At 64.4% G+C, this 56,626-nt stretch carries 52 protein-coding genes (1 of these 52 only partly in view); 15 read left to right on the forward strand and 37 right to left on the reverse strand.

Annotated features, from left to right (window positions below; translation table 11 throughout):
* Positions 1 to 49: 49 nt before the first annotated feature.
* The 3 genes from SPH52_RS10080 to SPH52_RS10090 all read right to left on the reverse strand — a co-directional run bounded on the left by SPH52_RS10080 (position 50) and on the right by SPH52_RS10090 (position 3,289).
* Positions 50 to 1,369, reverse strand: coding sequence for a TRAP transporter large permease (locus SPH52_RS10080; protein ID WP_411794887.1), 1,320 nt, complete (start codon positions 1,367 to 1,369; stop codon positions 50 to 52).
* Positions 1,366 to 1,962, reverse strand: coding sequence for a TRAP transporter small permease subunit (locus SPH52_RS10085; RefSeq protein WP_411794950.1), 597 nt, complete (start codon positions 1,960 to 1,962; stop codon positions 1,366 to 1,368). The genes SPH52_RS10080 and SPH52_RS10085 overlap by 4 nt, the downstream gene beginning before the upstream one ends.
* Before the next feature lie 115 nt (positions 1,963 to 2,077).
* Positions 2,078 to 3,289 (reverse strand): TRAP transporter substrate-binding protein, encoded by a 1,212-nt coding sequence (locus tag SPH52_RS10090; protein WP_411794888.1) that lies wholly within the window; start codon positions 3,287 to 3,289, stop codon positions 2,078 to 2,080.
* A 482-nt stretch (positions 3,290 to 3,771) separates the two neighbouring features.
* On the opposite strand from SPH52_RS10090, the gene betT reads away from it, so the two are divergent.
* On the forward strand, positions 3,772 to 5,817 hold the full coding sequence (betT, locus tag SPH52_RS10095; RefSeq protein ID WP_411794889.1) for a choline BCCT transporter BetT: 2,046 nt from the start codon (positions 3,772 to 3,774) through the stop codon (positions 5,815 to 5,817).
* Positions 5,818 to 5,954: 137 nt separating this feature from the next.
* A complete protein-coding gene (gene dauA, locus SPH52_RS10100; protein ID WP_411794890.1) occupies positions 5,955 to 7,700 on the forward strand; it encodes a C4-dicarboxylic acid transporter DauA in 1,746 nt (581 codons plus the stop codon).
* 23 nt (positions 7,701 to 7,723) lie between these two features.
* Here dauA and SPH52_RS10105 read toward each other — a convergent pair whose 3' ends face one another.
* The 9 genes from SPH52_RS10105 to pedF all read right to left on the reverse strand — a co-directional run bounded on the left by SPH52_RS10105 (position 7,724) and on the right by pedF (position 17,241).
* Positions 7,724 to 8,143: a secondary thiamine-phosphate synthase enzyme YjbQ gene (locus SPH52_RS10105; RefSeq protein WP_411794891.1), complete on the reverse strand. Its 420-nt coding sequence runs from the start codon at positions 8,141 to 8,143 to the stop codon at positions 7,724 to 7,726.
* A gap of 20 nt (positions 8,144 to 8,163) precedes the next feature.
* Entirely contained in the window at positions 8,164 to 8,775 is a 612-nt protein-coding gene (locus SPH52_RS10110) for a methyltransferase (protein WP_411794892.1), read from the reverse strand.
* Positions 8,776 to 8,922: 147 nt separating this feature from the next.
* Positions 8,923 to 9,951 carry an alcohol dehydrogenase AdhP gene (gene adhP, locus SPH52_RS10115; RefSeq protein ID WP_411794893.1) on the reverse strand — a complete coding sequence of 343 codons (1,029 nt, stop codon included), beginning with the start codon at positions 9,949 to 9,951 and terminating at the stop codon, positions 8,923 to 8,925.
* 156 nt (positions 9,952 to 10,107) lie between these two features.
* Positions 10,108 to 11,628, reverse strand: coding sequence for an aldehyde dehydrogenase family protein (locus SPH52_RS10120; protein ID WP_411794894.1), 1,521 nt, complete (start codon positions 11,626 to 11,628; stop codon positions 10,108 to 10,110).
* Positions 11,629 to 11,899: 271 nt separating this feature from the next.
* Complete coding sequence (locus tag SPH52_RS10125) at positions 11,900 to 13,681, reverse strand: PQQ-dependent methanol/ethanol family dehydrogenase (protein ID WP_411794895.1); 1,782 nt, start codon at positions 13,679 to 13,681, stop codon at positions 11,900 to 11,902.
* Between the two features lie 273 nt (positions 13,682 to 13,954).
* The gene (locus SPH52_RS10130) at positions 13,955 to 14,902 is read right to left on the reverse strand and encodes a quinoprotein relay system zinc metallohydrolase 1 (RefSeq protein WP_411794896.1); all 948 of its coding nucleotides are present in this window, start codon (positions 14,900 to 14,902) and stop codon (positions 13,955 to 13,957) included.
* A 2-nt stretch (positions 14,903 to 14,904) separates the two neighbouring features.
* Positions 14,905 to 15,711, reverse strand: coding sequence for a quinoprotein dehydrogenase-associated SoxYZ-like carrier (locus tag SPH52_RS10135; protein WP_411794897.1), 807 nt, complete (start codon positions 15,709 to 15,711; stop codon positions 14,905 to 14,907).
* A gap of 5 nt (positions 15,712 to 15,716) precedes the next feature.
* Complete coding sequence (locus SPH52_RS10140) at positions 15,717 to 16,700, reverse strand: substrate-binding periplasmic protein (protein ID WP_411794898.1); 984 nt, start codon at positions 16,698 to 16,700, stop codon at positions 15,717 to 15,719.
* Between the two features lie 82 nt (positions 16,701 to 16,782).
* Positions 16,783 to 17,241: a cytochrome c-550 PedF gene (gene pedF / locus SPH52_RS10145; RefSeq protein WP_411794899.1), complete on the reverse strand. Its 459-nt coding sequence runs from the start codon at positions 17,239 to 17,241 to the stop codon at positions 16,783 to 16,785.
* A gap of 289 nt (positions 17,242 to 17,530) precedes the next feature.
* Between pedF and SPH52_RS10150 the strand changes: the two genes are divergently transcribed.
* From SPH52_RS10150 to SPH52_RS10170, 5 genes are read left to right on the forward strand one after another with little or no spacing between them, the layout of a single operon-like run.
* On the forward strand, positions 17,531 to 17,989 hold the full coding sequence (locus tag SPH52_RS10150; RefSeq protein WP_411794900.1) for a copper-binding protein: 459 nt from the start codon (positions 17,531 to 17,533) through the stop codon (positions 17,987 to 17,989).
* 32 nt (positions 17,990 to 18,021) lie between these two features.
* Positions 18,022 to 19,206, forward strand: a complete 1,185-nt coding sequence (locus SPH52_RS10155; protein ID WP_411794901.1) for an ABC transporter substrate-binding protein — start codon at positions 18,022 to 18,024, stop codon at positions 19,204 to 19,206.
* Positions 19,207 to 19,239: 33 nt separating this feature from the next.
* Positions 19,240 to 20,223: a YVTN family beta-propeller repeat protein gene (locus SPH52_RS10160; RefSeq protein ID WP_411794902.1), complete on the forward strand. Its 984-nt coding sequence runs from the start codon at positions 19,240 to 19,242 to the stop codon at positions 20,221 to 20,223.
* Complete coding sequence (locus SPH52_RS10165) at positions 20,220 to 20,945, forward strand: ATP-binding cassette domain-containing protein (protein WP_411794903.1); 726 nt, start codon at positions 20,220 to 20,222, stop codon at positions 20,943 to 20,945. Before SPH52_RS10160 ends, SPH52_RS10165 begins: the two co-directional genes overlap by 4 nt.
* A complete protein-coding gene (locus tag SPH52_RS10170; RefSeq protein ID WP_411794904.1) occupies positions 20,942 to 21,748 on the forward strand; it encodes an ABC transporter permease in 807 nt (268 codons plus the stop codon). The genes SPH52_RS10165 and SPH52_RS10170 overlap by 4 nt, the downstream gene beginning before the upstream one ends.
* On the opposite strand, the gene SPH52_RS10175 is transcribed toward SPH52_RS10170, so the two are convergent.
* Genes SPH52_RS10175 through SPH52_RS10185 form a run of 3 tightly spaced genes read right to left on the reverse strand, consistent with a single transcriptional unit; the run spans position 21,745 to position 24,210 of the window.
* Positions 21,745 to 22,401, reverse strand: a complete 657-nt coding sequence (locus tag SPH52_RS10175; RefSeq protein WP_411794905.1) for an ABC transporter ATP-binding protein — start codon at positions 22,399 to 22,401, stop codon at positions 21,745 to 21,747. The two genes, SPH52_RS10170 and SPH52_RS10175, sit on opposite strands and share 4 nt — an antisense overlap.
* Positions 22,394 to 23,155 carry an ABC transporter permease gene (locus SPH52_RS10180; protein WP_411794906.1) on the reverse strand — a complete coding sequence of 254 codons (762 nt, stop codon included), beginning with the start codon at positions 23,153 to 23,155 and terminating at the stop codon, positions 22,394 to 22,396. The genes SPH52_RS10175 and SPH52_RS10180 overlap by 8 nt, the downstream gene beginning before the upstream one ends.
* A complete protein-coding gene (locus SPH52_RS10185; protein ID WP_411794907.1) occupies positions 23,152 to 24,210 on the reverse strand; it encodes an ABC transporter substrate-binding protein in 1,059 nt (352 codons plus the stop codon). Before SPH52_RS10185 ends, SPH52_RS10180 begins: the two co-directional genes overlap by 4 nt.
* A 130-nt stretch (positions 24,211 to 24,340) precedes the next feature.
* Here SPH52_RS10185 and SPH52_RS10190 point away from each other — a divergent pair, with 130 nt between their 5' ends.
* Together SPH52_RS10190 and SPH52_RS10195 are read left to right on the forward strand one after the other, a co-directional pair.
* A complete protein-coding gene (locus tag SPH52_RS10190; RefSeq protein WP_411794908.1) occupies positions 24,341 to 24,952 on the forward strand; it encodes a PQQ-dependent catabolism-associated CXXCW motif protein in 612 nt (203 codons plus the stop codon).
* A gap of 26 nt (positions 24,953 to 24,978) precedes the next feature.
* On the forward strand, positions 24,979 to 25,659 hold the full coding sequence (locus SPH52_RS10195) for a response regulator (RefSeq protein ID WP_411794909.1): 681 nt from the start codon (positions 24,979 to 24,981) through the stop codon (positions 25,657 to 25,659).
* Here SPH52_RS10195 and SPH52_RS10200 read toward each other — a convergent pair.
* From SPH52_RS10200 to pqqA, 9 genes are all read right to left on the reverse strand, one after another.
* The gene (locus SPH52_RS10200; RefSeq protein ID WP_411794910.1) at positions 25,641 to 28,223 is read right to left on the reverse strand and encodes a NahK/ErcS family hybrid sensor histidine kinase/response regulator; all 2,583 of its coding nucleotides are present in this window, start codon (positions 28,221 to 28,223) and stop codon (positions 25,641 to 25,643) included. The two genes, SPH52_RS10195 and SPH52_RS10200, sit on opposite strands and share 19 nt — an antisense overlap.
* Entirely contained in the window at positions 28,213 to 29,403 is a 1,191-nt protein-coding gene (nosP, locus tag SPH52_RS10205) for a nitric oxide-sensing protein NosP (protein ID WP_411794911.1), read from the reverse strand. Before nosP ends, SPH52_RS10200 begins: the two co-directional genes overlap by 11 nt.
* A 116-nt stretch (positions 29,404 to 29,519) precedes the next feature.
* Positions 29,520 to 31,256, reverse strand: coding sequence for a NahK/ErcS family hybrid sensor histidine kinase/response regulator (locus SPH52_RS10210; protein WP_411794912.1), 1,737 nt, complete (start codon positions 31,254 to 31,256; stop codon positions 29,520 to 29,522).
* 22 nt (positions 31,257 to 31,278) lie between these two features.
* Positions 31,279 to 32,442, reverse strand: coding sequence for an alcohol dehydrogenase-like regulatory protein ErcA (gene ercA / locus SPH52_RS10215; protein ID WP_411794913.1), 1,164 nt, complete (start codon positions 32,440 to 32,442; stop codon positions 31,279 to 31,281).
* A gap of 140 nt (positions 32,443 to 32,582) precedes the next feature.
* On the reverse strand, positions 32,583 to 33,734 hold the full coding sequence (pqqE, locus tag SPH52_RS10220) for a pyrroloquinoline quinone biosynthesis protein PqqE (protein ID WP_411794914.1): 1,152 nt from the start codon (positions 33,732 to 33,734) through the stop codon (positions 32,583 to 32,585).
* Entirely contained in the window at positions 33,727 to 34,002 is a 276-nt protein-coding gene (pqqD, locus tag SPH52_RS10225; protein WP_411794915.1) for a pyrroloquinoline quinone biosynthesis peptide chaperone PqqD, read from the reverse strand. Before pqqD ends, pqqE begins: the two co-directional genes overlap by 8 nt.
* The gene (pqqC, locus tag SPH52_RS10230) at positions 33,999 to 34,778 is read right to left on the reverse strand and encodes a pyrroloquinoline-quinone synthase PqqC (protein WP_411794916.1); all 780 of its coding nucleotides are present in this window, start codon (positions 34,776 to 34,778) and stop codon (positions 33,999 to 34,001) included. The genes pqqD and pqqC overlap by 4 nt, the downstream gene beginning before the upstream one ends.
* A gap of 63 nt (positions 34,779 to 34,841) precedes the next feature.
* Positions 34,842 to 35,771, reverse strand: coding sequence for a pyrroloquinoline quinone biosynthesis protein PqqB (gene pqqB / locus SPH52_RS10235; RefSeq protein ID WP_411794917.1), 930 nt, complete (start codon positions 35,769 to 35,771; stop codon positions 34,842 to 34,844).
* Positions 35,772 to 35,830: 59 nt separating this feature from the next.
* The gene (gene pqqA, locus SPH52_RS10240) at positions 35,831 to 35,902 is read right to left on the reverse strand and encodes a pyrroloquinoline quinone precursor peptide PqqA (protein WP_010627037.1); all 72 of its coding nucleotides are present in this window, start codon (positions 35,900 to 35,902) and stop codon (positions 35,831 to 35,833) included.
* Between the two features lie 253 nt (positions 35,903 to 36,155).
* Here pqqA and SPH52_RS10245 point away from each other — a divergent pair, with 253 nt between their 5' ends.
* Complete coding sequence (locus SPH52_RS10245) at positions 36,156 to 37,406, forward strand: PQQ-dependent sugar dehydrogenase (RefSeq protein WP_411794918.1); 1,251 nt, start codon at positions 36,156 to 36,158, stop codon at positions 37,404 to 37,406.
* A gap of 103 nt (positions 37,407 to 37,509) precedes the next feature.
* On the opposite strand, the gene SPH52_RS10250 is transcribed toward SPH52_RS10245, so the two are convergent.
* The 3 genes from SPH52_RS10250 to SPH52_RS10260 form a co-directional block, all read right to left on the reverse strand.
* Entirely contained in the window at positions 37,510 to 39,693 is a 2,184-nt protein-coding gene (locus SPH52_RS10250; RefSeq protein WP_411794919.1) for an ATP-binding protein, read from the reverse strand.
* A 33-nt stretch (positions 39,694 to 39,726) separates the two neighbouring features.
* A complete protein-coding gene (locus tag SPH52_RS10255) occupies positions 39,727 to 40,248 on the reverse strand; it encodes a molybdopterin-dependent oxidoreductase (RefSeq protein ID WP_411794920.1) in 522 nt (173 codons plus the stop codon).
* 114 nt (positions 40,249 to 40,362) lie between these two features.
* Entirely contained in the window at positions 40,363 to 41,178 is an 816-nt protein-coding gene (locus SPH52_RS10260) for a DUF2189 domain-containing protein (protein ID WP_411794921.1), read from the reverse strand.
* A 350-nt stretch (positions 41,179 to 41,528) separates the two neighbouring features.
* Between SPH52_RS10260 and SPH52_RS10265 the strand changes: the two genes are divergently transcribed.
* From SPH52_RS10265 to soxZ, 4 genes are all read left to right on the forward strand, one after another.
* Positions 41,529 to 41,903 (forward strand): c-type cytochrome, encoded by a 375-nt coding sequence (locus SPH52_RS10265; RefSeq protein ID WP_411794922.1) that lies wholly within the window; start codon positions 41,529 to 41,531, stop codon positions 41,901 to 41,903.
* A 10-nt stretch (positions 41,904 to 41,913) separates the two neighbouring features.
* Positions 41,914 to 43,230: an FCSD flavin-binding domain-containing protein gene (locus SPH52_RS10270; protein ID WP_411794923.1), complete on the forward strand. Its 1,317-nt coding sequence runs from the start codon at positions 41,914 to 41,916 to the stop codon at positions 43,228 to 43,230.
* Between the two features lie 135 nt (positions 43,231 to 43,365).
* Entirely contained in the window at positions 43,366 to 44,388 is a 1,023-nt protein-coding gene (locus tag SPH52_RS10275; protein ID WP_411794924.1) for a YeeE/YedE family protein, read from the forward strand.
* Positions 44,389 to 44,405: 17 nt separating this feature from the next.
* Entirely contained in the window at positions 44,406 to 45,233 is an 828-nt protein-coding gene (soxZ, locus tag SPH52_RS10280) for a thiosulfate oxidation carrier complex protein SoxZ (protein WP_411794925.1), read from the forward strand.
* A 79-nt stretch (positions 45,234 to 45,312) separates the two neighbouring features.
* Here soxZ and SPH52_RS10285 read toward each other — a convergent pair whose 3' ends face one another.
* The 3 genes from SPH52_RS10285 to SPH52_RS10295 all read right to left on the reverse strand — a co-directional run bounded on the left by SPH52_RS10285 (position 45,313) and on the right by SPH52_RS10295 (position 49,483).
* Entirely contained in the window at positions 45,313 to 45,741 is a 429-nt protein-coding gene (locus SPH52_RS10285) for a universal stress protein (protein ID WP_411794926.1), read from the reverse strand.
* Positions 45,742 to 45,754: 13 nt separating this feature from the next.
* A complete protein-coding gene (locus SPH52_RS10290; protein WP_411794927.1) occupies positions 45,755 to 48,325 on the reverse strand; it encodes a TRAP transporter permease in 2,571 nt (856 codons plus the stop codon).
* A gap of 177 nt (positions 48,326 to 48,502) precedes the next feature.
* Entirely contained in the window at positions 48,503 to 49,483 is a 981-nt protein-coding gene (locus tag SPH52_RS10295; protein ID WP_411794928.1) for a TAXI family TRAP transporter solute-binding subunit, read from the reverse strand.
* A gap of 363 nt (positions 49,484 to 49,846) precedes the next feature.
* Between SPH52_RS10295 and SPH52_RS10300 the strand changes: the two genes are divergently transcribed.
* On the forward strand, positions 49,847 to 50,362 hold the full coding sequence (locus SPH52_RS10300; protein ID WP_411794929.1) for a macro domain-containing protein: 516 nt from the start codon (positions 49,847 to 49,849) through the stop codon (positions 50,360 to 50,362).
* Here the strand turns inward: SPH52_RS10300 and SPH52_RS10305 are convergent.
* The 7 genes from SPH52_RS10305 to SPH52_RS10335 form a co-directional block, all read right to left on the reverse strand.
* Entirely contained in the window at positions 50,359 to 51,678 is a 1,320-nt protein-coding gene (locus SPH52_RS10305; RefSeq protein ID WP_411794930.1) for a TRAP transporter large permease, read from the reverse strand. The genes SPH52_RS10300 and SPH52_RS10305 overlap by 4 nt on opposite strands.
* The gene (locus SPH52_RS10310; protein ID WP_411794931.1) at positions 51,668 to 52,147 is read right to left on the reverse strand and encodes a TRAP transporter small permease; all 480 of its coding nucleotides are present in this window, start codon (positions 52,145 to 52,147) and stop codon (positions 51,668 to 51,670) included. The genes SPH52_RS10305 and SPH52_RS10310 overlap by 11 nt, the downstream gene beginning before the upstream one ends.
* Positions 52,148 to 52,213: 66 nt before the next feature.
* On the reverse strand, positions 52,214 to 53,224 hold the full coding sequence (locus SPH52_RS10315; protein WP_411794932.1) for a DctP family TRAP transporter solute-binding subunit: 1,011 nt from the start codon (positions 53,222 to 53,224) through the stop codon (positions 52,214 to 52,216).
* A 153-nt stretch (positions 53,225 to 53,377) separates the two neighbouring features.
* Complete coding sequence (locus SPH52_RS10320) at positions 53,378 to 54,172, reverse strand: DUF1080 domain-containing protein (protein WP_411794933.1); 795 nt, start codon at positions 54,170 to 54,172, stop codon at positions 53,378 to 53,380.
* Between the two features lie 47 nt (positions 54,173 to 54,219).
* Positions 54,220 to 54,774 carry a gluconate 2-dehydrogenase subunit 3 family protein gene (locus SPH52_RS10325; RefSeq protein WP_411794934.1) on the reverse strand — a complete coding sequence of 185 codons (555 nt, stop codon included), beginning with the start codon at positions 54,772 to 54,774 and terminating at the stop codon, positions 54,220 to 54,222.
* Positions 54,771 to 56,459 carry a GMC oxidoreductase gene (locus SPH52_RS10330; protein ID WP_411794935.1) on the reverse strand — a complete coding sequence of 563 codons (1,689 nt, stop codon included), beginning with the start codon at positions 56,457 to 56,459 and terminating at the stop codon, positions 54,771 to 54,773. Before SPH52_RS10330 ends, SPH52_RS10325 begins: the two co-directional genes overlap by 4 nt.
* Before the next feature lie 48 nt (positions 56,460 to 56,507).
* Positions 56,508 to 56,626, reverse strand: the 3' portion of a protein-coding gene (locus tag SPH52_RS10335) for a hydroxypyruvate isomerase family protein (protein ID WP_411794936.1). 781 nt of this gene lie beyond the right edge of the window; only the last 119 of its 900 coding nucleotides appear in the window; its start codon lies beyond the right edge, outside the window; the stop codon is at positions 56,508 to 56,510.

Below are 56,626 nucleotides of genomic sequence, written 5' to 3' on the forward strand. Positions count from 1 at the left end.
GGGCCCGGCACTATGCCGGGCCCGCTGCGTTTACCACCGCCAGCAAGACTCAGTTATAGAGGACGCCTGGCAGCCAGAACACGATGCCCGGCACCATGTAGAGGATGAACATGGCCACGAACACCATCAGCAGGAACGGTGCAATGCCGATGAAGATGTCGTTGAGCTCGATACCCTTGGGCGAGATTCCCTTCAGGTAGAAGGCCGACATCGCCATGGGCGGCGTGAGGAACGAGGTCTGGATGTTGAGCGCCACCAGCACGCCGAAGAACAGCGGGTCGATGCCGAACATGTGCAGCAAGGGCAAGAAGATCGGCACGAAGATGATGATGATCTCGGTCCACTCCAGCGGCCAGCCGAGGATGAAGATCATCAACTGGGCCAGCAGCAGGAACTGCAGCGGAGTCAGCGACAGTCCGCTGATCCAGTGCTCGATCAGCGAGTGGCCGTCGAGCAACGAGAACACCGACGAGAAGATCCACGACCCGACGAACAGCCAGCACACCATGGCGCTGGTGCGTGCGGTGAGGAACACCGCCTCCTTGAGCCGCGCAAAGGTCATCTGGCGGTAAGCCGCCGCCAGCAGCATGGCGCCCAGCGCCCCGATACCGGCCGCTTCGTGGGGCGTGGCCAGCCCGAACAGGATCGCCCCCAGTACCGCCATGATCAGCACGAACAGCGGCACGAACGAAGTCAGCAGTCCCCAGTAGACCTGACCGAGGGGCACATTGAGCTTCTCTGCCGACAGTTTGGGCGCGACCTTCGGATTGATCATCGCCCGCCCCATCACATAGAGGATATAGAGCCCGGCCAATAGTAGCCCTGGTATCAGCGCAGCAGCATATAGGCGCACCACCGAAACCCCCGCCATCGCCCCGTAGAGAATCAGCATGATGCTTGGCGGGATCAGGATGCCAAGACAGCCCCCGGCGCAGATCACGCCGCTCGACATACGCTTGTCGTAGCCGGCGTTGAGCATCGCCGGCAGTGCCAGCAGCCCCATCAGCGTCACCACGGCCCCGACGATACCGGTGGCGGTGGCGAACAACGCGCAGGTGATCAGGCTCGCCACGGCCAGCGAAGCCGGCATGCCCCGTGCGGCGAGCTGCAGACTGCCGAACAGACGGTCGAGAATGTTGGCCCGTTCGACCATGTAGCCCATGAACAAAAACAGCGGCACGGCGATCAGCACGTCGTTGGACATGACGCCATAGGCACGCTGTACCAGCAGCGGGAAGATGATGTCGCCGATGGCAAAGTAGCCGAAGCCGATGCCCATGGCGATCAGCGTGAAGGCAATGGGGAAGCCGAGCATGATCAGGATGACCAGCATGCCCAGCATCAGGATTCCGATTTCCGGCTCGCTCATGGCTGCTTGTCTCCTGACGCTTGCTGGGCGGCCTTGATCTCGGCCTCTTTGTTGATGGGAATCTCTATCTCTTCGACGTCCTCCAGCCGTCGCGGCCACTTGCCATGCTTGAGACACAGAATGCAGCGGGCCACCTCGGCCAGTCCCTGGAGCGCCAGGAGGGCGCCGCAAGCGGGTATCACGAACTTGTAGGGCCAGATCGGCGGTCCGCCCGGAGTGAAGGAGCTGTGCTCGTTCTGCCGGAAGGAGACGGCAAAGAAGTCCCAGCCGCTCCACACCAGGGCGAGAATGCCGGGGTAGAAGAACAGCAGATAGAGCGCCAGCTCGAATCCCGCCTGCACGCGGATGGGGAAGTAGCGCGACACCACGTCGGCACGTACGTGGGCGTTGTGAGCCAGCGCATAGGCCCCGCTCATCATGAACAGCGTGCCGTAGAGCATGTAGCTGGTGTCATAGGCCCAGGTGGTCGGCGACCTCAGGGCATAGCGCATGAAGACCTCATAGCTCACCACGAAGGTCAGGATCAGGATCGCCCAGGCGAAGGCCTTGCCCACCCAAGTGCTGAGATGGTCGATGAAGAACACGAAACGCATGGTCACCTCTCACCTCTCTGCGCCACCCACCGGGGCGACGCAGAGACGGACACGAAACCCGGCAACGTCCTGCACCGGGGCAACATGATTGGCCGGGCCCAGCGGGCCCGGCGGCTCACAGGATGGTGGAGGTATCGGTGGGTGACTTGCCGTAGAAGTGTTCATAGGCAGGCTGCTTGGGTGTGGTGTGTTCGAGGTGGTAGCCCACCACCCGGTCGCAGTATTCGCGCTGGTGATCGACCACCTTCTTGAAGAACGCATCCTGCGACTCGTTCTCGATCACCCTGTCCCACGCCTCGAGCTGCGCCTGCAGCACCGAATCGGGCGTGATGTAGGTCTGTACCCCCTGCTGCTCGCGCATGGCGATGAGATCCCGCGGGTAACGCTCCATGGCCTTCCAGTACATCTCTGAGGAAGCCGCCTTGGCGGCGTATTGCAGGATCGCCTGGAACTCCTCGGGCAGGCTGTCATGCTTGGTCTTGTTGAAGATGATCTCGAAGGCCTCGCAGTCCTGGTGATAGCTGCGCAGCATCCAGGTCTTGCTGACGTCGGGAAAACCGAGCAGGCGATCAGAAGAGGGGTTGTTGAACTCGGCACCATCGAGCAGGCCGCGGTCCATGGCCGGCACGATGTCACCACCGCCCATGATGGTCACCGCCGCACCGAACTCGCGCATCACGTCGGCAGCCAGGCCCACGGTGCGGTACTTGAGCCCACGCAGGTCATCGGCACTGCTGATAGGCTCCTTGAACCAACCCAGTGCCTGGGTCGGCATGGGGCCGGTCTGGTAGCCCACCAGCGGCAGCTCGAGGTTGGTCAGCAGCTCGTTGTAGAGCTCCATACCGCCGCCATTCCAGAACCAGGCGAGGAACTGGTGCGCATCCCAGCCGAAGGGTGGCGGCGTGCCGAACAGCGAGAAGGCCTTGTGCTTGCCGTACCAATAGGCGGTCACGCCATGGCCACCATCGAGCGCCCCGGAAATGACCGCATCCTGCAACTGCAACGCCCCGACTACGGCACCGGCCGGTAGCAGGTTGAGCCGCAGGCGGCCACCCGACATCTCGTTGACGATGCGCACGTAGTCAGCGGCAAACTCGTGGAAGATGTCCTGGTTGGGCCAGGTACTCTGGAAGCGCAGCGTAGTGGTCTGGGCCACGGCGATACTGGGGAAACCCACTGCAGCTGCGGCACCCGCCCCCACGGCGACAGCCGAACCGGTGAGAAAACGGCGACGCGAGGTATCGGTGGATGGGTTGCTGGTGGACTTGATCTCGCTGGCGATTTGCCCGTCGGTCTGGACCGTGGGCGTATTCTTGTCTTGAGCCATCAGATACTCCAGAGAACTTATTATCGTTGTACTTCTGGCTGCGCGAGCCATCGTTGTCCGCTCGCACAGACATCCCGAGAGCCTCCCTGCCGATGCTGACACTAGGCACGCTTCCCTCAGGCGCAATCGGTTACATCAGGTATAGCTGGGGTAAGCGCAGGCGCAAGCGATGTTTCCTATGTTCAGTTAACGTTCCTGCCGAATCTGTTAACGCAGGGTTGAAGGCCCCAGGCAAACCGCGTATTTTATTTGAACGTTCATTCAAAAATAAGAGCGACTTCCCGCCATGAAGTCGTCAGCCCTGACCTCCTACCCCTACGGCACATGATGGCCTCCACGGCTGCGTGGCCTTCGATGGTCCGTCAGGTCTGAAACATTGGGCAGTACTCAGGTGTGCTTTCGATTGTGAGGAACAATCCTAAGCGCGCCTCGGCAGGGAATCGGCGGGAAGGTGCATTCACTTCGTAAAGGAGTTTGCCTGCATGGCGCAGAACCTACCCAACGGACGGCGCGACCGGCTCAACCCCGTAGTCTTCCACGGCTCGGTGGCTGGCATCCTGGTCTTCCTCGTCCTCACCATGACCTTCACCGAACAGGCTGGCGCCTTCTTCGACGCCGGCCTGGCCTGGGTCAGCGCAACCTTCGGCTGGTACTACATGCTGGCGGTCGTGGCCTATCTCGTCTTCGTGGTCGCCATCGGCATGTCGCGGTTCGGTCGCATTCGCCTCGGCCCCGACCATTCCCGACCGGAATTCTCGACGCTGTCGTGGGCGGCGATGCTGTTCGCCGCCGGCATCGGCATCGACCTGTTGTTCTTCAGCGTCGCCGAGCCGGTGGCCCACTACCTGGCACCGCCGGACCTAGAGCCAGAGAGCCAGGCGGCGATGCGCGCCGCCGTGGTGCAGACCTTCATGCACTGGGGGCTCTCCGGCTGGGGACTCTACGTGCTGATGGGCATGGCACTGGCCTACTTCAGCTATCGCCATCGCCTGCCGCTGGCCATTCGCAGCGCGCTCTACCCACTGCTCGGCAAGCGCATCCATGGCCCCATCGGCAATGCGGTGGACATCACAGCGGTGATCTCCACCGTCTTCGGCATCGCCACCAGCCTCGGCATCGGCGTCATGCAGCTCAACTACGGGCTGGCCTACATGTTCGACGTGCCCGAGAGCCTCTCGGTGCAGGTCATCCTGATCGCACTGGTGGTGGTGCTCGCCACCATCTCGGTGGTCAGCGGCGTGGAGAAGGGCATCCGCCGGCTGTCGGAGTTCAACATGCTGCTGGCGCTCGCGCTGCTGCTGTTCGTGCTGTTTCAGGGCCACACCCTGCAACTGCTCGACATGGCGGTGAACAACGCCGGCGATTATCTTTCCAGCTTCGTGGCCATGAGCTTCAACACCTACGCCTTCGCCGGTGACGAGGCCAACGAATGGAAGATGTGGTGGACGATCTTCTTCTGGGGCTGGTGGATCGCCTGGACGCCCTTCGTCGGCCTGTTCCTGGCGCGTATCTCGCGCGGGCGCACCATCCGCCAGTTCGTCGCCGGGGCGCTGGGCATTCCGCTGGCGTTCATGATGGTATGGATGTCGGTCTTCGGTAACAGCGGTATCGAACTGGTGGCCAATCAGGGAATCGTCGAACTCGGCGAGCAAGCCCTGAACACTCCGCAGACCACCATGTACACGCTGCTCGAATACTATCCCTGGGTCGGCGTCACCGCGGCCGTAGTCACCGTGCTGGGCATCGTGTTCTTCATTACCTCGGCGGACTCCGGTGCGCTGGTACTGGCGAACTTCACCTCTATCCTGTCGGACGTTAACCATGACGCGCCGATCAAGCTGCGCATCTTCTGGTCGGCAATGATCGGCCTGGTAACCGTGGCACTGCTGATGGCGGGAGGCCTGGCGGCACTGCAGAGCGCCGTAGTAATCACCGCCCTGCCCTTCTCGCTGGTGATATTCGCCATCATGTACGGCATGTACAAGGCGCTCAAGCTGGAGGGCAGCAAGGCCGAGGCGCGCCGCCGCATTGCCGGCACCGCACCGGGTGGCGACTGGCGCGAGCGCCTCGACCGTGCCCTGGACATCTCCAACCGTGCGGGTGCTGCCGCCACCATCGAGCATGCCATCCGTCCGGCGCTGACACAGTTCGCCCAGGAGCTGGAGAGCCGGGGCCAGGAGGCCAACGTGACCGAGGAGCTGCTCGAGGGTGAGTCGCTGCCCTGCCTGACCCTGCAGGTGGATCTTGAGAATGCGGCTAGCTTCGTCTATCAGGTGTGCCCGCACCGCATGCGCACGCCAAGCTTCCTGCCGGCGGACGACGACTATTACGTACGCCTCGACGTCTATCTGGCCGAAGGCGGCCAGGAGAAGGACCTCAACGGCTTCACCCGCGGCCAGGTGATCGCCGACGTGCTCTCGGAATACGAGCGCCACCTGCACTTCCTGGCCCTGGCCGGCCAGGGCGGCAACGTGCAGGCCATGCCGGGTGCGGTGGGCGAACCGCCGGCGGATGCCAGCCCAGCCTGATCCGCTCTCTTGCTCCGCTCGCGGCGGCACCCTTCGGGTGCCGCCGTTTTGTTTGCGTCATAGACGTTGGCCGGCTTGTGGCAGCGCAATATGCAGGAGTAACGTTACCGTTACCTTGCGCCTCTTTCGGTATCGCCATGTCCCGTCCACGTCACGCTCCCCGCTATCGGCCGCCCCTGCCCGGCAGTGCCCTGCTTGCAGCCTGGCGTCAGGGCTATGGCCTGGCCGAACTCAAGCGCGACCTGCTCGCCGGCCTGACCATAGGCATCGTCGCAGTGCCGCTCTCGATGGCGCTGGCCATCGCCACCGGAGTACCGCCCCAGCACGGCTTGTATACCGCCATCGTGGCGGGAGCCATCATCGCGCTGACCGGCGGCTCGCGCTTCAACATCTCCGGCCCCACCGCCGCCTTCGTGGTGATCCTGTTTCCCATCGTCGCCAGCCATGGCCTTGGCGGGCTATTGATCGCCACGCTGATGGCGGGACTGATCCTGGTGGCGCTGGGGCTGGCGCGGCTGGGAAACCTGATCCAGTTCGTGCCCTACCCGGTGGTGCTCGGCTTCACCGCCGGCATCGCCGTGGTGATCGCCCTGCTGCAGCTACCCGACTTCCTCGGGCTCCAAGGCGTCGCGCTCGGCGACAGCACGCTGCACAACTTGGCAGCCATTGTCCGCTCCGCCCCCTCGCTGGCGCCGGCCGAGCTCGGTATCGGGCTGCTCACGCTGGCCACGCTGATCCTGTGGCCGCGCGTGAAGCTGCCGGTGCCGGCGCCGCTGGTCGGCCTGGCGGTGGGCACGCTGGCGGCACTGGCCGTGTCCCCTCTGGGCGTCGAGATCGAGACCATCGCCTCGCGCTTCAGTTGGGAGTACCAAGGCCAGACGGGCAGCGGTATTCCGCCCTTCGCCCCCAATCTGCTGCTGCCCTGGCGGTTGCCCGGGGCCGACGGGGCTCCGCTCACGGTGGATTTCGCCCTGATCCGCGAGTTGCTCGGCCCGGCGCTGGCCATCGCCATGCTGGCAGCCATCGAGTCGCTGCTCTGCGCGGTGGTGGCCGACGGGCTGACCCGCACCCGCCACGACCCCAACGCCGAGCTGATCGGCCAAGGGCTGGGCAATATCGCCGCACCGTTCTTCGGCGGCATTACCGCCACCGCGGCGCTTGCGCGTACGGCCACCAACATTCGCAGCGGCGCCTTCTCGCCGGTGGCCGCGGTAGTCCATGCGCTGGTGGTGTTGTTGGCGGTGGTGGCACTGGCCGGCGTGCTCGCCCTGGTACCGATGGCCGCGCTTGCCGCCCTGCTGTTCGTCATCGCCTGGAACATGAGCGAGGCGCGCCACTTCGTCCATATCCTGAAGAGCGCGCCGGGCAGCGACGTGGCAATCCTGGTGATCTGCTTCCTGCTTACGGTGGTGTTCGACATGGTGCTGGCAGTAGCGGTGGGCATCGGCCTGGCGGCGGCATTGTTCATCCGCCGTATGGCCGACCTGACCCACGCCCGCCGCCTCGAACCCGGCAGTGACGAAGAGAGCCAAGACCTGCCTCGCCAGGTGGCGCTCTACGACGTCAATGGACCGCTGTTCTTCGGCGCCGCAGAGAAAGCCGTCTCATCGCTGCGGGTGGTCGACCCCGAGGTGCGCGTGGTGATGCTCGACATGCGCGACGTGCCAAGCCTGGACGCTACGGCCATCGTCGCCCTGCAGTCGCTGGTCGAGGAGCTGCGCGCGCGCCAGGTTGGGCTGATCTTCATCGGCATGCCGGCGCGCATGGTGGTGAAGCTCAAGCGCGCCGGCGTCAAGCGCCAGGCCGGCCAGTTGGCAGCCGTGCGCGACCCGCGCCAGGCCAAGCGGTTGGCAGAGCGCTGGCTGGCCGTGCCGGCCGACTGAAGCGGCGCTCAACTGCCGGTTTCTCACTCCCCTTGTAGCGTGGCAATCAGCCGTCGCGCACCGCCGTGGTCGCGATGCTCGCCGAGCCAGAGCCCCTGCCAAGTACCGAGCGCCAGGCGACCGCCACGCACCGCCAGGGTGAGCTGGGTGCCGAGCAGGCTGGCGCAGACGTGGGCCGGCATGTCATCGGGCCCTTCCAGGGTATGGCGGAAATAGGACAGGTCGCCAGGGATGCGCTCGCGCAGGAAGGCGTCGAGATCATGTCGCACATCCGGGTCGGCGTTCTCGTTGAGCGTCAGCGAGGCCGAGGTATGCAGCAGCTGCAGGTGCAGCAGCCCCACCCTCACCTCACGCAACTCCGTCAGCGCCGAGGCCACTTCGTCGGTGATCAGATGAAAGCCCCGCGAGCGCGGGGCCAGGTGCAGTTCCCGTTGATGCCACATGGAACGCTCTCCTCGATAACTCAATCCTTGCGTTCGAACAGTACCAGATGCGTGGGCTGGCCGAGCTCGGGGTGCCATTCGCCAATGCCCGAGATCGCGGCCCGGTAGCCGTTACGATAGGCGACACCCCGCGCCCAGTCGCGAAAGCGATCCCGCGTCCACTCGAAGCGGTGGTCAGGGTCGCGAAACTCACCAGGCGCCAGTCCGAACAGAGGGTTGTAGTCGTGATTGGGGGTTGTCAGCACGAGCAGGCCGGGGCGCAGCGTGCCAAAGACGGCTCGCTCCACCTGCGACAGGTTGCCCGGTAAAACGTGTTCGATGGTCTCGAGCATGGCGGCGGCATCGAAGCCGACAAACGACGTATGCGGTTCGGCGTAGGAGCCACAGACGAGGGTGAGGCGCTCGCGGCATGCAGCCGGCAGCCGCTCCAGGCGCATCTTGGCCTGCGCCAGCAACTCCCCCGACAGTTCCAGCCCCGCCACTTGCTCGAACTGAGGCTCGCGCAGCAGGTACTGCAGCAGCCCCCCGGAACCACAGCCGAGATCGAGCACCCGGCGCGCGCCGCTCCCTTTCAGCAAGGACGCAACTCGCAGCCATCGCTGTTGGTGAAGGTCGTCGTCCTCCAGCTCCATGTCCCATTCCCCCGATGCGAAGGGCGAATGATGAAGCAAAGCTCCCTGCTCTTGTAGTGGCGTTAAAATTTAAGGGTCGTGGCGATAAAAAAAGCGCGGCACGAGCCGCGCTTGAAGTCGCCATTGCTGGCGACGAGAGAGCAACCTTCAGCTTGCCATGTCCAGCACCACACGGCCCTCGATCTTGCCGTCGAGCATGCGCTGGAAGACATCGTTGATGTTCTCGAGACGATCGGTGCTCACCGTGGCCTTGACCTTGCCCTCACCGGCGAAGTCCAGCGACTCCTGCAGATCCTGGCGGGTGCCGACGATGGAACCACGCACGGTGATGCCGTTGAGTACGGTCTCGAAGATAGGCAGCGGAAAGTCACCGGGCGGCAGGCCGTTGAGTGAAATGGTGCCGCCCCGGCGCACCATGCCCTGGGCCTGCTCGAAGGCCTTGGGCGACACCGCCGTGACCAGCACCCCATGGGCGCCACCGATGGCCTTCTTGAGATAGGCCACCGGGTCGGTCTTGGCCGCGTTGACGGTAACGCTGGCACCCAGGCGCTCGGCCAGCGCCAGCTTGGCGTCGTCGATATCCACGGCGGCCACGTTGAGACCCATGGCCTTGGCGTACTGCACCGCCATGTGGCCCAGCCCGCCGACGCCGGAGATCACTACCCACTGGCCGGGGCGGGTGTCGGTCACCTTGAGTCCCTTGTAGACGGTGACGCCGGCGCACAGTACCGGTGCGATCTCGACGAAGCCGACGTTGTCCGGCAGGTGGCCGGCATAATCGGCCACCGCCAGGGTATAGTCGGCAAAGCCGCCATTGACCGAATAACCCGTGTTCTTCTGCGACTCGCACAGGGTCTCCCAGCCGCCCAGGCAGTGCTCGCAGTGGCCACAGGCGGAGTGCAGCCAGGGGACGCCGATGCGATCGCCCTCCTTGACATGCTTGACGCCGGCACCGACGGCGGCCACATGGCCCACGCCCTCGTGACCGGGAATGAAAGGTGGGCTCGGCTTGACCGGCCAGTCGCCGTGGGCGGCATGGAGGTCGGTATGGCATACCCCCGAGGCGGCGATCTTGACCAGCACCTCACCGGGACCGGGGCGTGGCACCTCCACCTCCTCGATGGCCAGCGGCTCGCCAAACTTGCGTACCACGGCGGCTTTCATCGTCTTGTCCATTGCCTTGCTCTCCTTATCTAGCCTGTCGTGTCGGACGGCAGTTGCCGAACGACGGAACCAACGGAATCGCCAGGGCCTGGAGTGGTTGGCCACTCTCTAGAAAAAGGCAGCACGCCGCCCGACAGGGCCGGACGGCGTGGTTCACTGCATGGTGGCTCAGAAGAAACCGAGCGGATTGATGTCGTAGCTGACCAGCAGGTTCTTGGTCTGCTGGTAGTGCTCGAGTGCCACCTTGTGGGTTTCACGACCGACGCCGGACTTCTTGTAGCCACCAAAGGCGGCATGCGCCGGATACTGATGATAGCAGTTGGTCCACACGCGGCCGGCCTGGATGCCGCGGCCCATACGGAAGGCGACGTTGATGTCGCGGCTCCACACGCCGGCCCCGAGGCCGAACTCGGTGTCGTTGGCGATGGCCAGCGCCTCTTCCTCGTCCTTGAAGGTGGTCACCGCCACCACCGGGCCGAAGATCTCCTCCTGGAACACGCGCATCTTGTTGTTGCCCTTGAGCAGCGTCGGCTGGATGTAGTAGCCCTTGTCGTAAGCCGGGTCGAAGCTCTCCTTGTTGCCGCCGGTAAGGAATTCGGCGCCCTCCTCGCGAGCGATGTCCATGTAGGACATGATCTTGTCGAACTGCTCCTGGGAAGCCTGGGCTCCGACCTGAACGTCGGTATCCAGCGGGTTACCGCGTTTGATCTGCCCCACCTTTTCCATGACCTTGGCCATGAAGGAATCGTAGATGCTCTCCTGGATCAGTGCCCGCGACGGACAGGTGCACACCTCGCCCTGGTTGAAGAAGGCCAGTACCAGGCCTTCAGCGGCTTTCTCGATGAAAGCCGGTTCGGCATCCATGATGTCGGCGAAGTAGATGTTCGGCGACTTGCCGCCCAGTTCCACGGTGGAGGGAATGATATTCTCGGCGGCGCACTTGAGGATGTGCGCCCCCACCGGAGTGGAGCCGGTGAAGGCGATCTTGGCGATGCGCTTGCTGGTCGCCAGCGCCTGGCCCGCCTCGGCGCCATAGCCGTTGACCACGTTGACCACGCCCGGGGGCAGCAGGTCGCCGATCAGTTTCATCAGCTCGAGAACCGAGGCCGGAGTCTGCTCAGCGGGCTTGAGTACCACGCAATTGCCGGCGGCCAGCGCCGGGGCCAGCTTCCATACCGCCATCAGCAGCGGGAAGTTCCACGGGATGATCTGCCCCACCACGCCCAGCGGCTCGTGGAAGTGATAGGAGACGGTATTGGCGTCGATATCGGCCGCGGTGCCCTCCTGGGCGCGGATGCAGCCAGCGAAGTAGCGGAAATGGTCGACGGCCAGCGGAATGTCGGCGTTGATGGTTTCGCGCACCGCCTTGCCGTTGTCCCAGGTTTCGGCAACGGCCAGCATTTCCAGGTTCTGCTCGATACGATCGGCGATCTTGAGCAGGATGTTGCTGCGCTCGGTGGCGGAGGTCCTGCCCCAGGCTGGTGCGGCGGCGTGGGCAGCGTCCAGCGCTTTCTCGATGTCCTCGGCGGTGGAGCGCGGAATCTGGCAGAACACCTCACCGTTGACCGGGCTGACGTTGTCGAAGTACTGGCCGTTGACCGGGGGCACGAACTCGCCGCCGATATAGTTGCCGTAGCGCTGTTCGAAGGTAATGACGGAACCGGACTGACCGGGATTGGCGTAGATCATGATGCATGCTCCTGGGTTGCGTTGTTGTTGCTCAGTGGCGGCGGAAGGCAGCGATGACTGCAGCTTTCACGGACCACCAATATGCTGTGTGCGACATGGGTTCCTTGCTTCCCTCGTCCGGCGCGCCAGTGATTGCCAAGTGGTGTTGGCCGGCCTCAGTTCGCAGTGTAGATAACCTTGGGGTGAGTACCTCATCCTCCCTTGGGGGGCATTGGGGAGGGTCTTTGGTCGTAGTCTGCCGGGCCCGTGCAGGCCCGGCAGGCCCAGCGAGCTATTGCGCCGCGTACTCACCCGGCAGCTTGAAGGTCCACAGCATGCCGCCCTGGTTGAAGTTCTTGATCACCTCGGCCACCTCGCCGCCCCACAGGGGCACCGCGCCGCCCCAGCCGGAAACCACCGAGACGTACTGCTCGCCCTCCATCTCCCAGGTGATCGGCGTGCCGACCACGCCCGAGCCGGTATTGAATTTCCACAGCTCCTCGCCGGTAGCGGCATCGAATGCCTTCAGGTAACCCTCGGGCGTACCGGTGAAGACCAGGTTGCCGGCGGTGGTCATCACGCCGCCCCACAGCGGTGCGCGATTCTCGTGTCGCCACACCTCCTCGCCGGTGCGCGGGTCGACGGCACGCAGCACGCCGATGTAGTCGTCGTTGGTGGGTCGGATGGTGAACCCTGCCCCGAGGTAGGCCGCCCCCTTGCGGTAGGAGACCGGTTCGTTCCAGATGTCCATCATCCACTCGTTGGAGGGGATGTAGAAAAGCCCGGTATCCTGGCTGTAGGCCATGGGATTCCAGTTCTTGGCGCCGAGGAAGGCCGGATACGCCTCCACCGTTTCTCCCCGTTCGCCTTCGCTGTCGGCCGGGTTGCCCGGGCGCCCTGCGGGGTTGTAGATGGGCCGGCCGCTCTCGTCCAGGCCCTCCGCCCAGGTGATCTTGTCGGCAAACGGGAAGCCACGGATGAACTCGCCGCTCTCGCGATTGAGCACATAGAAGAAACCGTTGCGATCCGCGGTGGCCGCGGCCTTGACCAGGCTGCCATTCTCTTCGTAGTCGAAGGAGATCACCTCGTTGACGCCGTCGTAGTCCCAGCCGTCATTGGGCGTTGCCTGGAAATGCCACTTGATGGTGCCATCGTCTGGATCGATGGCCAGCCGCGATGAGGTGTAGAGGTTGTCACCCGGACGCAGATGGGAATTCCAGGGTCCGGGGTTACCGGTGCCGATCAGCAGGCTATGGGTATCAGCATCGTAGAAGCCACCCAGCCAGGGCGCACCACCGCCCTGCTGCCACATGTCGCCCGGCCAGGTCAGTCCCGCCTCGCCGCCGGTGATACCGTTCTCTACCGGCTCGCCGTTCTCGTACACGTAGCCCATGTGACCCTCGATCACCGGCCGGGTCCACAGCTCGTCGCCGGTCTCGGCGTCGAAGGCATAGATGGTGCCCACTACGCCGAACTCGCCCCCGGCCACCCCGGTGATCAACTTGCCATCGATGACGATGGGTGCCGCCGAGATCGCGTGTCCCGCTGCATAGTCGGCCACTCGCTTGATCCACTGCACGTTCCCGGTTTCGCGATCGAGGGCCACCAGGCGCGCATCGAGCGTGCCGAAATAGATCTTGTCGCCATAGATGGCGGCGCCACGGTTGACCACGTCACAGCAGGGCATGATACCGTCGGGCAGTCGCGCCTCGTACTGCCAGATCTCCTCACCGGTATGAGCGTCCACGGCCCAGAGTCGCGAGTAGGAACCGGTCACATACATCACGCCATCCTTGACCAGAGGCTGCGACTCCTGGCCACGCTGTTTCTCACCACCGAAAGAGAAGGCCCACACCGGTCGCAACTGATGAACGTTGTCGGTATTGAGTGTCGCCAGCGGGCTATAACGCTGGCCGTGCAGCCCCATGCCGTTGGTGACTACCTGGTCAGTGGTCAAGTGATCGTTGAGCATGTCGTCGAAGGTAACGGCCTGGGCATGCATGGAAACTGCAACGGTGATGGCCGTCAGGGCAAGTGGCATGGCCAGCTTGCCGAAAGGGATCGATTGGGTCATGACGCTCTCCGAGGGGGACAGTGGGTCGACAGGATTGTTGTTCGAGTCCAGCGCCTTCGGGCTGGCGCTTCGCCTCACAATCTGTTCCATCCAGGCTTGCCCAGCCATGGCCAACAGGGACGACTTTTCCTCCTCTCTTGGTCGTACGACCTACCGCAATCGATGCCTCAGTCTGGATAAAAAAAGAAAAAAGCCACCCTTTTCCCATCCGCAGATGAAAAAAGAATGGCAAGAGCCATGTTCGACATATACCGTCAAGTCATTCGCTTTCTGCTACCGCCCTCCCTCGTCAATCAGTTCGAGCGCCTTTCGCTCATAGCGCCCATAAAGATGGCTGACGCTGCGTATCAACTCGTGGCGGGTCATGGCAATTTCATCGAACCGCTCAGGTATCGGCAACCCCATCACTTCACTTGCCGTCAGGCCCTGGCTTGCCGCCTCCCTCAAGGTATCGTCCAGCCAGTCGAGATAGGCGTGCATCTGCTCGAAGGGGGCTCGGCCCTCGATCAAGGGACCGTGGCCGGGCACCAGGTAGCGAAAGTCGAGCGATTCCAGTTCGCGCAATTCCTCGCGCCAGACGGCGAGGCCCGGTGTGTGTGGCGTGGTCGCAGCTCGCTGATAGAAGAGCATATCGGCGGCCAGCAATACGCCGGAAGCATGGTCCATCAGCACCAGATCGGCCCCGGAATGGCCGCTCATGGCAATCAGCTCGATGTCCCGGCCGCCGATGATCATTCGTCCGGGCGTCACCCTCCGGGTGGGCAGCACGACTTCGGTGCCACGCATCCAGTCGCCCAGCGTGCGGTAGAGGTTCTCGGCAAAGTCGTTGCCCTGTTCAGCGAGGCGCAGAATGGTACCTTCCAGGGCGTAGAGCATCTCCGGATCGAAAGCCTGGTTGCCGAAGACATGGTCGGGATGATGATGGGAAAGAAGCACGTGAGTAATGGGAAGTTCGGTCACTGCGGCGATCGCTTCGCGCAGCTGTTCGCCATAGCGCCATGAAGGCCCCGTGTCGAAGACGATTACGCCCTGCTCGGTAATAATGAAGGCAATGTTTACGATATTACCTCCATTGTCGGATGAAAAATCCTCCGTTTCGCCTTCGATGATCCATACGCCCGGGGCGATCTCCACCGGTTTGAGCGCATACCGGTAGTCATCTGCCAAGGCAACCTGACAGCCAAGGACCAGGCTGATGTAAAGCGGGATCAGATAGCGCATGATCAGCCTCCCAGCCGGCTCTCGAAGACGTTACCGCCATTGTCACGCATCCACAGGGTGATGCCGTCCTCCTTCCCTTCGTGCTCCAGGTCGAAGACGAAAAGAGGGTTCTCGGATGCCGATTCGGATAGCGTCATGCTGGCGAGGCGCACCTGGCTGGCTGCATTGCGTAGCTCCAGGTTTTCGATATTGAAGCGCGGAATATTTCCAACCATGCCGGAATCCATGGGGTGCATGATCTGGAGCTTGACGCGAGTTCCAGCCTGCTCGCCGAGCGGAGAGAACAAGGCCCCGCGGATCTGGCCGATACTGGCTGACCAATCGGGATTGCTGGCGGCAGCGCTGGGGGCGGTGCAGCCGCCACCGGCCGCCTCGACGTGAGCGCTGCCGATATGCCAGTTGCCCTCATCGTCGCGCACCGCGGCGCGCAGCGTCGAGGCTTGCTGAATGCGGAAATTCAGCGCGATGACTCGCACCTCGGCGGCCTCGGGCCGCACGCTGAAGAGATGCGGTACCGGGTTCAAATCCACCCAGGTGACGATCTCCTCGATGGCCGGCTCGAACCCCGAGAGATCCACCGTCAAGGGCACTTGGGTGGCGTCCTCGGCGAAGTGCGGCACCTTGAGCACCACCTGATCGCTATGTCGAACGACGGCGCCTTCGCCGAGGTAGCGATCCAGGTTGTAACGCCACATCGGTGAACGGTAGGGGTCGTCAGGCGGGGCGGCGTTGGCGGCCATCGCCACCAGGCACGCCATGCCGAGGAGCCCGTTACGCCAGCCTGTCTTGCCAAGTCGAATGCGCAGCATGGGCATCACTCCGCCGGACCGAGGATCTCGGCGTAGAAGTCGGGCGCGTGGTAATCGAGGGCATGGACCTGGAAGATATCGCTCAGGCTGCCGTCGCGCACTGCTCGATCCACTATCGCCTCGATCGCATATCCCAACTGGCGATGGTTGTCGCGCACGGCCATGCCGATGTCCCAGCGCTGGCGGGAGATGCCGGGAAACACCGCCTCAGCGAGGCGGAAGTCGTGCTCCGGATACTGGGCCACGAAGTACTCGAGTTCGCCGCGCATGGCCATCACGCCGGCCACTTCGCCACCTGTCATGGCGGCAAAGGCGTCGCCTGCATTGCGATAATGGCGCACGTTGTCGCGCAGCTGGCCACCCAATGCGGCGGTCAGATAGGTGGCCGGCAAGGTGTCGTACTCCGCACCGATGCGCTGGTGACGAAAGCTGCCCAGCGTCGCCCCTCCGTCCAACCGACCGGCATCGTAAACGATGCCCCACTCTTCGCGCTGATAAGGGCCGAACATCACCACGCTCTTGTTGATGTACTCACCAGTGGAGTCGCGCAGGTAGGAGAAGTTGCGATCGTAGGGCACGCGCAGCATCACGTCGGCCACCTGGGTCGGACGCAGGTAGTGCCCACGCGAGACGTTGTTGCCAAGGTCCCGTCCCAGGCTACTGCCTGGCGTGATCCAGAACGGCCGGAACTCCAGGCCCAGCCCCTCGGCGATGGCACGACCGATCTCGGCATCGATGCCGCGCGCCTCGCCGGTCTCGTCACGATAGGAGTAGGGAGGGAACTCCTCGTACAGCCCGATGTTGATATGGCCAGATGCCATGACCTCATCGAGATTACGCAGCGCCGGGCGCCGTAACAGCTCGGCGCCGGGGTTGCTTACCGCCACCTCGGTGATGGCGACCTCGACGGCAACCGCGGAGAGCGTCTCTCCCCAGGCCGGCAGTTGGAAAAGCAGCAGCGCCAACGCAAACACGACACGCTTCCACATGATGCACTCCCTCCCAGGCAGTAGCTGGTAGCAGCGGCTTACCCCTTCTCAGGAAACGCTGAACAAATGCGCAGTGTTTCCTTCAGGGCGTTACCGACTCGATGTAGGTCTTGATCGCCCAAATGGCGGTCTGGTCGAGATTCGCCTTGAACGAGGGCATGCCCCGCTCGGTGCCGTTGAGCACGCGCTGCAGAAAGTACTCGTCGTCCCACTCCTCGAGTTCGCGCAGATCCGGGGTAAGACCGCCCGACTTGGCCTGGATGCCGTGGCAGACGGCACAGTTGCCGGCATAGCCGCGTTCACCCACCTGTACGGCCATGTCATGGTCCTCGGCGTGCTGGTTGCCGGACCGGAAGGGGTTATCCATCAGCGGCGCCTCACCCAGCTCGGGCAAACCTTGGGTATCGACCCCCTGGGGCGTGACATCGCCGTGCCCCAGGGCAGCGCCGGAAGCGACCAGCAGGAGGCTGGCAAGGATGACGCCGGCGGATCGACGGGCGGAGAAGACAAGCGTGGCAGCGGGAAGGGTCATGGAGCGCATGGGGGCACCTGTTGTTCTGGCGATTCGTTCGGGTAATGCCGCAGACCGCCTGGCCCACGGCAGGTTGAGTCGAGTCTAGGCAGCACAGCGACGCCCCCGCATCGCCACTTTCCGGCCTTTCGCCGTCCTCCCTTGGTACTAGTCCCCTCTTCCCCCACTGCTACCGTCTTACGCCCTTGGAAGGAGAACAAAGGCCCCATGGTGTCATGGGACGGAACCGGGCGAAGTGCTGAACTGGTCGACATGGCCAAGCGGCCAGCGGTCTTGCCACCCGAAGGAGAACAACAACATGTCCCTTGCTCACATCCCCTCTGCCGCACGTCGCCCTGCTTTCAAGACACTGCTGGCCGTGGCGCTCGGCCTGGCCAGTGGCGCTGCCCTGGCAGCCGGCGACCTGGCCACCCAGCCGGAACGCCTGGAGCGCCTGGTGATCGGTACCGGCGAGAGCATGCTTGGCGTATCGGTGCGTGAGCATCAGTTGGAAACCGGCCAATCCTACCGGCTGGCGATCGAGGCCACCGGCATGCAGGAGTGCGCCTGGGTCGCGCCCGGCTTCTTCAAGAATGCCTGGCTACGCAAGATCGAGGTCGGCAACGTCGAGATCAAGGCTCCCACCCTGACCGAGCTGGAATTCGAGCGTGAGGGCGAAGCCGAGCTGTTCTTCGTGCCCATCCGCCCTGGCACCTATGAGTGGGCCTGTGCCGGACTCGAAGAGCGTGGCGTGACCGGCACCTTCGTCGTTCGCTGACCCCGGCCTTCACACGCGACAAGGAGCTCAGCATGAACACTTCCCGTCAGATGCGCGGTATCGCCTCCGGACTGGCCTTGAGTGGCCTGCTGCTCGCCCCCCTGGCCCAGGCCGAAGGCCTCGACGTTCGCTACGGCTACCTGCAGTGGCAGCCCGGCCGTGGCCCGGCACTGGCCCAGTTGACCCCCGAGCCCGAGGATGCCGGCCAGCAGGGCGCCCGCCTGGGGATCAGCGACAACCTGAGTACCGGCCGCTTTCTCGGCCAGCGCCATGAGCTCGAGAGCGTGGTCGCCGAGAGCGAAGAGGCGCTGCTGGAAGCGCTCACCGCCATGCTCGAGGACGACATCGCCCTGATCGTGATCAATGCCCCGGCCCAGACCCTGCGTCAGGCCTCGGAGCTTGCCGGTGACAGGGCCCTGCTGTTCAACGCCGGCGCGCGTGATGTGTCGCTGCGTCTCGACGACTGCTCGCCCTATCTGCTGCACACCGCCCCCAGTCACGCCATGCTGACCGACGCTCTGGCCCAGTGGCTCAACTGGCGGCGCTGGCGTTCGGTATTCCTGATCAGCGGCCCGACCGACGACGACCAGGCCTGGGCCGACGCCTTCCGTCGATCCGCCGAAAAATTCGCCTTGCGGGTGGTCGCCGACAAGGAGTGGACCTTCGAAGCCGACATGCGCCGCAACGCCTCGGCGGAGCTGCCGCTGTTCACTCAGGGGCCCGATTACGACGTGGTGGTCGTCGCCGACGAGCGCAACGACTTCGGCGATTTCGTGCCCTTCAACACCTGGTTGCCACGGCCGGTGGTCGGCACCCAGGGCATGGCAGCGGATGCCTGGCATCCCGCGGTGGAAGCCTGGGGCGCGGCGCAGCTGCAGAACCGTTTCCACAAGCAGGCCGAGCGCCACATGACCGGCACCGACTATGCCGCCTGGGCGGCGATTCGCGCCGTGGGCGAGGCGGTGACGCGTACCGAGAGCGCCGACATGCAGACCTTGCGCGACTACCTGCTCGGCGACGAGTTCGAGCTGGCCGCCTTCAAGGGCCGACCGCTCAGCTTCCGCGACTGGAATGGCCAGTTGCGCCAGCCGGTGCCCCTCGCCCAGCCCAACAGTCTGGTCGGGATGGCGCCCTTCGAAGGCTTCCTGCACCAGCATACCGAACTCGACACCCTGGGCTACGACCGCCCGGAAAGCCGCTGCCGCCTGCGCGGCTGATACCGCTCCCCTGCCGATATACAGGAGTCGACCATGAACATTGCCGCACGCCTCGCCACCCTCGGCCTGTTGCTGGGCCTCGCCACGCCGCTGTGGGCCGCCAGCCTGGCCTACGTCTCCAACGAGCGTGACAACACCATCTCGATCATCGACATGGCCTCGCTGGAGGTGGTCGACACCATCCCCGTCGGTCAGCGTCCGCGCGGCATCCTGCTGTCGCCCGACGAGAGCCTGCTCTACGTCTGCGCCAGCGACGACGATGCCGTCGAGGTCATCGACCTGGCCACCCGCAAGGTGATCGACACCCTGCCCTCCGGCGAGGATCCGGAGCAGTTCGCCCTGCACCCCAACGGCCGCCACCTCTACATCGCCAACGAGGACGACGCCCTGGTCACCGTGCTGGACGTGGAGACCAAGCGCGTGCTGGCGCAGATCGAAGTGGGGATCGAACCGGAGGGCATGGGTGTCAGCTACAACGGCCGCTGGGCGGTGAACACCAGCGAAACCTCCAACATGCTGCACTGGATCAACACCGAGACCTTCGAGATCGAGAAGAACATCGTCATCGGCGCCCGCCCGCGCCACGTGGAGTTCACGCATGACGACGCCCTGTTGTGGGCCTCGGCGGAGATCGGCGGCACGGTGCACATCATCGACGTCGAGAGCCTCGAAGAGATCCACACCATCGACTTCCGCATCCCCGGCGTGAACCAGGACCGCGTGCAGCCGGTAGGCATCCAGCTCACCTCCGACGGTCGCTACGCCTTCGTCGCCCTGGGGCCGGCCAATCACATCGCGGTAGTGGACGCCCAGACCTTCGAGGTGCTCAACTACCTGCTGGTGGGTGCCCGGGTCTGGCAGGTGGCGCTGAGCCCCGACGAGAAGACCCTGCTGACCACCAACGGCGTCAGCGGTGACGTCTCGGTGATCGACGTCGACAGGCTCGAGGTGGTCAAGTCCATCGACGTGGGTCGCTTTCCCTGGGGCGTGCGCATCACTTCGGGGGCCGGGTCATGATCATGGAGGCCCAGGCTGTCAGCTATCGCTACCGCCACCAACCCGTCCTGCAGGAGGTCAGCTTCACGCTGGCCTCCGGCCGTTTCCACGCTTTACTGGGTCCCAATGGAGCCGGCAAGTCGACACTGTTCGGCCTGATGACGCGTTTGCTGGCCCTGCAGCAAGGCGACCTGCTGCTGGGCGGGCGCTCGCTCAAGCGCCAGCCCGCGGCAGTGATGCGCCACCTGGGGGTGGTGTTCCAGCACAACGCCCTGGACCTGGACCTGAGCGTGATGCAGAACCTCATGTACCACGCGGCCCTGCACGGCCTCTCCCCTGGCGAGACACGATTGCGCTGCGGCGAGGAGTTGGAGCGCCAGCAACTTGCCGAGCACACCCACATCCCGGTACGCCAGCTCAATGGCGGCCATAGAAGGCGGGTGGAGATCGCTCGGGCGCTGCTGCATCGCCCCGCGCTGCTGCTGCTCGACGAGCCTACCGCCGGCCTCGACCTCGACAGTCGGGCGGCGCTCAACGCCCACGTTCGTACCCTGTGCCAAGAGCGCCGGCTCACCGTGCTGTGGGCCACCCACCTGATCGAGGAGATCGAAGCCGAGGATCAAGTGCTGATCCTGCATCGTGGGCGGCTGCTGGCCGACGAGCCGGGCGTAGCGCTGACCAGGCGCTACGGTGGCACCAGCCTGACCGACACTTTCCATGTCCTGACCCGGGAGGCCGCATGACGCCGCGCGACTACTGGTACTGCTTCGTCGGCGTGCAGAAGCGTGAGTGGCTGCGCTTTTGGCAGCAGCGCACTCGCTTCGCCAGCGCCCTGGTAAGACCATTGCTGTGGCTAGTGGTATTCGCCGCCGGCTTTCGCATGGTGCTTGGGGTGTCGATCATTCCCCCCTATGTCACCTACATCACCTACGAGACCTATATCGTGCCCGGCCTGTGCGGCATGATCATCCTGTTCAACTCCATGCAGGGTGCGCTCTCCATGGTCTACGACCGTGAGCTGGGCTCCATGCGCGTCTTGCTCACCAGCCCCCTGCCGCGCCCCTTCCTGCTGCTGACCAAGCTGCTGGCCATGGGCAGCGTTTCGGTCATCCAGGTCTACGTGTTCCTGCTGATCGCCCGCTGGGGGGTGGGTGTGCGTCCGCCGCTGGAGGGCTATCTTGCAGTACTCCCGGCGCTGCTGCTGGCCGCGCTGATGCTGGGTGCCCTGGGCCTGCTGATCGCCACCTGGGTCAAGCAGCTGGAGAATTTCGCGGGGGTGATGAACTTCGTGATCTTCCCGATGTTCTTTCTCTCCTCGGCGCTCTATCCGCTGTGGCGGATGCAGGAGGCGAGCCCTTGGATCTACCAGCTGTGCCAGCTGAACCCCTTCACCCATGCGGTGGAGACGCTGCGCTTCGCCCTTTACGGGCAGTGGAACGGCGAGGCGATCGCCATCACCTTGGGCGTGACCCTGGCGTTGTCCACGCTGGCGATTGGCGGTTTTCGCCCGCAGCGTACAGGAATTCTGGGCACGCGCTTGGGCTAGGCGGGGCTAGATGCTTCCTGGCCCAGCGCCTCCAATTGCCGGGCCAGGACCGCGACCTCGGCAGGCGTGTCGCCGAGGAGCCCGTCATGGCGCAGACGGGCGGGCCGGCCCGCCAGGTACCAGACACGATTGGCCAGCGCCTCGGCGTCGCGCACCTCGTGGGTCACGCAGATCATTGCCATGCGCGGCGTGTGCTGCAGCAGCTCGCGGATCAGCGCCTGGAGTTCGACGGCGCGATGGGAATCGAGGGAAGCGAAGGGTTCATCCAGCAACAGCAGTTCGGGGCGAATAGCCAGGCAGCGCGCCAGCGCGGCGCGGCGGGCCATGCCTAGAGAGAGCTGGTCGGGATAGAGGTCGGCGACGTTACCGAGCCCTACCTGCGCCAGCAGCGGAACGACCTTGTCCCGGCTCACGCCGACCAGGCGCAGGTTGTCGCGCAGCGTACGCCAAGGCAGCAGGCGATGCTCCTGGAACAGATAGCCGATGCGTAGTGGCGAGCGCGGCTGCCCCGGCTCCAGCCCGGCCAGGCGATTGAGCAGCGTGGTCTTGCCAATGCCCGAAGGGCCCAGCAGGCAGATGCGGTCGCCCTGGGCGATGCGCAGCGTCATGGCCGCCAGGATGGGATGCCCGGGAGGAACGGAGAACTCAAGCATGCTCGACTCCCGAGCGACGCCAGCGCGAGGCTCGCCGCTCCAAGGGTTGCAGGACGACCAGCTCGATCAGTTGCACGATGGCGATGAAGGCCAGGCTGTAGGCCAGCAGGCCGGCCACGTCGAAGACCTGGAAGGCCAGGTGCAGTTGGAAGCCAACCCCGTCGGAACGGCCCAGCAGCTCGACCACCAGGACGATTTTCCAGATCAGCGCCAGCCCGCCACGAGTTGCCGCCATCAGGTAGGGAAACAACTGCGGCGCCCAGACGTGCAGCAGCCGCTTGACGGGAGAGAAGTCGTAGACCCGGGCCATCTGCTCCAGGCGCGGGTCGAGGCTACGCGCACCCTCGCGCAGGGTGACGGCCACGTTGGGTACCTTGTTGATCACCACCGCCAGGATCGCCGCGGCCTCCACCAGACCGAACCAGACGTAGAGCAAGATGATGAGCACCAGCGCCGGCAGGTTGAGCAGCAGCACCAACAGCGGGTCGAGCAGCGCATTGATCAGCGGCAGCCGACCCATGGCGATGCCGATCAGGGCGCCCAGCGCCATGGCCAGGGCGAAGCTGATCGCCACCCGCTGCAGGGTTATCGACAGGTGGCGCTGCAGCTCGCCGCTGGCGGCCTCCCGCTGCAGGGTGTCGAGCACCGCCAGCGGTGAAGGCAGCAGCGAGGTGTCGAGCTGCCAGGCCAGCAGCCCCCAGAAGACCACCAGCAGGGGCAGGACGACCCAGCAGGCCAGCGGCGGGGATCTCACCGCTCTTCTCCCGCAGCCTGGACGAACAGCGACGCGGGCATTACCGCGTCCGCTTCGACCCCGGTCAACACCAGCAGCCGCTGCAGGGCCTGGATACGCTGCGGGTCCAGCGGCTCGGGGATGCCCTGCACGTAACCCTGGCGCAGCGCTTCGAAGTGGGCGTCGTCGCTGGCGCGCATCAGCGGGCGCAGGGCCGCCCAGTACTCCGGCTCATCGCGAAGTTCCCGCTTGGCGTGCGCCACGGCGGCGGCGAAGCGCGCCAACAGCGCCTCGTGTTCGCGGGCCCAGCCATCGTGGAAGACGTAGCCGAGGATCGGCAGCCCCGTGGGAATGTCCAGGCGTGTCAGCAGTGCTGCCATGGGCAGCGCCACTTCGGCCTCGCCTGCGGCCGTCAGCTCGGCGGCAAAGTGCCAGAAGGTCACCAGCACGTCGAGCTGCCCGCGCTTGAGTGCCTGGCTGAGCAACGGCGGTGCGCCAAACTGAACCTGGGCCTCGCGCTCGAGCGCGATGCCCTCGGCCTGCGCCGCCCGCGTCAACAGCACCCAGCTTTTGCTGTCGGGGCCGCCCGCAACACCAATACGCTTGCCACGCAGATCTTCAAGAGACTCGATGGCCACGCCGGGCGCTGCCAGCACGTCGCCCAGTTGGGATGAATAGGGCAGGTAGCGGTAGGACTGACCGGCCNCCACGCCGGGCGCTGCCAGCACGTCGCCCAGTTGGGATGAATAGGGCAGGTAGCGGTAGGACTGACCGGCCGCGTGCCGGGCCTGGACCCAGGTCAGATCGACCACGGCACCGTGCACGTCGCCGCTGGAAACGGCAATGCGCGAGGCCGGCAGGTTGGCCACCAGGCGCACTTCCAGATCGAAGCCGGCCGCGTGGTCGAGCCCGCGCCGCTCGAGATGGTCGAGCTCCCAGTGGGCGGTGCCGAACTGCAGCACGCTGAGCCGTAGCGTTGGCAGCTCGGCACGCAGGGAATCGGTGCCTCCCAGCAGCAGCAAAACGACCATGAGGCGTATCAGCGGCAGGGGCGAAGGCAAGTCTCGTTTCGTCATGTTCTCAGACTATGCGCCCCTGCAACACGGCAGAATAGTACTTTCGTGCTTCCTGCTTCACTACAAAGGTTCAATTCCTGAGCAGGAGAAAAGGCGGTCCCATAGCGGCATGACGCCACGGGATTCCTGTATGAAGGTCGCGCATCGGTACTTGGCCGCCCTGCTCTTGGCGGCGCTCTGGCCGGCATCCGTTCACGCCGCGACGGCGCTGGACGATCCGCGACTGTTCTCGGAGCGCGGCTACCGCATCGACCGCTATCGCAGCCCCACGCCGGCGTCGGCACCCGGTGCGATCACGGTGGATACCGCGCAGGTGGAAGCCCTGCTGAATGCGCAACCGCCGGTGCTGGTGGTCGACGTCATCAACCTCACTTTTCTCCACGGCCGCTTCCTGCAGACCAATCCTCACCGCTCGCTGCCGGGAGCGCTGTGGCTGCCCAATACGGGACTCGGTCATCTCGACGACGACTGGTATTACAGCCGCCACGACTGGGTGGGCTATCTGCTGGGTGAAATCAGTGCCGCCAGCGGTGGCGACATGAGCTACCCGGTGCTGGTGCTGTGTCGCGCCGATTGCTGGCTCTCATGGAACGCCGTCAAGCGCTTGGCCGAAGCGGGTTTTCAACGGCTTTACTGGTATCGTGACGGAATCGATAGCTGGGAAGCCGCCGGCAAGTCCCTGGAGATCGTCTCTCCTCGCCCACCGCCCTTCGCCGATCTCGATCCCCCAGAGACTCACTGATGCTTTACCACGAGGATAACAACAAGATGGAAGACCACGCCCCCACCTACCGAATCCTGATCGCCGACGATCATCCGCTGTTTCGTGATGCCATTTCACGCGTGGTCGGGGACGGCTTCCCCGGCAGTGAACTCATGGAGACGGAGAACCTCGAGGACACCCTGGCCCTGACCGTCGACGAGGAGGACCTCGACCTGATCCTGCTCGACCTCAATATGCCTGGCATGAACGGGCTGACCGGGTTGATCCAGCTACGCAACGAGGCCCCCACCATTCCAGTGGCGATCATCTCCGCGGAGGAGGACAAGAATGTCATGCTGCAGGCGGTCTCCTGTGGCGCGGTAGGCTTCCTCACCAAGTCGTCGCCCAAGGAACAGCTGATCAAGGCCATCGCCCAGATACTGGAGGGCAACATCTACCTGCCCTCCGAAGCCATGCGCGCCAGCAGCACCCGCCCCCAGCAGGCGAACGAGCGCACCATCTCCGCACAACAGCTCGAGATGCTGACCCGCAAGCAGCTCCAGGTGCTTGAGCACATGACCCGCGGGGAATCGAACAAGATGATCGCCTACCACCTCGACATCGCCGAAACCACCGTGAAGGCCCACGTCTCGGCGATCCTGCGCAAGCTGGGGGTGAGCAACCGGGTCCAGGCCATCCTTGCGGCCAGCGACATCGACTTCAGCCGCTACCTGCGCAGGCCCTGAGGCTCTGCTTCGAGCGGAGCAGCGGCCAGCAGTTGCTGCAGCGTAGTGCGCAGCCGCAGTGGCTTGACCGGTTTGTTGAGCAGTTGGAAGCCCAGCTCACGCACCTGCTGGCGCAGCTCGCGGCTGTGGTCGGCAGTGATTACCAGCACCGGCAGCGGCTGCTCGCGCATGGCATTGATGCGCTGCGCCAGGACCAGGCCGCTGCGCTCATGATCGAGGTGATAGTCGACCACCAGGGCATCGCTTTCGTCGCCGGCCAGGCAGACCCGCTCGGCAAGGCGTTCCTCGCTCTCGGCGACCACCACCTGACAGCCCCAGCGCTCCAGCAGATGGCGCATGGCCAGGCAGATGGCCGGATCGTTGTCGACCACCCACAGCCGTCGACCGGCAAGCTCCCTGCCGGCACCGCTGGGTCCCACCGCGCGAGATTCGCCGGGCTGGAGACGCTGCGCATAGGGCAGCAGAACGCCGAACAGCGTGCCATGCCCGACCCGCGACCGAACCCGCACCGGCTGCCGCAGCATGCGTGAAATCTTGTCGACGATGGAGAGCCCGAGCCCGAGGCCGCGATCCCTGGCGGAGACGGCCGACGGCAACCGCCGAAACTCCTGGAAGATCAGTTCCTGCTCCTCCTCGGCGATACCACAACCGGTATCGAGCACCTGGATCTCCAGTCCTTCGCGGCGACGCCGACAGCCGAGCAGCAGATGTCCACTGGGCGTGTAGCGCACCGCATTGCTGAGCAGGTTGCGAATCACCCGGGCCAGTAGCGAGATGTCGCTACTGACGATCGCCGACGAGGGAACGTAGTGGAAGCCCAGCCCCTCGCTGGCGGCCACCTGGCGATACTCGCGAGCCAGGCCATCGAGCAGCTCGCGAATGGCGAAGGCAGTCACCTCGGGGGTGACCACGCCGGCATCCAGCTTGGAGATATCGACCAGGGTGCCGAGCAGCGTCTCCACGTCCTTGAGCGAGTGCCCCACCTGCTGGATCAGTTCCAGGTTGGCCGTCGACATCTCCTGCTCCACCAGCGCCCCGACGAACAGCCTGGCGGCATTGAGCGGCTGCAGCAGGTCGTGGCTGACCGCCGCCAGGAACTTGGTCTTGGACAAATTGGCCGCTTCGGCCTCGGTCTTGGCATCGCGCAGCTGGCACTCGGCTGCCAGGCGCTCCTCGATCTCCTCGCGCAACTGGGCGTTGACGCGAGTCAGCTCCGCGGTGCGTTCGCGGACGCGCTGCTCGAGATTCTGGTAAGCGTGGTGCAGGGCCTCGGAGGTGCGGCGTTGCTCGGTGATGTCGCGAATCAACACAAAGAAGCCGATCACGCTGCCGTCGCTGTCGCGGTGCGGTACGTAGGCGCGCAGCAACACACGCTGCTCGCCGTCGACGTTCTGCTCGGGTAGCTCGAAGCTGATGCGCTCCCCCGCCAGCACGCGCTGGAGATAGGGCATCAACCGCGCACAGTGCTCCGCCGAGTGCAGTTCGCCCAGCGACGATCCCAGCAGCAGGTCGTGGGGCCAACCGTACCACTCCTCGTAGACACGGTTGGTGAAGACGTAGCGCAGTTCGCGGTCCAGGTAGGCGATCATCGCCGGCACATGGTCGGTGATGGTGCGAATCCAGCGCTCCCGCTCGGCCAGCGCCTCAGCCTGACGGATGCGCTCGGTGATGTCGGTATAGGTGAGCACCTGGCCGCCGCCCGGCATGGGGTGGCCGCGTACCTCGACCACGCGCCCATCACTGAGACGACGCTCGCAGGCCGGCAGCACGGCCTGCGCATCCGTTGGGTCCACCAGCTCACTGGCACCCCCCAATGCCGCCAGCGGAGCCGGCAGCGTCAATTCTTCGACTCCGGCGAGCTGCGAGAAGCGCTGGTTGTGCATTTCCAGCAAGCCGCCGTGGGTGATCACCGCCACCCCTTGGGAGAGGCTGTCGAGGGTGGCCTGCAGCAGCCGCGACTTCTGGGCCAAGGCATGTTCGCGCTCGGCGTGCTCATGGCGCTTGAGCTCGGTGATGTCGACGTAGAGGATCACACGCCCCCCGCCTCGGATCGGCCGCTGGTTGACCTGTACCCAGCGGCCGTTGTGCAGCTGGTAGATGGTGCGCCCCTGGCGCTGCTTCAGCTGCTCGTTGATCACCAGCCCCGAGGTCAGCGCCAGCCGGCGCAGCTCCTCCAGCGTCATGCCGGCCTCGACCTCGATGCCTGCCGGCCGCCAGAACTCGGCGAAGCGGCTGTTGAAGTGCTGGATGCGCTGGTCGGCACCGAACAGCACGAAGGCATCGGTAATGCTTTCGATGGCATCGACCAGGTACTGGTTGGCCTGCTCGGCACGCTTGCGCGCCTCGCCCAGCAGCCGGTTGCTGGCACGCAGCTCGTGCAGGGTCTGGTTGAGGGCGCGGGTGCGCTCGCGCACCTGCTCGGCCAGCAGGGCGGCATGCTCGAAGGCAGCATAAGGGGCGGTACGCGGCAGGTTGCTCGACTCGACGCGTTCGATCAGCGCCGCATTGATGCGCTGGAGCTTGGCCACCTGGCGTTCCAGCTCGCGCTCGCGCTCAGACGTCACGGCGGGAGCGCCCGATGAAGACACCACTGAAGGTCTGGTTCAGATGCAGACCGTTGCAGTGCTCGCCGTAGGTGTTGAAGCCGAGGACGCGTTGGCGCCGGTAGAACGCCTTGGCGGCCGCTTGCAAGCCATCCTGCTCGAGCTCCAAGCGGCGCAGGAAGCAGTCGCAGCCGAGGATGCATTCGGCAGGCCCCAGCCGCTCGGTGATGGCATCGATCTCGCGGCCGAGATCCTCCAGCAGGTCGGTGCCGTGCATCGCGGTCATCACGATGCCGGTCTCCACCGCACAGTAGAAGTTCAGGCTGAGGTCGGGATTGACGCCCTGAATGGCGCGCACATAGGTCTTGTCATGCAGCTTCACCGCCAATGGATGGCGGGCGAACACCTCGGGGCTAAGCGCCTCGACGGAACACCCCACCAGCCGCGCGTACTCCAGCGCCGCGGGTTCGGCGTTGAGTTCCAGCACCCTGCGCCCCTCGCAATCGGCGGCGGTGACCACCAGCTTCTCCCCGCGTGGCCTCAGGTGGTGGGTCGAGAGCACCTCGAAATCCAGCTCGGTGTTGACCATCAGCACCACCGCCGCCTGGGCGTGAAAGGCGCCCTCGCCGTAGACGTGCGTCCCGGTCAGGCGGTTGTCGTCGCCAGCGCTACCGCCGAAATGGGGGATGCCGGCCAGCACCGAGGTCAGGGTCAGCAGCACCTGCTCCTCACAGGCCGAGAGGCCGTCGAGCAGGGTCATGGCAAAAGTATGCCCCTTGAGCGGTGCCACCCCCGAACGCACGCAATGATCCATCAACTGGTCGGTGATGCGCTGGGCATCGAGCAGCGTGAAAGCATCCAGCTCGCGGATTAGACGATAATCGAGGGTGAAGGCACGGTGATCGAAGCCCACCGCCACGATGGAGCCACGCGAGTAGCCATCGACCCCAAGCTCCCCCGCCGTGGTGCAGCCGCACAGCTTGACGCCCCCCAGGTGGGCCTCCAGGGCAGCGGCCAGGGCCGGCAGGTCGTACTCCGCGGAGCAGAAGAACAGCACCCCCTCGAGATAGGGGTTCAGCAGTTGACTGGCCAGGTACTGGGCAGCCAATTCCGGATCGTTGGCAGAGGTTTGAGCCACGCGCAGGGGGACTTCCGGCGAGGCTTCGTCATCCACTTCCGAGACCGCTAACGGCATTTGCATGGCAGGCCTCTCAATCCAGGTTCCTGTTTCCAGTCTATGCCCTGGTGCAACGCAGCGACATAGCACTTGAGTGTCGAAGCGTACTCGCAGGGTCAGGACCAAAGTCGTATATCGCTTCAGTGCCGCTCCCGCCCGAGCAGTTGGCTCAATACAGCGCGCAGCTTGCCCGGCCGTACCGGCTTGTGCAGCAGCGGTATACCTCCGTCGGACAGGGCCCGCCGCCAGGCCTCGGAGCGATCCGCCGTGATCACTACCGCCGGCAGTGCCGGCTGCTGCCAGTGACGGCGCAGCTTCTCCACCAGCCGGTCGCCCGTCTCGCCACCGTCGAGATGCAGGTCGACCAGCAGCACCTCCGGCGGCTCATGGGGCTGTGCCAGTACCTCTTCCAAGTCGTGGGCAACGCGACACACCATGCCCCACTGCTCGAGCAGCGCCTGCATACCCATCAATATTCGGCTGTCATTGTCGATCACCAGCATGCGCCGTCCCTGCAGAGGACATTCGAGCAGCGGGATTTCAGGCGCACTGTGCAGGGCTGGCGCGGGCGTACAGATCGGCACCCGCACGGCAAAACACGAGCCGCGCCCCGGCGTCGATTTCACCGTCACCTCGAGGCCCAGGCGCTGGCAGATCCGCTCGACGATGGCCAGGCCCAGCCCCACCCCCTGGCGATTACGAGCCCGCTCGGCATTGAGCTGGTGGTACTCCTCGAAGATCGCCGTGAGCTGATCGGCGGGGATGCCGGGGCCACTGTCGTGGACCTCGATGGAAACGGCATCGCCAATGCGCCGCACGCCCAGCAGCACGCTACCCGACTCGGTGTAGCGGCAAGCATTGGAGAGCAGGTTGCGCAGTACTCTGCCGAGCAGGCGGAAGTCGCTGTTGACGCATACCCTGCCTTCCACCCAGCGAAAGCGCAGCGCCTTGCGCTGGGCGCGCGGTGCATACTCGACCACCAGGCCGTAAAGCAGGCGAGAGAGAGGGAAGCACGCCAACTGCGGCTGGATGCGCTCCTGGTCGAGCCGAGCAATGTCGAGCAGATCGGTGAGCAGTTCCTCGGCGCCCTCCAAGGAGAGATGGATGCTGTCGACCAGGCGGCCACAGTCGCCCTCCAGCTCCCGCTCACGCAGCGTGGCGACCAGCAGGCGCGCCGCGTTGAGCGGCTGCAACAGGTCGTGGCTGGCCGCCGCCAGGTAGCGATCCTTGCTGCGGTTGGCTTCCTGGGCCAGGTCACGGGCTGCCCGCAGCTGCTCCTCGATCAACCGCCGCTCGGCCACTTCGCCGGCCAGGTCGGCATTGAGCTGCTCCAGGCGCTGGGTGCGCTCGCGCACGCGGGCCTCGAGGCGGGCGTTGAGCGCCAGCAGCTCCTGGCGGGCCCGTTCCCGCTCGGTGATGTCGGCGACGAAGCCCTCGACCAGGATCTCCTCGCCCTGGTCCGGCTTGCGCAGCAGGGTCAGGGCCACCGGCACCCTCCGGCCGTCGCTGCCGGCAAGCCAGGTGGTATGGCCCTGCAGGTGCCCCTGCCGGTGCAACAGCGACGCCACCCGCTCCGCCTCCCCGGGCTCGGCGAACAGCGCTGCAAGCGATGAGCAGCGCTCGAGGGTCGCATCTACGTCGGCATCGCCCAGCATCGCCGCCAGGGCCGGATTGGCGGCCAGCAGCCGCCCGCCCAGCGAGGCCTGGAAGATACCGTGCAGGGCATTCTCGAACAGCCATTTGTAGCGGTTACGCTCGGCCTCGAGCTCGGCCATGCGCGCCGTCAACTCGGGGTAGTAGCTCTTGCGCGCCGACTGCTGGCCAAGCCCCAGCAGCTGGCTGACCGAATAGCCGTCGGGATCGGTCACCTTCTTCATCGGCTGGCCACCGAATCCAGCATTACATCGCCTCCTCGAAGACCACCTGCACGTCTCGCGGGCCGGAACGCCGCGGATTGGTCAGGATGCAAGGATCCTCGAGGGCATGGCGGGTCAGGAAGGGCACGTCGCTGGTATGGACACCTAGCCTGCCGAGACTTCCCGTCAGGCCGACGGCACGCTTGAGCTCGACCAGGTGATCGATCAGCCGCACCTTGACCTGGGCGCCGCTCAGCCCGCGGCAGTCGATGCCCAGCGTCTCGGCAATGCGCGTGAAGCGCTCCGGCGCGGCCTCGAAGTTGTAGGCCACCACATGCTCGAGCAGCAGCGAATTGCACAGCCCATGAGGCAGGTCGAGAAAACCGCCGAGACTGTGCGACATGGCGTGCACCGCCCCCAGAATGGCGTTGGAGAACGCCAGTCCGGCCTGCATGCTGCCAAGCATCACCTGGGAGCGCAGCTCGAGGTTCTGCGGGTCGGCTACCAGCGCGACGAGATGGCCGTTGATCAGGCGCATGGCCTCCAGGGCGTGGGCATCGGTGAGCGGCCCGCTGCCGGTGGAGACGAAGGCCTCTATGGCATGCACCAGGGCATCGACGCCGGTGCAGGCCGTCAGGAAAGGGCTCATGGTCAGGGTGACCTGAGGATCGATCAGCGAGACATCCGGCACCACCGATTTGCTGACGATGGAGAATTTCATGCGCCGCTGCTGGTCGGAGATGATCGCGAACTGGGAGATGTCCGCCGAAGTGCCCGCCGTGGTAGGCACGAAGATCAGCGGAGGGATCGGCACGCGCAGGGTGTCGACGCCCTCGAAGTCGAGGATATGGCCGTCGTGGGCGACCACGATGCCGATCCCCTTGGCGCAGTCCATGGGGCTGCCGCCGCCGATGGCCACGATGGCCTGGGCGCCCATTTCACGATATGCCGCGGCCCCTGCCATCACCTCCTCGGCCCGCGGGTTGGGCGAGACGGAGACGAAGCGCTGGCAGGCAATGCCCTGGGTCGCCAGGTCCGCCTCCACCTCCTCGACCCAGCCGGCCAGGACGACGCCCGGATCCGATACCAGCAGCACCCGCTCGGCGCCGAAGGTAGCCACGTAATTGGCCACGGCACGGCGAGCGCCGTCGCCGAAGATGATCTCGGGGGCCACGAACTTGCGTAGTTCGGTGATGCTGGAAGCCATGCAGGAACCTCCCGCTCGACGCTGCCCGGCACCAAGGCAGGGGGTCAGCGGTGTATTGTTGTCGTATGGCCTCGGACAGGCTCTCCTGACATGTTATGGGGTGGCCCGTCCCGCCGCCTTTCGCCCTTGGTCGGGTATACCTAACCGCGCCAGAAAGTGCGCGAATTCCTCACCTGTCGCGCTACCAACGCCTCGACCCCCGACTGCTCGATGGCAGCCTCGGCGCAGGCCTGATCGATCAGCTCGCGACGCGGCGATTTGCTGCATACCGGATCGGTGGCCGCCGGGTCGCCGGTCAGCAGATAGGCCTGGCAGCGACAGCCGCCATGGTCCTGGCGGCGCTCGCTGCAGCCGCGGCAGGGCTCGCGCATCCAGTCCTCGCCGCGAAAGCGGTTGAAGGCCTCGCTGGCGTACCAGATCTCCTGCAGCGATGCATCGTGCACGCTGGGAAAGCGCATGGGCAGCTCCCGGGCACTGTGACATGGCAGTACGGTGCCATCCGGCGCCACCGTCATGAAGATGGCGCCCCAACCACCCATGCACGCCTTGGGACGCTCGGCATGGTAATCCGGCACCACGAACAGCAGCCGCATCTGTCGCCCTCGCGAGGCCAGGCGCTCACGCCACTGCTGCGTCACCGCCTCGGCTCGCTCGACCTGGCTACGGCTCGGCAGCAGCCCGGCACGGTTGAGCCTGGCCCAGCCGTAATACTGGCAACTGGCCAGCTCCACGGCATCGGCTCCCAGCTCGTCGCACAGACCGATCAGCCGGTCGATGTCGTCGATATTGTGGCGATGGAGCACCACGTTGAGCACCATCGGGTAGCCGGCCGCCTTGACCGCACGGGCCATGGCCAGCTTGCCGGCATGGGCCTTGGCGGAGCCCGCCACGGCGGCGGCCACCTCGGCTTCCGCCGCCTGCAGGCTGACCTGGATATGGTCCAGCCCCGCCTCGCGCAGCGCCGCGATGCGCATCTCGTCGAGCCCGACGCCGGAGGTAATCAGGTTGGTATAGAAGCCGAGCCGCCGGGCTTCGTCGACCAGTCTCTCGAGGTCGCGCCGCACCAGCGGTTCGCCACCCGAGAAGCCGAGCTGGACGGCGCCCATGGCCCGCGCCTGACGCATCACCTCGACCCAGGCGTCGGTATCGAGCTCGTTGCGATAGCGAGCAAAGTCGAGCGGGTTGGAACAGTATGGGCACTGCAGGGGGCAGCGATAGGTCAGCTCGGCCAACAGCCACAGGGGCGGGCCGATGCCGCTCGTCCCACTGGGGAAAGGCGAGCTGTCAGTCATGGTGAATCCAGCCCTGCTGCAAGGCGTCGACGAAGAACTCGATGACATCCTGGGTGAGTTCCTCGCTCGGCGCCTCCGGGTAATGCCGGGTGAGCTCGTCGATCAGCGCGGCGACATCACGCTCACCATCGACCAGCGCCAGGATCGCGCCGGCACTGTCGTTGAGCTGTACCATGCCTTCGGGATAGAGCAGCACATGGCAGCCCTGGGTCTCCTCCCACTGCAACCGCCAGCCGGGTCGCAGCCTGGGCACCGCCAAGGCGTTCATGCCAGCCCCCGGTGGAATACGGCCCGGTCGGTCACGCTGTGGTAGGGCGGTCGCCCCAGTTGGTAGGCCAGGGTCATGGCGTCCAGCATGCTCCACAGCACGTCGAGCTTGAACTGCAGGATCTCCAGCGCGCGCTGCTGGCTCTCCACGGTCGTACAGACCGCAAGCGCCACTTCCAGGCCGTGCTCGACGTCACGGCGCGCCTCCTTGAGGCGCTTGCGGAAGTAGCCATAGCCGGCCGCGTCGATCCAGGGGTAGTGACCCGGCCAGGTGTCCAGCCGGCTCTGGTGCGCCAGGGGCGCGAAGAGCTCGGTCAGCGAGGAGATCGCCGCCTCCTGCCAGCTGGCCCGGCGCACGAAGTTGACGTAGGCGTCCACGGCGAAGCGCACACCTGGAAGGACATGCTCCTGGGATATCAGCTCCTCCCGGCGCAGGCCGACCGCCTCTCCCAGCGCCAGCCACGCCTCGATGCCGCCGGCATCGTCGTCACGGCCGTCGTGGTCGAGCATGCGCTGGATCCAGCGGCGCCGCGTGGCGGCGTCCGGACAGTTGGCCAGCAGCGCCGCGTCCTTCTGCGGAATCATCACCTGGTAATAGAAACGATTGGCCACCCAGCCGCGGATCTGCTCGGGCGTGGCGCGGCCTTCGGCCATGTCGACCTGGTAGGGATGATGAATATGGTAGTAATCCCCCTTGGCCAGCAGGGCCTGGCGAAAGGCCTCGGGCGTCAGGGCAGCGGCGGAAGCGTAGGTAGCGGAAGCATGTGCGGCGCTCATGTCGGGTCCTCTGCGTGATGTCTGATGCTCGTGCCAAGTGGACGGTATCAAGTCTCCAGGCGCTTACAGCGAGAAGTGCGTGCCGTCATGGGCCACCTCGATACCATGCCGCTCGAGCACGGCGCGCTCGGTGGAGGTCTCATCCAGGATGGGGTTGGTATTGTTGATGTGAATCAGGATGCGCCGGGTGGCAGCCGGCAGGGCATCGAGCTCGGCGATCATGCCCCGCTCGCCGGCCAGGGCGAGGTGTCCCATCTCGCGCCCGGTGGTATCGGCAATTCCCAGGCGTGACATCTCATCGTCGTGCCACAGCGTGCCATCCACCAGCACACAGTCGGCCTTGGTCATCAGCACCCTCGCCGCGTCGCTCGGCTGCCCCAGGCCGGGGCCATAGAAGAGCGAGCCGCCTGTCAGGGTGTCGCGAAACAGCAACCCCAGGTTGTCCCCGGCGGCCGGCGAACCTCGCCGCGGGGAATAGGGCGGCGCATTGGAGTGCAGCGACAGGGCGGTGATCTCCAGCCCCGGGCAGCTCGGCACCTCGAAGGTGCAGCAGTCGCGCTCACCCGACAGGGCGATCTCTCGCCAGGAGAGGCCTCCGTTCCAGTGCTCCAGCATGGGAAACAGCGGAAAGCCGGTGGAGAGGTCTGCGTGGACGCTCGCCGTGCACCAGACGTCAAGTGGACAGCCTTCGCGCAGCGACAGCAGCCCGCTGACGTGATCGATCTGGGCGTCCACCAGCAGTACCTCGGCGATGCCGCTGTCACGCAAACCACGCTTGGGAAAGAGTTCCGGATGGGCACTGAGCTGGGCACGGACATCGGGCGAGGCATTGCACAGCAGCCAGCGCTCGCCATCCATGCTGATGGCGATGGAGGACTGGGTCCTGGGGCTGAGGCCGGCACGCCCCTGGCGCACCCCGCGACAGTTGGCACAATTGCAGTTCCACTGCGGGAATCCACCCCCGGCAGCCGAACCGAGTATCAGCACCTGCATGACTTACCCTCCCGCGTACCGGAAAGGGGCCAGCACTGACCCCTTGGCGGAAGACACGATCAACGGTTGGCGATATAGAGGGTAACCTCGAAGCCGAGGCGCAGGTCACGGAAGCTGGGCTTGGTCCACATGGCATCTCTCCTGTTGGTCTTGTGAGTGGCAGCCATGCCCTAGAGCAGAGGGGCCCTAGAGCAGCGGTGCAAGGTCAGTAAAACACCCTGAGCCTTGCCAGGAGGCTGTACTTTGGAAGGAGATCACCTCCTTCGTTGGGTGCCTGCCACCTCTTGCCGGCCGCGCCTTGAGGCGTCACCAGAGCTTTTCTACGCTGATCAGGGACCGAGGCCGTTGACGTCTCTCTTCTTCGCCTGCAAGGAGCCAAGCGATATGCGACACCATGGACTTCCCGACTCTCCCCGTTTTGCCCGCACTCCTCTCGCATTCACCGTTGCCGCCAGTCTTGCTGCGGCCGGGACGGCACATGCCGACGTGCAGGTCACCGAGGACGAGGTGGCCGCCGGCATGGAGACGGAAGAGGTTTCACTGCGCGTCACCCAGTTGGTCGGAGGTATCGAGCATCCCTGGGCGGTGGCCTGGCTGCCGGACGAGCGCATGCTGATTACCGCACGCCCCGGCCAGCTCTACCTGGTAGACGGTGACGAAGTGACCGAGGTCGGCAACCTGCCCAAGATCGATACCGACGAAGATCAGCTCACCGCCCCGGAGGGCGGCAACCAGGGCGGCCTGCTGGATGTCGCCGTCCATCCCGATTATGAGGAGAACGGCTGGATCTACTTCACCTACTCCAGCCCCGGCGACGACGACTCGGTGATGGGCGACGAGGAGCACGGTACCGGCACGGCGCTTGCCCGCGCCCGCCTGAGCGACGACGGCAGCGAGCTGACCGACCTCGAGACGCTCTATGCGCAAGTTCCACGCACCGCCCCCGGGCGCCACTACGGCTCGCGTATCGTCTTTCCCGGCGATGGTAGCGTGATGTTCTCGATCGGCGACCGCGGCATCCGCTACCCATCCCAGGATCTCACCGACCCGGGCGGTTCGATCATTCGCCTCAACGAGGACGGCGGAGCCTTCGAGGAAAACCCTTTCATCGGCGTCGAGCCGGGCAATCTGCGCCCGGAGATCTTCTCCTACGGCCACCGCAACAATCAGGGCCTGGCACTACATCCCGAAACCGGTGCGCTATGGGCGATCGATCACGGTCCATCCGGAGGCGGCGATCAGCTCTATATCGCGGAGGCCGGCAACAATCATGGCTGGCCCCAGGTCTCCTTCGGCCGCGAATACTCCACCGACGAATTCATCGGTATCGGTCAGGAGGCCCCCGGCGTTACTCCGCCGGTCCACTGGTGGGAAGACACCCTGGCCCCCTCGGGCCTGGCCTTCTATACCGGCGAGGAGTTCGCCGCCTGGCAAGGCAACCTCTTCGTTGGCGCCCTCTATGGCGAGCGACTCCATCGCCTGGTGCTCGACGGCGATGAGGTCTCTCACGAGGAAGTGCTGCTGGAGAATGAGCTGGGTCGTATCCGCGACGTGCGTCAGGGACCGGATGGGTTGCTCTACGTTCTTACCGACGAGAGCGACGGTGGACTTTATCGGATAGAGCCCGACACCTAGCCTCCCTCCTCACTTGCCAGGCCAGTCTCATGTCAGGCCTGGCCTGGCAGTTGCCTACGCGCACAGGGCAGCACAAGAATGCCGTAAGGGCGAACGGGCGCTTCTAACGCTCTGCCTGCTGCTCGTTCAGCCAGCCCTCCAGCGCCTCGAGCGTAGCGGGGATGCTGGCCAGCAACACCTCGAGTTCGACGGCAGCCTCGTCACGAGGCCCGTCTCGTGCAAGACGCTTGAGGCGTTCGGCAATTTCGGCAAGACGGCGCCCGCCCAGGCTGCCCGACTCGCCCTTGATACGGTGCGCGACTTCCGCCAACGACACCATGTCGCCCTGCTCCAGGGCCGCCTGCAGATTTTCGGCGTGCTGTTGCAATTGCTCGCGATGCACGGCAAACAGGATGGAGAGTGCTCCCGGTCCCAGCGACTCCTGCAACTCACCAAGTACCTGCTCATCCATGATATCGGCCGGTACACTCTCCTCCCGCTTCACTCCCTGCTGACCGAACTTGGTTGGCCCCACCAGGCCATGTCTCAGCGCAGCCGCCAGCTCGATGCGTCGCAGCGGCTTGGCCAGGTAGTCGGTCATGCCGGCTGCCAGGCAGCGCTCACGTTCTGCCCCCGGGCCACCCGCGGTCATTGCCACGATCGGCACCCTGGCGCGCCAATCGTCCGCCGCGCGCAGCCGCCGAGTGGTTTCCAAGCCGTCCATGCCGGGCATCTGGACATCCATGAAGATCATGTCGTAAGCCCTCCGGCCGGCCAGCTCCAACGCCCTTCTTCCGCTGTCGGCCACGGTGACCCTGCATCCATGGCGCTCCAGCAGCGCCATGGCCACCTGCTGATTCACCGGATTGTCCTCGACCAGTAGCACCCTGCCTTCCAGTGCCGACTCCAGCATTGGCGGCTCGAGTGACTCTGGCTCGTGGTCACTATGTGCCGGCTCCAACGGCAGCTCGATCCAGAAACAGCTCCCTTCGCCGGGGCGGCTATCCACACCAATGAGGCCACCCATGGCCTCCGCCAGGCGCCGGCTGATGGCAAGCCCCAGGCCGGTACCACCGTAGCGCCTTGCCGTGGAGGCATCTCCCTGACGGAAGGGTTCGAAGAGCCAGTCCAGCTTGTCCGCCTCGATACCCGGACCGCTATCGCTGACTGCAAGGATCAGGCGTCCCTGCACACTCAGTGTCGCCTCGACGCGAACCTCGCCATGCTCGGTGAACTTGATGGCGTTGGAGAGCAGGTTGAGCAATACCTGTCGTAGCCTGGCTGGGTCTCCCATGACCTGCTCGGGCAGAACCGGCGCTATGTGAGTCACAAGCTCGAGCCCCTTGGCCTGAGCGCGTGGCATGAAGAGCCGGCAGGCATCCCCGATCAACATAGCCAAACGGAACGGGCGCCGCTCGAGTTCCAGCTTGCCCGATTCGATCTTGGAGAAATCGAGGATGTCGTTGATCAGCTCCAGCAGGCGAGCTGCACTGACATGCAGGGTACGGACATATTCCCGTGACTGCGCATCGATCGGCTGATCCAGCAATAGATCGCTCATGCCGATGACACCGTTGAGCGGCGTACGGATCTCGTGGCTCACTGTGGCCAGAAACTCCGACTTCGACTGACTGGCGGCCTCGGCCCGGTGGGCGGTGGTCTGGAGCTTGCGGCTCAGCGCCTCCAGTGAACGACGCGCCTCGGCATTGTCCCGCGCCTCTCGCACCAGGAAGACAGCCACCAGTATCGCGGCCAGACTCATGGCCAGGATCAGCGCCAATAGCAGGGCATAAAGTGTCTGCAGAACTTCGCGGTCACGGGTCGCCGATTCGGCAAGGTGGGCATTGATGGCAATGATCAGTTGCTCGGTCAGCCCCCCTACCCGCTCCAGCCGGTCGGACAAGACCCAGCGCTCCTCCTCCTCGAGCTGGACGATCTCCTTGAGCAGGAGGTCAAGGTCATCCATGAGCACGATCAAGTCGGGCAGGAGCCGATTGACCAGAGGGACCTCGGCCAAGAGCTGGTTGACATCACCCCGCTGCAACATGTTGATACGGCTGTAGATCAGTTCGAAGCGCAGTTGCAGCGCCTCGAGCGAGCGTGCGTTTCCCGCCCTCCACGCCAGGTCGCTACGAAGTTGGATGATATCCCGGTCGAGCTTGTAGGCATGCCAGGTGGCATCTCCGATCACGCTCTGATGGAGTTCTTCCTGACGCCAGGCGGCCAGCCCCACCACCACCAGAGCGGCAGTGAAGAATATCAAGGCCGCTGCCGCCCCCAGCCTCAGCCGTAACGGATGGCGCAGCATGCGACGGCAGCCCTTGCCTGGATTCGACAAGCGTCACGGGACATGGACGCTGCCCACATGCCACACCGAACGGTGGCGAATGGTTTCGTTGAGTAGTTCCGGCTGTTCATCGAAGGGGTAGAGCACGAACATCGGCCCCAGGTCGCGTACCTCAATGGGCTCGCCGTCGCGCTTGATGGCCAGGATGACGTCATAGTCGTGAAAGTCCGATACCGGCACCTCGGACTCATACTCGTTGAGCGCCTGCACCCGCACGTGTTCGCTCTGCGTGCCAGCCGCCTCCAGCAAGGCGCGCAGCAGCGGTCCCTCGAAGCGACCGACTCCCTCGGTCCAGGGAGTGCTCGTCTCGATCGATCGTGACGGAATCGACATCAGCATCTCCCGATCGAGATGCAGCTCATCGCCAACGTTGGGGTGGCCGATGTTGCCCGTCACCCTGAGCAGCACTTCCCCTTCGGGAGGAGGTAACGGATCAGCCATCACGAGCAGTGGGGCGCTGGAGAGAAGCAACAGGCTAAGGGTCAGGACTGCGCGACATGGCCGTAATGATGGCATCTGGGGGCTTCCGTGTTCATTGGAAGCCCCCAGCCTACGCGAATCACAAGGAAAGTTCAGTTTAGAACGAGAAAACTTCTCAAACGGCAGGGAAACCCCCTGCCAGATCCATCTTCACGAAGCTACCTTGTCCACCGGCTCACAGCGCACCAGATCCTCATAGGCATGCCAGCTGGCATGTCCCAGCACCGGCAGTATCAGCGCCAGGCCGATATAGAAGGTCAGCACGCCGATCAGTACGCAACCGGTCAGGATGGCTGCCCACAGCAACATCGGCCGGAAGTTGCGCGCGACGGTACGCACGCTGGCTTCAATGCCTTCCATGAAGGTCAGGTCCTGATCCATCAGCGTCGGGACGGCGACCACGCTGATGGCAAAGGCCCCGAATGCCAGCACGGCGCCCACGGCGGTACCCACGGCGATCAGGCCAAGCCCGTCCGGCGTGGTCAACAGCGAGGCATAGAGTTCCGCCGCCCCCGGCGCCTCGAAGCCAAAGAAGAGCGCGAACAGCAGCGTGGCCAGGCGGATCCAGGCGAGGAAGAAGATCATCATCATCACGCCCATCATGGCCAGTTGCCCCGCGTGGGGACGCCAGGCGCCAAAGGCGTCGCCAAGGTGCGGTGCGCGGCCTTCCTCGAGCGCACGGCTGATGCCGTAGGAACCGACCGCCACCAGCGGGCCCATGAACATGAAGCCCGCCACCAGCGGCAGCAGCCAATGCCACAGGTCGAGCACGATGGCACCCGCCGTGATGGCGATACTCAAGCCGACCCAGAACATGCCGTAGGCGAGACTGACCGCCGTAGCCCGACGGAAGTCCTCGAAGCCGGCCACCAGCCAGGCCCGAGGCCTGTCCATGCCGATCGGATTGATCGTGATCTTGACGTTGGGAGTGGAGGAGTGTCCGGCGCTTCTTGTGGCTGCATTCATTGTCATACCCCGTCTGGTCGCCATGAGAAGGACGATGTGTGCGTCTTTCCGGCCGGGAGGTCCGGACGACGTCTTGTTGTCGTACAGCTCTACTGTAGTTGACCGCGCGCAAGGCTGCTGCGCAAAGTTGTCAACGCAGCGAGAGATATCGTGCCTCCTCCGTTACGTCACTGTGCCAAGCGCCATGGCCCGAGGCCTGATCCCGGCGTTTCGGGAATAAGACTGTCGTTGAGACGCCATATTCAGGCATAAGAGAATGCCGAAGTATTCTTTCTGGCACTTCGCTTTTGCCTCTAACATTCCGTTTACCAATCATTAACCAAAAGACAACGCCATCAGGGAGCCTGTCGATGAAACGGTCCATTCGCAAGGCGGCCGCACCGATACTGGGCGCGCTGCTGTACGTGGGAATCACCTCCGCGGGTCTCGCCGAGGATAACTTCTCTTCCGAGCAGACCGCTCTCATGGCATCTGCCTGCGCCAACTGCCATGGCACAGATGGACGCCTGGTTGGCAGTGTTCCGACCATCGCCGGGAGGCCTGCCGCAGTCCTCGAAGCGCGGCTGCTCGCGTTCAAGCATGAAGAAGTGGGCGACACCACCATCATGGACCGTATCGCCAAGGGTTTCACCGACGAAGAACTCGCCGCCCTGGCCGGCCATTTTGCCGCCATCGACCCGCAAGCCGACCAGGTTTTTGCAACAGAACAAGAACCGCAGGAGTAAGAGGCGCGCCATGACAAATCATTCTCAACGTTCCGGCCTCGACCGCCGACAATTGCTCAAAGGCCTGGGCGCCGCTTCGCTGCTGCCGCTGGTCGGTGGCATCACGCCCTTTGCCATCGGCGGCCAGCATGCCGGCAAGGTAGTCGTGGTAGGTGGCGGCTTCGGTGGTGCCACCGCAGCCAAGTATCTCAAGCGTGCCAATCCGGCGATCGAGGTCATCCTGGTCGAGCCGGCGGAGACCTTCTACACCTGCCCCTTCAGCAACCTGCATCTGGGCGGGCTGCGCAGCATGGACGCCATCTCGCATGGCTATGACGAGCTGCAGGATCGCTACGGCGTTCGCGTGATCCATGCCATGGTCGAGGATGTCGACGCCACCGCCCATACGGTACGCCTCTCCACCGGAAGCGAGCTGGACTATGACCGGCTTGTCCTCTCCCCGGGTATCGACATCCGTTGGAATGCTCTGGAGGGTTATGACGAGGAAGCCGCCGAAAAGGCCCCTCATGCCTGGAAGGCAGGCACCCAGACGGAGCTGCTTCGCGCCCAGTTGGAAGCCATGGAGGACGGCGGCACCTTCGTCATGGTGGCTCCGGCAAACCCCTTCCGCTGTCCGCCCGGCCCCTACGAGCGCGCCAGCCTGGTGGCCAACTACCTGGCCCAGTACAAGCCGAAATCCAAGGTGCTGATCCTCGACGCCAAAGACAACTTCTCCAAGCAAGGGTTGTTCATGGAAGGCTGGGAGCAGCTCTATGGCGACCGCATCGAATGGGTGGGGCTCTCAGGCGATGGCCGTGTGACCCGAGTCGACGCCGACCGGCTGGAAGTCGAGACCGAGTTCGGCACCGTTCATCAGGCAGACGTGCTCAACGTGATTCCACCGCAGAAGGCCGGCTGGATCGCCGAGCGCGCCGGCGTGACCGACGACTCCGGCTGGGTACCGGTCAAGCCGGAAACCTTCGAGTCGCAACAGGTCGAGGATATCTTCGTCATCGGCGACGCTGCCGTTGCCGCGCCGATGCCCAAGTCGGGCTTCTGTGCCAACGCCCAGGCCAAGGTCGTGGCGGCTGCCATCGCTGCCTCGCTGGAGTCGCGCCCAGCTCCCGAAGCGTACTGGACTAACACCTGCTACAGCCTGGTCGGCCCGGGGTACGGCATCTCGGTGGCCGGGGTCTATCGCGTACTGGACGGTGTCATTGCCGAAGTCGAAGGAGCCGGCGGCCTGAGCCCGCTGGGGGCCCCCGATGCCACACGCGCCCTGGAAGCCGAATACGCCGTCGGCTGGTACAACGCCATCTGCCAGGACACCTGGGGCTCCGAGGCCTGACACCCTGACGCAGCGAGGCGTTATACTGCTCGGCCATCGAGGCTGGCACGCCATCATGAAGGGCCATCTGCAGGTGGCCCTTTTTCGCTTGTCGTCACCCTGTTTGTCATCATCTTGCTTGAGGAGCCGTTCACCATGAGCCATACCGAGCTGGTCGTCTGGGTGGGGCTCGCGCTCGGTCTGATCTTCGGTGCCGTTGGCCAGCTCTCCGGCTTCTGCCTGCTGCGTGGGCTTGCCAACGCCACGCAGGGCGACACGCGCAAGCTGCGCGCCTTCGCCCTGGCCATGGGCGTGGCCCTACTCGGCAGTCAGGGGCTGGCCGCGGCGGGCCTGGTGTCGCTCGACGCCTCGCTGTATGCGACCCCCTCCCTTGCGTGGCTGGCGGTCCCCCTCGGTGGCCTGCTCTTCGGCTACGGCATGGCCCTGGCCAACGGCTGTGGCGCCCGTGCCCTGGTGCTTCTCGGCGGCGGCAATCTGCGCAGTTTCTTGGTGCTGGTGTGCCTGGGCCTGACCGCCTACATGGCGCTGTCCGGCGTACTCGCCCCCCTGCGCCTATGGCTCGAAAGCAGCACCAGTCTGACCCTGCCGGCCTCCAGCCTGCCACGGCTGATCGGCCTACCCGGCTGGTTGCTGGCCCTTGTCCTCGGTGGAGGCCTGGCTGCCTGGGCCTTCGCCGGACGGGATTTTCGCGCTTCGCCACGCGACTGGTTCGCAGGCCTCGTCATAGGCACCCTGATCCCTGCCGGCTGGTTCGCCACCGGCGTGCTCGGCTTCGACGACTTCGAGCCGGTGCGCCTGGCCAGCCTCACCTTCGTCGCACCCATCGGCGAGTCGCTGCAATACCTGATGCTTTCTACCGGCACCCGCCTCGGCTTCGGCGTCAGCGTGGTGGGTGGTGTACTGCTGGGGGCACTGGCCACGGCACTGATACGGCGCGATTACGAGCTGCGCGCATTCGACTCCCCGGCACACATGCTGCGCAGCATGGCCGGAGGAGCACTGATGGGCGCGGGCGGCGTCCTGGCGCTGGGTTGCTCCATCGGCCAGGGACTCTCTGGCTTCTCGACCCTGTCGCTCACCTCCTTCGTCGCCGTGGCAGGCATCGTGCTGGGGGCCTGGCTGGGAATCCGCAAGCCACTGGCGTTGTCCAAATCATGACCCTATTGGAGAAATCCATGCGCTCGTTCCGCTTCGCTCGTCAGGGCATTTCTCGCCGCCGCCTGCTGCGCGACCTGATCGTCGCCGGGGCCGGTTTCAGCCTAGCTGTGCTCGCCATGCCTGCGCTGGCCAGCGAAGCCTGGCAGCGTCTGGAAGTCGCTCAACGTCTGCTCGGCGACAGCGAGCCTCACACACGAGGGCTCACGCTCGATCTACCGCATGTCTCCGAGGATGGCTCTGCCGTGCCGCTGACGGTCAGCTTCGACGCCGAACTGGAAGAAGGCGACTACATCGAACGCATCGATCTGTTCGCCGATGCCAACCCGTCGCCCGAGATCGCCACCTTCCGTCTCACTCCGTTGAATGGCAAACCGGAGGTATCCACCCGGGTGCGACTCAACGAGACCCAGGAAGTGATCGCCATCGCCACCAGTCACCAGGGCGAGCGCTACGTTGCCTCCCGCGAGGTGCGTATCACCGTGAGCGGCTGTCTGATGCGCAACGGTGGAGAGATGCCGGACCCGCTCTCCAATCCGCGCGTCAGCGTCTCATCCGGGCTCGCCGCAGGCGAACCCGGCGAAGTGCGCACGCTGATCAACCATCCCATGGAGACAGGGCTGCGCGAGGAGGACGACGGCACTACCGTGCCACGCCATATCATCGAGCGCTTCAGCGTCTCGCTCAATGGCGACATCGCCTTCGAGGCGGAGCTCCACCAATCGGTTTCCGCCAACCCCTACCTGCGCTTCTTCCTGGCGCCGCAGGAGAGTGGCGAGGCCGAGCTCACCTGGCAGGACGACACCGGCGAAACGGCCCGGCATGTGGCCGAACTCGACGTCTCCTGATCGATCCCGCCCCGCTCACCTTGCATAAAAGCAAAGACCCGGCCGTTGGCCGGGTCTTTGCTTCATGCCATACAGGCGTTCAGCGCACGATCATCACCGACATCTTGGAATGATGCACAACATGCTCGGCGTTGGGGCCCAGCACGTAGTCGGCGAACTTGCGCTTGTTGTGCGAGGCCATGACGATCAAGTCGACCCCGAGCTTCTTGGCCACCTTGACGATCGCTTCCCAGGGCGAGCCGTCGACAATCACCGACTGGACCTTGATGTCGTCGGGCACATGCTCCTTGATGAAGCGATGCTGGGCCTCAGACAACGCTTGGTGTGCCTTCTTGGCGAAATCGCTCGGGAAATAGGAGCCGACCAGCGGCATGTGGTAGTCCGGCAGCACCGTCACCACGTGCAGCGAGGCCTCGAAAGTGCGGCACAGGGTCAGCGCCGTAGGCAGCGCCTTGGCCCACGAGGACTCCTCGTTGAGGTCCACTGACAGCAGAATCTTCTTGTACATCCTTTCCCCCTCCTCAAGCGGCGTGGGCGGTCGACGGCTGCTGCTGACGACGGCGACGCTGCAGCAGCACGACCAAGCCGAACACCAGGAAGCCCGGAATCCACATCCACTCCTTGGCCCAGCGATCCACCGGTGCCATCACCTCGATAATCTGCTGGTCGAAGTCGAAGCCGAGATCCGCCGCCAGGCTACCGAACTCGACGAGATCGACGGTGGCTTCATCCCCCTCGACCCACAGCTCCATACCCAGCCGCTCCATGCGCTCCTCGGCCGTGTCACCACGTGGCACCGGCACCAGAATGTAGGTGGTCATGGGGTCGCCGAAGGCATCCTCGCCGGCAATCTGTACGCGTAGCTGGCTGCCATCGTCCACGGAGGCCAATGCCTGGGCGAACTCGGCCGGCGGAACCGACTCGTAGGGGTCGTGAATCCTGTCCATCCAGTAGCCGGGGCGGAACAGGGTGAAGGCGACGAGCAGCAGCAGGATGGACTCGTACCAGCGATTGCGAACCAGGAAGTGGCCCTGGGTACCCGCGGCGAAGATCAACATGGCGATGGTGGATATGATGAATATCACTATCCCTTGGAGCCATCCCACGTCGATCAACAGCAGGTCGGTGTTAAAGATGAACAGGAACGGCAGCGCCGCGGTGCGCAGGCTGTAGTAGAACGCCTGGAAGCCGGTACGCAGCGGGTCGCCACCGGAGACGGCGGCCGCCGCGAACGATGCCAGCCCCACCGGGGGCGTCACGTCGGCCATGATGCCGAAGTAGAACACGAACAGGTGCACTGCGATCAACGGCACGATCAGGCCATTCTGCTGGCCTAGCAGCACGATCACCGGCGCCATCAGTGCCGATACCACGATGTAGTTGGCGGTGGTGGGCAAACCCATGCCGAGGATCAGGCTGAGCACGGCGGTGAGCAGCAGGATCAGCATCAGGTTGCCCATGGCCAGGATCTCGACCACGTCGGCCAGTACCAGTCCCACGCCTGTCTGCGAAACCGCCCCCACCACGATGCCGGCGGTGGCGGTGGCGATACCAATGCCGATCATGTTGCGGGCGCCGGCTACCAGACCGTCCCACAGATCGAGCAAGCCTTCCTTGATGTCGGCTGCGAGCTGGCTGCGACCGCGGAACAAGGCGGTGATGGGCCGCTGGGTGAGCATGATGAAGATCATGAACACGGTGGCCCAGAAGGCCGAAAGCCCCGGCGAGAGGCGCTCCACCATGAGACACCAGACCAGCACGATCACCGGCAGGATGTAATGCAGGCCCACCATGACCGTGGGTCGGGTCTGCGGCAGCGTAATCACCTTGGAGTTGGGATCGTCGAGTTCCAGCTCCGGGTAGAACGAGCCGAGCTTGAGCAGGCCCACATAGACGGCAGCCAGGATGACACCCACCACCCAGGGCGTGGCATCGCCGAGCACCGGCTTGAGCCAGCCAAGGCCGAAGTAGACAGCAAACGAGAGCGCCATCAGCAGGATCAGGCCAGTCAGGAAGCCGATTGCCTTGTTGAGGAAAGGACGCACCGGGTTGCTCGACGGCAGGCCTTTCATGTCAGCCTTGAGCGCCTCGAGATGCACGATGTAGATCAGCGCAATATAGGAGATCACCGCCGGCAGGAAGGCATGCTTGATCACCTCCACATAGGAGATGCCAACGTACTCGACCATCAAAAAGGCCGCCGCCCCCATTACGGGTGGCATGATCTGGCCGTTCACCGAAGACGACACCTCCACCGCGCCGGCCTTCTCGGCCGAGAAGCCGACCCGCTTCATCATCGGAATGGTAAAGGTGCCGGTAGTGACGGTATTGGCGATGGAGGAGCCGGAGATCAGGCCGGTCATGCCGGAGGCAACAACGGCCGCCTTGGCCGGCCCGCCTTTATAGTGTCCGAGCAGCGAGAAGGCGACCTTGATGAAATAGTTGCCGGCCCCGGCCTTGTCGAGCAGGGCGCCGAACAATACGAACAGGAACACGAAACTGGTGGAGACACCAAGCGCGATGCCGAACACGCCTTGGGTGGTCAGCCACTGGTGATTGATCAAGCCGTAAAGGCTGACGCCGCGATGGGCCAGGATGCCCGGCATGTAGGGGCCGAACAGCGAATAGAGCAGGAACAGCGAGGCCACGATGGCCAGCGGTGGCCCTAGCGCCCGGCGGGTCGCCTCGAGCAGCACCAGGATACCTACTACGCCCACGATCACGTCGCGCAGGATCGGCGACCCAGGGCGATTGGAGAGTTCGGCATAGTAGAGAAAGATATAGGCGGCGCAGAAGGCGCCCACCAGCGCCAGCACCCAGTCCTGGATCGGAATGCGGTCGCGAGGCGAACGCTTGAACGCAGGATAGGCCATGAACGCCAGGAACATGGCGAAGGCCAGATGAATCGAGCGCGCCTCGGTGGCGTTGAAGACCCCGAAGCGGAACATGAATGGCAGCGGCGAGGCAATCCAGAGCTGGAACAGCGACCAGGCAGCCGCCACGCCGACCAGCAGCTTTCCAGGGGCTCCCAGCGGCTTGCGCGCCCCGGTATCGCTCGAGGCCACCATATCCTCGAGATCGGCCTCTGGCATGTGTGGATTTGTTTTTTCGTTAGTCATTACCGTTGTGCCCCATGATCGCTTTGGCTCTTGAAGATTGCCGACTCCAGGAGACGATTCATTCCAGGCCAGTGGCCGTTCCAAACGTATGCGCGGACCCCAAGGGTCCGCGCATATCACCAGAGGGAGTCTTTACCCCTCAACGCCACATCACTCGATCCAGCCACGCTCACGATAGTAGCGAGCGGCACCGTCATGCAGAGGTGCGGTCAGGCCATCGGAGATCATGTCCTCTTCGTTGAGGTTCTCGAACGCCGGATGCAGACGCTTGAAGCGATCGAAGTTCTCGAACACCGCCTTGACGGTTTCGTAGATGACTTCTTCATCGACGGCAGTGGAGCTTACGAAGGTTGCCGCCACGCCGAAGGTCTCGACATCCTCGTCGTTACCACGGTACAAGCCGCCGGGGATAACCGAACGGGTGTAGTAGGGATACTCCTCCACCAGGGCGTCGATCTCGTCACCGGTCACCGGGATGAGACGTGCGTCGATGGTAGTGGTGGCCTCCTGAATGGAGCCGTTGGGATGCCCTACCACATAGACCATGGCGTCGATGTTGTTGTCGGCCAGGGCGGCAGCCTGCTCGGCGGCATCCAGCTGGGAAGCCAGAGAGAAGGTATTGGTGTCCCAACCCATGGCCTCCATCACCACGTTCATGGTGTTGCGCTGGCCGGAGCCTGGGTTGCCGATGTTGACACGCTTGCCGGGGAAGTCGGTGAAGTGCTCGATACCGGAATCGGCACGCGCAACCACGGTCAGCGGTTCGCCGTGCATGGTGAAGACAGCACGCATGTCTTCCCAGGCGCCGTCGGATTCGAAGTTGGATTCGCCATGGTAGGCGCGATACTGGACATCGGACTGCACCACGCCCATGTCGAGTTCGCCGCTACGCATGCCGTTGACGTTGGCCACGGAACCGCCCGTGGACGGGGCATTACAGCGAATGTTGTGCTCGTCGCTGCCGCGATTCACCATGCGACAGACGGACTGACCCACCACGTAGTAGACGCCGGTCTGGCCGCCGGTACCGATGGTAATGAAGCGATCCTGCGCCACGGCCGGTGCAGAGAACATGGCGGCACCCAGGAGCGCTCCCGAGAAGGCTGCCGCGGAAAAAGCATGGCGTTTCATTAACTCACCTCATTGACATTATTGGCTAGCTGTCATTGCTGACAAGCAAGATCCCTGAGTAGCCAGGCCTGGGGCAACTGGCTGGCGGAAACTACCGTTCCCCTCTACTTTAGCGAAAAAAACGTAGAAGTGATGGGTCTTTTTCAATTGTGATTCTAGCCCGCCTTTTCGTTAAGTGTACGTTAATTCCTGATATGCATGCCCCATGAGCGTTCCTAACCGCCTGCCAATCCGACACCTCGGCCTGTGCGTATTGCAAGAATGGACGCTCAGGGCTGCACGACGGCGAAGCGAGGCACTCAGACTTGAATTCGTGACTGCTCACTGACCAGACTGTTACGACACGCTTCGAGGAGATATCACATGCCAGCCCAACTGGAGTGCCATCATGGCGATATCGCCAACCAGCCTGACATCGATGCCGTGGTCAACGCAGCCAATGCCGAATTACGCCCCGGCGGCGGCGTAGCCGGTGCTCTGCACCGGGCGGCTGGACCGGAACTGGACCGGGCTTGCCGCCCTCTGGCGCCGATCGAGCCCGGCCAAGCGGTGATCACCGAAGCCTTCGACTTGCCCAACCGCCATGTCATCCACTGCCTGGGGCCAGTCTACAGGCGCGACAAGCCGGAAGCGGAACTGCTGGCCGATTGTTACCGCAATGCCCTCGAACTGGCCGAACGGCACGGGATTTCCAGCCTTGCCTTTCCTGCCCTCTCCGCAGGTGCTTTCGGCTATCCGCTGGAGGAAGCCGCCCGCATCGCCGTTGTCACGGTACGCCAGGCGCTTCCCCGATGCCCCGGCATCGAACGGGTGCGCTTCGTGCTGTTCGACGCCGACATCACAGAGGTCTTCAAGCGCACACTGGAGGCTCAGGGCTAGACGTTGTAGCCAAGCGTGCGCGGCAACCACAGCGCGATTTCGGGGAAGATTGCGACCATGGCCAGTGCACTGCCCATGGCCAGCACGAACAGCAGCGCCCAGCCGACGGTCTGCTCCAGCCGAATTCTGGCAATATTGGTAGTCACCATCAGGTTGACCGCCACCGGTGGGGTGAACTGGCCGATGGCAATGTTCATTGCCAGCAGGATGCCGAACCACACCGGGTTCCAGCCGAAGTGCTGCATCACCGGTATCAGGATCGGCATCATGATCAGATAGATCGAGATGGCGTCGAGCAGCATGCCGGCGAGCAGTACCGCCAGCATGATCAGGATCAGCAAAAGCACGCCGTTGTCGGACAAGCCGATGATCCACTCCGCCAGGTGGCGGAAGGTGCCGAGCATGGTACCGGCCCAGGCGAAAATCCCGGCCAGGGCGATGATCAGCATCACCACGCCGGAGATCACCGCCGCCTCGCCGAGCAGATTCCAGAGGTCACGCAGCTTGAGCTCGCGGGTCAGGAACAGCCCCACCAGGGCGCCGTAGGCCACCGCCACTACTGCCGCCTCGGTGGGCGTGAACAGCCCCGAGCGTAGCCCGCCCAGGATCAACACCGGGGCGAACAGCGCCGGCAGGGCCTGCTTGAAGGTCTCCCCCACCTTGAGACGCTCCGCTCCTTCCACCGGCGTGCCGCTCTCCCAGCCCCGCCCTTCCCAACCATAGCGCTTCGAAACCAGCAGCGCCGGCACCAGCAGCGCCAGGCCGGCCAGGATGCCGGGGAAGAGACCGGCAGCGAACAAAGCCCGCAGGTCGACCCCGGGCACCACTATGGAGTAGAGAATCAACGCCACGGAAGGAGGGATCAGGATTGCCGTGGAGGCGGATGCGGCGATCAGTGTGGCCGAGAAGGGCTTAGGGTAGCCTGCCTTGGTCATGCTCGGCAGCATCACCATGGCCACCGCAGCGGCATCCGCCGGGCCGGAGCCACTCATGCCGCCCATGATCATGCATACCAGCACCGCTACTAGCGCCAGCCCGCCATGACGCGGCCCGATCAGGGCCTGAGCGAAACGCACCAGGCGCAGCGCCACCCCGGCGCGCTCGAAGATCAGGCCGGTCATGATGAACAGCGGTATCGCGATCAGTGGATACTTGGCGATGCTGTTGTAGGTGTTGGTGCCAAGCGTGGCCAGCATGTCCGGCGAGAGGCCGGAAACGATACCCACCGCCCCGGCCAATGCCAGCGAGAAGGCCACTGGTACACCGGCGATCAACAGGCCGGCAAAGGCCAGGATCATCCACAGGTCAGGGCTCATCGTCGAGCCTCCCGCGCAACCGGTCGATGGTCTGCTGCACCAGGCGCACCAGCATGGCCGCAGAGAGCAGCGGCAGCCAGGCGAGATACCACCACTGTGGCAGGCCAAGCCCCGGCGACAGCGACTGCCACTGGTACTCTTCCCAGGTCAACTTGGCACCGAACCAGGTAATCAACCCCAGCACGATGGCGCCGCACAAGCCCTGAAACAGGATCAGCGCAAGACGCGGCCCGGTCGGCAAGGCACGCTCGAGCATGCCAATGCGGATGTGGCCGTTGCGCCGCAGCGCCACCGAGGCGCCGGCGAAGGTCAGCACCACCAGGAGGAACACCGAGAACTCTTCGGTGAAGGCCAATGAGCCGCCGGTCACGTAGCGGGTGACGACGTTGCCCAGGCTGATCAGCGAAATGACGGCCAGCGCCAGCGAACCCAGCCAGCGCTCCGGCTTGGCATCGGGGGAGAACTTCATGACAGCCTCACAATGAAACGCCCGGCTCCACTTGCGGAACCGGGCTAGGCGTGGAAATGATGAGGCTTAGCGCTCCTCGATGGCCTGGCGCGCGGCTTCGACCAGTTCAGGGCCGATGCGCGGAGTCCACTTGTCATGCACGCTCTGGGTCGCATTGACGAAGGCACGATGCTGCTCTTCGGTGAGCTCCGTGACCTGCACGCCGCGCTCCTGGATGTCGGCCAGGCGCTCGCTTTCCTGCTCGCGGGTCATGGCGATCTCCCATTCGCCGGCCTCGATGGCGGCTTCACGCAGGATCTCGCGCTGCTCCTCGGAGAGCGACTCCCACACGCGCTGGTTGACGGCGAAGATCAGCGGGTCGTTCATGTAGTTCCACAGCGTCAGGTACTCCTGCCCTACCTGGTCGATGCGCGCCACATCGAATACCGAAAGCGGGTTTTCCTGACCGTCCACGGCGCCGGTGGTCAGTGCCGGCTGGGCATCGGTCCAGCTCATCTGAGTGGGATCGGCACCCAGGGCGGTGAAGGTGTCCTGGAACAACGGCGAGCCCACCACGCGGATCTTCAAGCCGCTGAGGTCGCCGGGCTCGGAGATGGGGCCGCGCGAATTGGAGAGCTGGCGAAAGCCGTTCTCACCCCAGGCCAGCGGAACCACACCGCGGGATTCGATGGCTTCGAAGATCATCTCGCCGGCAGTGCCGCCGGTCACGGCATCGACGGCGGACTCATCGGGCATGAAGAAGGGCAGCGAGAAGAGATTCAGCTCGGGCACCTGGGGCGACCAGTTGATGGTCGAGCCCACGGCCATGTCGATCAGGCCGGAACGCATCGCGGAAAACTCGCGAGTCTGGTCGCCAGCCACCAACTGCGAGTTGGGATAGACGCGCAGGGTGAGCTCCCCTCCCGTGCGCTCTTCGACCAGCTCCGCCCACTTTTCCGCCGCCTGGCCCCAGGGGAAGGCATCGGAAAGCACGGTGGAAACGGAAAGTTCGCGGGCCTGTGCCGAGAGCGATGCGGCCAGCACGGCGGCCCCGGCCAGGGCCGCTGCGAGACGGGAGATACGGCTTGCTGAATTCATGACGTGTCCTTGAGTCGTTGGCCGTCCTTCCGCGCTGGGGAGTCGGCTAATTCTTGATATTAGGGAGAATCGAGGATGCCCCCTCGCATTGTAAAGCGATAAGCGTTGAAGGGAAGGTGGACACGTCGAGCGAGGCCTTCGCGTGAGGTGGGGCTATAACTCCCTGACCCAGATATTACGGAAGCTGACTGCCGCATCGTGATCCTGAAGGTAAATGGGGGCACAGCCGTGGGCCTCATCGTAGTCAGGCTCGCCGATCCACTCGGTGGTGCCCTGGATCTCCACGTGATGCTGGACCAGCACTCCGTTGTGCAACACCGTGACGTAGGCGGCAGACTCGAGCTCTCCTGCTTGGTCGAAGCGTGGCGCGGTATAGAAGATGTCGTAGCTTTGCCACTCGCCGGGCGGGCGCGAGGCGTTCACCAACGGAATGTGCTGCTTGTAGACCGATGCTGCCTGGCCGTTGGGATAGGTGGCATTGTCATAAGAGTCGAGCACCTGGATCTCGTAGCGCTCCTGCAGGAACACACCACTGTTGCCACGGTCCTGGCCGTCCATGCCCTCGATATCGACGGGCGTGCGCCACTCCAGATGCAACTGCACGTCGCAGAACTCCTGCCGGGTGCGAATGCCCCCGGCGCCACGCTCCACCGTCATGGCCTCGCCTTCGTGCTGCCAGGGCGCGGAGCCACCCTCCTCGGCTTCCCAGGCGCTCAGATCGCTGCCATCGAACAGCACGATGGCATCCGACGGCACTCCACCTACCGGAGCTTCGACGACGGGTGGCACGGGCTCCCACACCTCGGTCTTTTCAGCCTGCTGCCAAGGCTCGAGCGCCTCGTTCGACGTGGCGTCGGCGCTGGCGGCCACGACAGCGAGCGCCATCAGGCTGGTGCCGGTAACCAGCGTCAGGGGAGTCGGCAAAAACAGGAATGTCGGTCGTTGCATCGTGTCTTCTCTCCAGAATGTCTCAATCGGATTGGGCAGTAGCCGGGTCAAGTGGTCGCCCAGGCGGGCTCTCCTTCCTCGTAGGGCGTACAGCCGTCATAGCGGCCCGGAGTGGCCTCGTAGCGCAGCACTTGCGTCGCTCCCACTTCTGATGTGAAGAATCCGAACAGTGTCAGTTGCTTCATCAGCGTGAAGTAGTGCGGCTCGCCGCTCGCCTCGACCTGCGCCTTGGCCTCGCGATCCAGCTCGACCACCAGGGCGCGCCGCTGCTCGTCGTCCAGCTCCAGGAAGCCACGCCCGTGCGCCGCGCGGCTGCGCGCCTCGATCTGGGCCAGGCCATGGCGGAACAGGCTCCGCTCCTGCGGTGTGTAGCAGGCGCTGACGAAGACGGTCATGAAGGCGCCTACCTCGGCGTCCTTGGCGCCGGGCGTATCGGTACGCGGCAAAATGGTCTCGGCCAGTTCATTCAGGCGCTCGATATCCGCGTCACTGAATCCTCGGTCGGGCTCACCGAGGGCGCTGAACGCGAGCAGCGAGTTGCCACCCACCAGCGCCGTGCCGGTGGCTACGGTGATCATCTTCAACAGTTCACGACGGTTCATGAGAGGTTCCCCCGCTTGAGCTCTTCCACCGCATGGTTCACCGCCCGGGCGGTCAGGGCCATGTAGGTCAGGGACGGATTGACGCAGGAGGAAGACGTCATGCAGGCACCATCGGTGACGAAGACGTTGGGGGCGTCCCACACTTGGTTGAAGCCATTGAGCACCGAGGTCGACGGATCGCGCCCCATGCGGGCGGTACCCATCTCATGAATGCCCATGCCCGGCGCGTAGTCGCGTTCCTCGCCCTTGACGTTGCGTACCCCGGCGGCTTCGAGCAGATCGACGGCGTCCTGGACCATGTCCACGCGCATGTCGCGCTCGTTCTGCTTGAGTTCCACGTCGACCGCCAGCACCGGCAAGCCCCACTTGTCGCGCACACTGTGATCAAGGGAAATACGGTTCTCGTGATAGGGCAGCATCTCGCCGAAGCCGGTCATGCCGATGGTCCACCCCCCCGGTTGGCTGAGCGCTTGCTTGAGTTCGACGCCGATGTTGAGTTCGGCGATCTCACGATCCCAGCTCAGGCGACTCGCCGCGCCCTGGTAACCGAAGCCACGCACGTAGTCGCGCCGTTCGTCATCGACGTTGCGAAAGCGGGGAATATAGAAGCCGGCGGGGCGCCGCCCGAAGTAGTACCTGTCGAGATAACCCTCCACGTCGCCGCTGGCACCGCAGCGAAAGTGATGGTCCATCACGTTGTGGCCCAGTTCGCCGCTGCTGCTGCCCAGGCCACCCTCCCAGACGTCGGTGGCGGAGTTCATCAGGATCCAGGTGGAGTTGAATGCCGAGGCGTTCAGGAACACCACATCGGCGGTGTATTCATAGGTCTGGTGATTCTCCGCGTCGATCACTTCGACGCCGCGGGCGCGCTGGCGGTCCTTGTCGTACAGCACCTGACTGACGATCGAGAAGGGTCGCAGCGTCAAGTTGCCCGTCTTCATCGCCGCCGGCAGCGTGGCCGACTGGGTGCTGAAATAGGCACCGTAGGGGCAGCCCAGCCAGCACTTGTTGCGATACTGACAGTCGACCCGATTCTGCTCGGGCTTCGGCTGGGTGATGTTGGCCACCCGACTGTGGATCAGGCGGCGGCGACCATCGAAGGCCTCTTCGATGCGCTTGGCGACATCCTTCTCCACACAGTTGAGTTCGATGGGCGGCAGGAACTCGCCATCAGGGAGGATATCGAGCCCCTCACGCGTTCCGGCGATGCCAGCGAAGCGTTCGACATAGTCGTACCAGGGCGCCAGGTCCTCATAGCGAATGGGCCAATCGACCGCTATCCCCTCGCGCTGATTGGCCTCGAAGTCCATGGGACTGAGCCGGTAACTCTGCCGCCCCCACATCAGCGAGCGGCCTCCCACGTGGTAGCCGCGAAACCAGTCGAAGCGCTTTCTTTCCACATAGGGACTGGCCTGCTCGTCGGCCCAGAGGCCCAGGGTCGACTCGTTCAACGGATAGTCGCGCTGCAGTACCGGAAATCTCTCCTTCATTTGCTGAGTGGCGTGGTTGCGGTGCGGATAGTCCCAGATCTCCTTGTGCGCATTCTGGTAATCCTTGACGTGCTCGATGTTCCGCCCGCGCTCCAGCAGCAGGACCTTGAGCCCTTTTTCGGTCAATTCCTTGGCGGCCCAGCCGCCGCTGATACCTGAACCAACCACGATGGCGTCGTAGTGATTATTTGCCATGGCGCGCTACCTTTATTGTAGAAATAACTTGATATTACTTACGTCGATTCATACGTCGCAGAGTTGTACCGCTGCCTGCAGTGACTCGAACTTCTCTTGGGCATTTTCTCGGTCGGGGATGAACTCTTGCGCGACATACCCTTGATACCCGGTGTCCCGTATTGCAC

Source organism: Halomonas sp. A29 (assembly GCF_046723295.1).
Taxonomy (GTDB): Bacteria; Pseudomonadota; Gammaproteobacteria; order Pseudomonadales; family Halomonadaceae; genus Halomonas.

Coding starts and splice junctions, on each gene's coding strand:
- SPH52_RS10125 (WP_411794895.1), bottom strand. CDS start 13,681: ATGACCCAATCGATCCCTTTCGGCAAGCTGGCCATGCCACTTGCCCTG.
- SPH52_RS10165 (WP_411794903.1), top strand. CDS start 20,220: ATGATCATGGAGGCCCAGGCTGTCAGCTATCGCTACCGCCACCAACCC.
- SPH52_RS10310 (WP_411794931.1), bottom strand. CDS start 52,147: ATGAAGTTCTCCCCCGATGCCAAGCCGGAGCGCTGGCTGGGTTCGCTG.
- SPH52_RS10155 (WP_411794901.1), top strand. CDS start 18,022: ATGAACACTTCCCGTCAGATGCGCGGTATCGCCTCCGGACTGGCCTTG.
- SPH52_RS10300 (WP_411794929.1), top strand. CDS start 49,847: ATGCCAGCCCAACTGGAGTGCCATCATGGCGATATCGCCAACCAGCCT.
- SPH52_RS10105 (WP_411794891.1), bottom strand. CDS start 8,143: ATGTGGCATCAACGGGAACTGCACCTGGCCCCGCGCTCGCGGGGCTTT.
- betT (WP_411794889.1), top strand. CDS start 3,772: ATGGCGCAGAACCTACCCAACGGACGGCGCGACCGGCTCAACCCCGTA.
- SPH52_RS10260 (WP_411794921.1), bottom strand. CDS start 41,178: ATGAATGCAGCCACAAGAAGCGCCGGACACTCCTCCACTCCCAACGTC.
- SPH52_RS10315 (WP_411794932.1), bottom strand. CDS start 53,224: ATGAATTCAGCAAGCCGTATCTCCCGTCTCGCAGCGGCCCTGGCCGGG.
- SPH52_RS10305 (WP_411794930.1), bottom strand. CDS start 51,678: ATGAGCCCTGACCTGTGGATGATCCTGGCCTTTGCCGGCCTGTTGATC.
- SPH52_RS10120 (WP_411794894.1), bottom strand. CDS start 11,628: ATGATCTACGCCAATCCCGGTCAGTCCGGTTCCGTCATTACCTTCGAA.
- SPH52_RS10150 (WP_411794900.1), top strand. CDS start 17,531: ATGTCCCTTGCTCACATCCCCTCTGCCGCACGTCGCCCTGCTTTCAAG.
- SPH52_RS10265 (WP_411794922.1), top strand. CDS start 41,529: ATGAAACGGTCCATTCGCAAGGCGGCCGCACCGATACTGGGCGCGCTG.
- ercA (WP_411794913.1), bottom strand. CDS start 32,442: ATGGCTTCCAGCATCACCGAACTACGCAAGTTCGTGGCCCCCGAGATC.
- SPH52_RS10325 (WP_411794934.1), bottom strand. CDS start 54,774: ATGAACCGTCGTGAACTGTTGAAGATGATCACCGTAGCCACCGGCACG.
- SPH52_RS10250 (WP_411794919.1), bottom strand. CDS start 39,693: ATGCTGCGCCATCCGTTACGGCTGAGGCTGGGGGCGGCAGCGGCCTTG.
- SPH52_RS10270 (WP_411794923.1), top strand. CDS start 41,914: ATGACAAATCATTCTCAACGTTCCGGCCTCGACCGCCGACAATTGCTC.
- SPH52_RS10170 (WP_411794904.1), top strand. CDS start 20,942: ATGACGCCGCGCGACTACTGGTACTGCTTCGTCGGCGTGCAGAAGCGT.
- adhP (WP_411794893.1), bottom strand. CDS start 9,951: ATGGACAAGACGATGAAAGCCGCCGTGGTACGCAAGTTTGGCGAGCCG.
- pqqC (WP_411794916.1), bottom strand. CDS start 34,778: ATGAGCGCCGCACATGCTTCCGCTACCTACGCTTCCGCCGCTGCCCTG.
- SPH52_RS10190 (WP_411794908.1), top strand. CDS start 24,341: ATGAAGGTCGCGCATCGGTACTTGGCCGCCCTGCTCTTGGCGGCGCTC.
- SPH52_RS10175 (WP_411794905.1), bottom strand. CDS start 22,401: ATGCTTGAGTTCTCCGTTCCTCCCGGGCATCCCATCCTGGCGGCCATG.
- soxZ (WP_411794925.1), top strand. CDS start 44,406: ATGCGCTCGTTCCGCTTCGCTCGTCAGGGCATTTCTCGCCGCCGCCTG.
- SPH52_RS10140 (WP_411794898.1), bottom strand. CDS start 16,700: ATGTGGAAGCGTGTCGTGTTTGCGTTGGCGCTGCTGCTTTTCCAACTG.
- pqqB (WP_411794917.1), bottom strand. CDS start 35,771: ATGCAGGTGCTGATACTCGGTTCGGCTGCCGGGGGTGGATTCCCGCAG.
- SPH52_RS10255 (WP_411794920.1), bottom strand. CDS start 40,248: ATGCCATCATTACGGCCATGTCGCGCAGTCCTGACCCTTAGCCTGTTG.
- SPH52_RS10135 (WP_411794897.1), bottom strand. CDS start 15,711: ATGCTGCGCATTCGACTTGGCAAGACAGGCTGGCGTAACGGGCTCCTC.
- SPH52_RS10320 (WP_411794933.1), bottom strand. CDS start 54,172: ATGCAACGACCGACATTCCTGTTTTTGCCGACTCCCCTGACGCTGGTT.
- SPH52_RS10285 (WP_411794926.1), bottom strand. CDS start 45,741: ATGTACAAGAAGATTCTGCTGTCAGTGGACCTCAACGAGGAGTCCTCG.
- SPH52_RS10195 (WP_411794909.1), top strand. CDS start 24,979: ATGGAAGACCACGCCCCCACCTACCGAATCCTGATCGCCGACGATCAT.
- SPH52_RS10080 (WP_411794887.1), bottom strand. CDS start 1,369: ATGAGCGAGCCGGAAATCGGAATCCTGATGCTGGGCATGCTGGTCATC.
- SPH52_RS10290 (WP_411794927.1), bottom strand. CDS start 48,325: ATGCCAGAGGCCGATCTCGAGGATATGGTGGCCTCGAGCGATACCGGG.
- SPH52_RS10160 (WP_411794902.1), top strand. CDS start 19,240: ATGAACATTGCCGCACGCCTCGCCACCCTCGGCCTGTTGCTGGGCCTC.
- pqqD (WP_411794915.1), bottom strand. CDS start 34,002: ATGAACGCCTTGGCGGTGCCCAGGCTGCGACCCGGCTGGCGGTTGCAG.
- nosP (WP_411794911.1), bottom strand. CDS start 29,403: ATGCAAATGCCGTTAGCGGTCTCGGAAGTGGATGACGAAGCCTCGCCG.
- pqqE (WP_411794914.1), bottom strand. CDS start 33,734: ATGACTGACAGCTCGCCTTTCCCCAGTGGGACGAGCGGCATCGGCCCG.
- SPH52_RS10210 (WP_411794912.1), bottom strand. CDS start 31,256: ATGAAGAAGGTGACCGATCCCGACGGCTATTCGGTCAGCCAGCTGCTG.
- SPH52_RS10090 (WP_411794888.1), bottom strand. CDS start 3,289: ATGGCTCAAGACAAGAATACGCCCACGGTCCAGACCGACGGGCAAATC.
- SPH52_RS10085 (WP_411794950.1), bottom strand. CDS start 1,962: ATGCGTTTCGTGTTCTTCATCGACCATCTCAGCACTTGGGTGGGCAAG.
- SPH52_RS10295 (WP_411794928.1), bottom strand. CDS start 49,483: ATGAAACGCCATGCTTTTTCCGCGGCAGCCTTCTCGGGAGCGCTCCTG.
- dauA (WP_411794890.1), top strand. CDS start 5,955: ATGTCCCGTCCACGTCACGCTCCCCGCTATCGGCCGCCCCTGCCCGGC.
- SPH52_RS10330 (WP_411794935.1), bottom strand. CDS start 56,459: ATGGCAAATAATCACTACGACGCCATCGTGGTTGGTTCAGGTATCAGC.
- SPH52_RS10110 (WP_411794892.1), bottom strand. CDS start 8,775: ATGGAGCTGGAGGACGACGACCTTCACCAACAGCGATGGCTGCGAGTT.
- SPH52_RS10275 (WP_411794924.1), top strand. CDS start 43,366: ATGAGCCATACCGAGCTGGTCGTCTGGGTGGGGCTCGCGCTCGGTCTG.
- pedF (WP_411794899.1), bottom strand. CDS start 17,241: ATGCGCTCCATGACCCTTCCCGCTGCCACGCTTGTCTTCTCCGCCCGT.
- SPH52_RS10245 (WP_411794918.1), top strand. CDS start 36,156: ATGCGACACCATGGACTTCCCGACTCTCCCCGTTTTGCCCGCACTCCT.
- SPH52_RS10130 (WP_411794896.1), bottom strand. CDS start 14,902: ATGCGCTATCTGATCCCGCTTTACATCAGCCTGGTCCTTGGCTGTCAG.